Consider the following 51,834-nt stretch of genomic DNA (forward strand, 5'->3'; position numbering starts at 1 on the left):
CGCTGGGATGGCGCTCGCGATTGCCGTCTGTGTGCAGGGTGTCAATGGGGTAGCTGCTGTGGTCAAACAGGATGCCGCTGTAGGAACCGTAGATGCCATCATCCAGGTAATACCAGGTTCTGTCATCACGCTCGGACTGGCCCATAACTGAGCTGACCGCGGTGCCGGCGGGCGCGACGATGAAGCGACCAGGTTCTGCAATCACCTTTACGGTGTCGGGCAGTTGTTTGAGCGCCTCGCGTATGGGTGCGCAGAACGGGTCTATGGGAAGCACGTTGTTGTGGTAGTCAAAGGGAAAGCCGCCGCCAATGTCCAGCGTGCTTAACGCGGGCAGGCCCAGCCCGGCGGCATCACTGATGAGTTGGGCGCAACTCTCTATGGCGTTTACAAACTTGGCCGGGCTGGTGGTTTGCGAACCGACGTGGAACGACAGGCCCTTGATGTGAATGCCCAGGTGTTTCGCGTGCTGCATGATCGCGATGGCTTGCTGACGGCTGCAACCAAACTTCTTTGACAGGTCGGCGTAGGCATCGGCGTTGCGGAAACCCAGGCGGATCAGGATCTCGGCCTGGTTGTTGTAGGGGATGAATTTTTCCAGTTCATTCAGGTTGTCCACGACAAACACCTTGCAACCGTACTCCAGCGCGTATCGGATATCGCTGTCCCGTTTAATGGGGTGGGTGTGTATGGTCGATGCCGCGGGCACGCCAACCCTGGCCGCCAGGTCGATCTCGCCGTTGGAGGCCAGGTCAAAGCTGGCGCCTTCCTGCAGCAGGGTATTGACCACGGCGGGATGGGGCAGCGGCTTGAGCGCAAAGTGCAGGGTGACACCGGGCAGGGCATTGTTCAGGGCGCGGTACTGCTGGCGCACGATGTCGCAGTCCAGGATCATCAGTGGTGAGCCGTGTATGGCCACCAGGGATTGTATGCGTTCGATCTCGGGTAAGGCGCCGCCGGTGGCGGGCGATTGTTCGGCCGGCTTGGTGGAATCAATAGACGGATCGATATAAGTGACAGTCATGCATGCCCTCTCGGTAAATCGTTAACTAAACAGTCGGACCGCGTTGAGCATGGGCGCGTAGCGGCCAGTTTGCTCTTGGATAGTTAATCGATTGCCTTGGCGCCGAGGGGGCGATGTACTTGGAGTGGCTATCAACAAGAAGTGCCAAATATGATAGATCAAAACTGAAATTTTCAAAACAGGATTTATTTCAAAGCGTTCAAAACAAATGTGGCAGGTGAGTAACAATAACCGCGACCTGCCTGAGGTAGTTTTCAGCCAGGTTTGAAGTCACGGATAAACGGGATCTGGCGAAGCTCGCGAAGCACATATATTAAAGCCTCGTCCAAACTTCGACCTGTCCGCTACAATTGCTTGAGGTGGTTCAGCTGGTACGAGGCTCACGCGTTAACGTATCCCTCCGGTTGCTGCCTGTCAAACCCGGCCATACAAAGTGTTGGAAAAACCGAGGCAGACACCGTTATTCCCGTCAGGTTGGCGCGCTCGATCGGGGCGGATAGAGGACACAGAAGGCGCAAAAGGGGTCAGCACCCTTTAGATTGTCAGTCAGCTATCCCTCGTCCCCGCCCAGAGAGAAACCATGTATTATCCCCTCTGATTCGTCCAAACGGCACCCATCCCGTGCCCTGAATGATTGACTGGAGTAGCTATGTTAGTCAGCGAAGCATTACAAAAGCGCAAATCCGTGCGGGCGTTTTTGCCCAAGCCGGTGGAAAAGCACACCATTGAACGCATCCTGCAGGCAGCCGGTCACGCACCTTCGGGTGTGAACAGCCAGCCGTGGCAGGTGGCCGTGGTCACCGGTGAGACCAGGCAAAAGTTGCAGGAAAAGACCGAGGCGGCGTTTCGCAGCGGCGCCGACAAATCGATGGGCTATCACTACTACCCGTTGACCTGGATCGAGCCATACAAGGGTCGACGAAAGGCCACCGGCCTGCAGATGTATTCCACCCTCGGCATAGGCCGCGAAGACAAGCAGCGGCAGATCGACCAGTGGGCGGCCAATTACCGGGCCTTTGATGCGCCGGTGATGCTGCTGTTCTTCCTCGACCCGGTGATGGAGAAGGGCTCCTTTATTGATTACGGCATCTTTTTGCAGTCCATCATGCTTGCTGCCGTGGAAGAAGGGCTGGCCACCTGTCCGCAGGCCGCGCTCGGCGAGTTTCCGGAGATCGTCTTGCAAACCCTGGGCTACCCGGAAGATTGGCTGGTGATCGGCGGCATGGCGCTGGGTTATGAGGATACCGACGCCCTGGTGAATTCCTATCGCACTCCGCGAGAGGAGATTGCTTCATTTACGCGGTTTTTTGAATGACGGGATTGGAATGGTCGGCGGCAACGTTGGTTAAACACGTATCTCTGCAATCCGGCTGCCTTGTTTCTGGTTGTCGCACGCCAGTTTATTGGGCTGGCGCACGCCAGTCTCCGGCTCAGTTTCCTGACCAACTCCTTGCCACGATCGAGCAAAAGCACCATAATCGATAAATCCGGGCAAACGCACATTTGTAAATCTTGCCCGATAAGGAGGCCAGATTGGCACAGGTGCTGCAAAACGAGGGTATTGATGATGCCGAGTTGCTGGCCCATGCGGTATTTGAGGCCGGGGCGGCGCTGGGGCTGGGCAAACAGCAGGTGGGCGAGATTATCGGCAAGGACCGCAGCAGCATCAGCCGCAACGGTATCAGCCCCGATTCCAAGCCGGGCGAGCTGGCACTAATCCTGGTGCGTATTTACCGCAGCCTGTACAGCCTGCTGGGTGGTGACAGTGGCCACATGCAGCAATGGATGCGCTCGCGCAACAAGGGAACCGGCGGTGTGCCCGGTGATCAAATCAGGGACGTGACCGGGCTGGTGCGAGTGCTGCAATACACCGACGCCATGCGCGGCAAGATTTAATGGCAGTTGCCACCGCGCTCGACAAGATCACGTTCAATCCGGAGCCCATCCAGGGGAGCGGTTGGCGCATGGTGGAAAGCCAGCACGATAACGCCACCCTGGCCATTACCCGCAGCCTCACCGAGCAAAGTCGACTGGAAGAATTGCTGGAGCAAAGCAAGCCGGCCTACCCGGCAGATGTGGGTGATACATCAAGCGCCAGGTTGCACTATTTATTAAGGACACCGTTTCGATACCCGCCACTGGCCTATGGCTCGCGCTTTGGCGATCGTTTCTCGCCATCCTTGTTTTATGCCTCGTTAACGGTTGATGGCATGTTGGCCGAGTCAGCCTATTACCGCGCCGTGTTTTGGGATGACTACGAGGATAAAGCCGAAGGCGATATCATCACCGGCCACACTGCATTCAGCTTTCGATATAAAACTACTTTGGGCTTGCGCTTGCATGAGGGTAGTTTCAAACGACACCAGGCCGTGTTAACACATCCCGCCAACTATGGCCCGACCCAGGCATTAGGTGCACGCATGCGTGAAGCCGGTATTATCGCTTTTGAATACATCTCTGCCCGTAGTCAAATCCCGGCCATAAACCTCGCCTTGTTTACACATAAAGCATTCACTGTGCGCAAGCCTGTAGAGACCGGCGAATGGTCGTGCAGACTGGGTGGTGAACTCATCGAGTTTCGGGAGCATCACAGTGGCCGCGTCGAGTCATATCGCCATGATGTATTTTATGTTGACGGGGTGTTGCCGAGGCCGGCAGGGTAGTTGTCAGCATTGACAGGAGCCCAAGGCGAGCTCCGGAAGCATCAGGTTTGATTGAAAACCATTTATGCTGAGGTCGTCCCCGGGTTTTCTGGTTTCAGGCCGTAGGCGTTCACAAAGTAAAGTGCAAATGTGCGGGTGATACGCTTGCGCCATCCAGGATAAAAGTTTAGAGTAAAAATCTAATTATAAAAAAGGTATAGTCCAGAATGATACGAGGACTATAGCGGTGTGTCTATGTCGTTAAGAATATTGTGTGCTACCGTCTTTTCAGCTGGCGTACTCGTCGGCTGCTCCCATACACCCCAGTCACATTATTATTATCCGAAATTGTTAAGTTATGAGTCACCCGAACTTCTACCCGGGTATTCCGTAGACATGGGATTGTTGAGTTATGACTATTCAGAGCAACATAAATCGATAGATGTATCGGAAGACTCTATCGGGAACTTTTCCGCGCAAAATGTTGATGACGACGACAATACAGGCAGGAGCTATACGTTAAATCATATTCAGTTTTCCGTAACTTCAGATATGGATTTTGCTTATCTTTGGGGTGGCGGTATGCGAGCAAGGTATGGAATTTTGAATCAAGGCGGGGTTGGTGAACCAGGGTGGAAGGCAAGCGCTGGTTTCTCTTATTATCCCCGTGACTCTTATTCACGCAAGTATACTGCTGAAGGCGGCCAGGCGATTTATGAAAGGTATAGGTCGTACGGGCATAAAGCCAGTGTGAATATTGGTACTCGTTTGACCAAATCATTTATTGTCTATATGAACAGCTTCTATAGCTACTTTGAGGATACTGCCATGATGCAAATTGATGCATCACCGATCGTGCTGGCAGAAGTCAACAACAGGAATTATGGCAGCTTGTTTGGAGCGCGTTGGGATTTTGTTGGTAGTTCCAAGCAATACCTGGGATTTTATCTTTCGGTTGAAACGGGGGTGGTTAGACTGCGTTATGATACAGGGTATGATGAGATCACACACCCTGTTGGCTTGAATATCGGTGGCTATATTAGATAAGAGAACAGATTTAATCCTTCATCCTCCTTTTTTCTGGCCAAACCAGGACCAAAACCTCGGCGAGAGCGGGAGAAATAGTTTTTTCTCTTACCCTGGATGTCCCTGAATGGTTCTGCGGAAGAAGCGGCAATCACCAAGCAGTTTATATGGCACGATGTAAAACTGTATTCCGTCACCAGTTGTAGATTGTGGGTTATACTCCGATAAAAGGGTCAGTACCCTTTTATTCTCAGCCTTCCTCCTTTAGGCTATTACTTCTGAATTCAACATAGCGAACAAGGATGTTCGTATGCCACGTAAACCTCGATTCTATTTGCCGGGTGTCCCGGCCCATGTCATACAGCGCGGTAACTGTCGCCAGGCCGTGTTCTTTGAAGATGATGATTACCATGCTTACCTTCATTGGTTGTCTGAGGCGATCCACAAGCATGACTGTGAAGTGCATGCCTATGTATTGATGACCAACCACGTACACCTGTTAATGACACCGGCGACTCCGGAGGCCATCAGTCTCGCCATTCAGTATGTGGGCCGCCACTACGTACCGTATATCAATTATAAATACGGCAAGAGCGGGACCCTGTGGGAAGGGCGACATAAAGGCTGCGTGATCGACAGTGACCCATACCTGTTGGCGTGTATGCGTTACATTGAACTTAACCCGGTGCGGGCGGGCATGGTGAATACACCGATTGCGTATCCCTGGTCCAGTTACGCGGCCAATGCCTCAGGAAAACAGCACAAGGTGGTGACCGCGCATAAGTTGTACAAGTCGCTAGGCGGGTCCGCAGCCAGGCGGCAACATGCTTACCGGGAGTTGTTTCGTCATGCGCTGGAACCTGAACAAGTGCATGACATTCGTACTACGGTGCAGACGGGCACGCCGTTAGGCAATGACCGGTTCCGTGAAAAGGTAGAGCAGACGCTGGGATGCAAGGTAGGGCAGCCGCGTCGGGGCCGGCCACCGGTTACCAGGGCTGTGCAGGTGGAAAAGGGTACTGACCCCTTTTAGACCTGGCGCCTTCTTTATCGTAGTCGGTTGTTGTTAGGCGCAGTCTACAGACAATATTGGGGAATTGAAATATATGTAGATGTTAATTAAAGTATTTACCATAAATACGTATAATAAATAATTATACAAACGTATAAATAGAAGTATTGATTGTTTTATAATGCGCATTATAATCTCGCCACGCAGTATGATAACCCGTCTGGAAGACCGAATACGTAAGTGATTTACAATATTATTACGTAACAGTGGTTAACCATAATGCCGGTAGAAGCCGGAAAGGCTAAAACAGAAATTAGTAATTGAAGCTACTGGAACTCAAAATACGGGATCTGTGGCATGGAGGGCGGCACCATATAGAAAAATTGTTTTTGTTCGAATAATGTCGCTATGTATTCAATAGTGAATTCGTAACTATGTGTTCTGGTTAAATATACCAATATTGCCAAGGATGGCATTTTGCAATGGATGGATATCATGGATGATTCTTATCGCCTTAGAATATTTTTGTTTGTCTCTGTTTCCAGAATTCTCCGGGTTCTTGTAACTATCAGGAAGACGCATTCCAGACCAAAAAAGCGACAAAAAATCTCGACAGTAATTGCTGATGTTTGGCAGCGTACAGGACGATTGTTTACGACTGTGATGTTGTGTGCCTGCTTGTTGGCAATTGCAATTCCAGCACACTCGGCAACGAGAACATATTATCGCGCTATACATGAATTCGGCTATTACCAGGGAATTGGTGACACGCCAGAGCTTGCTTGTATCGATATGTTAAATTCCAGAGAATTGGAATATGACTATGAATACTTTGGTGATTGGGCGTCGTACGATGGAATAATTGATGTACCGCCTGTTCCGTATGATCATTGCACCGGTGTGGTCTGGTTTTCGGGTATTGCCTGTCTATATTCCACAAAGCCGGTTAATGGTGAAAACGTAGGATGTTCCCATGTTGGCAAAATTCTTGAGGAGGAGGAGTCATGGTACTCCATCAGGATAGAGCCGGAATCAGGTATGCCGGAATCCCCGGAGATTCTGGTTTCAACCGAGCCCGGTCAGTCGTCGAATGGACTGGTAGTCAGAGTGTATGATGATGACGGAAGCCTGGTGCCGGATGTCGATATTCGTCTGGAAGTGAATGTTAAGGAAAACAGTGGCGGCCATCAGCACCACTCCGACGATCGTCCCAGGGGAAACGTAGGCGGATTCAATCCGACGCCCTATATCATCACAAATAACACCGGCACAGATGGTTATAAATTCCGGTTTCGCGCACCGGTAATAGCCGGCGACCATAAAATATCAGCTACCTGTGTTTCAACCGCCTGTGTCCAGGAAGGACCGGATGAAGTCTGGGTGGGAATAAAGAATTTGGTCGATATAGAGAACGGGCCTCATCATGTCCTGATCGGTACAACACTCTCTCACATTGATAATCACTATCTGACAAAAGAGGCAAAGGCAGTACTGCTGGAACTCGCCTATCGGTACAAAATGCTTTCGTTCCCATTTAATCCTGTATTGCATGTAAATGATGCAAGCCTCGAGAGAGGCGGCGTATTCGATTTGGATCAAAACTGGTTGTCTCCTCATCACGAGCATAGGCGCGGTACTGAAGTGGATATTCGGGCGAACCTTCAGGTCGGGGCAATTCCGGAATCTGATTTTGAAGAGTTTAAGGAGCTGGCAAAGGAGCTAAAAATCGACCCATTATTCGAAAGAAAATGGGACAAGTTAACCGGCGCAGAAATCACTGGACATCGTCACTTTCACCTTCGTCTAAAGAGGTAATGCTACATGAATGGCTATCTGATTATTCGCTTCGCAACTGTATCGTTTTTGGTCTTTGGGTTATTGCAATTGCCGGTGGCTGCCTATGGATCAAAATATATCCAGGATGGAGTCATACTTCCCTGGGGATCCGCCGAGGAGGGGCTGGAGTATGTGCCGGATACTGGAAACTATATTCTTACCTATAAAACCTATTACGCCGACGGCAGCGACATGTTGTACAGAATTGAATTCATTCCTGCCACAAAGATCAAGCCTGGGGTCAAATCCGTCTTCAAAATGAACAAAAACGGCGACATAAGGTATAGCTATAAAGTAAAAAACGGAAGTTCAGCAGAACAGAAAATATTTAGCGTCAGGATGTTCGCGAGTGAAGCAAACACTGAAACCATGAATGGTCCGGACGGGTGGCTCGCAGATATATACCGGGTACACAACAGCTACGGCTCCGACTTAAGCAAAAAAAGATATATTGGCTCAAATGTTTATTGGCTTGATTTGACGAAAGGGAGCGCCAGCATTTCTCCGGGCGGGAGTATTGCGGATTTTGCCTACACCAGCCATGACCTCCCGGGCGTGGGAAAAATCGACTTGACCGGGCGTGTTGGCAAAGTTATGGGGTTTGCCGGCGAAGGTCCACAGGGTGAAATTGGCAAAAAATTTAACGCGCTCTATACCAACGATTTTATCGTGTTGCCAACGGCGGTGGCATGGATTTCGGTGCCCACTCCTTTCAATGCTGCTGCCGTACTCGAAAAGGTTCAGCAACACATTAAGACAGAACTGGTCGACCTCGGACAAATCAATGCTGATTTTGTGCAGGAACTGGACCGTTTGATTACCGCTGCAGTGGCTGCAATCAATACCGGCAATCTTGAAGCCGCCAGGCATGACATCAAGGCGCTTAAACAACTCCTTCATCGAGAGCATAAGGATGCGGAAGAAGAACGTCATGAAAATGACGGGGACGACGAGATTGCGCTGGACAAGGGCAGGATATCGAAGCTCGCTTCACGGGTGTTGATTTTCGATCTGGAATACGTTGAAGCACGCCTTAAATAGAAATACGTTCATACAACCTGGAAAGGCGCATCTCTGTTATTGGGGTGCGCTAATTGAGGAATTGATGCCGTGCAAACAATGCAAAGTAGCGTCAAACGCGGCACAATGTATAGGGCCGCGTAAAAGCCCCGCATCGCTATCAAATCGTGTTTTCGGTACGGGTCTTTGTGGAGCGCTTAGCACCATCCCGCTGTACGGGTTCTATGTCGATGGAGTATTGCAAATACCGACGGTGTAGGCTTCAATCGAGCCTGTTCATTTGGTTCACCTCATTATTATTTATTCCGTGTAGTCGCCAGGCAGGTTATTGATGGAAATCTGGGAAATTGGTTTATTGATTGTCGTCGGTGCCTTTGCCGGTTGGCTCAACGTGATGGCCGGTGGCGGGTCTCTATTATCCGTGCCCGTCATGTTGTTTATGGATATCCCGGGTCCTGTTGCCAACGGCACGAATCGCATCGCCATACTCGCGCAGAACATTACTGCCGTATATACCTTCTTCCGCAAGGGCTACTCGGATTTCAGGCTGGGCTTAAGCCTGGCGTTTGCCGCTTCCATTGGTGCGGTGGGCGGCGCCTTGGTTGGCGTGAAGATAACCGGCGAATTGTTCGACTACCTGCTGGCTGCGGTGATGGTCGCAGTCATGATTATCATGTCGACCGAAAAGAAGTCCGGCAACAACGCTATCCCTGAAAGCGAAGTACCGAAGAACTTGGTCTGGGGTCACGTGTTAATGATTGGCGCCGGTTTCTGGGGCGGCATGATTCATATTGGGGTGGGGTTTATCCTGATGCCGATTTTGAGTCGTGTCATGGGCTTCAGCCTTGTGCGCGTTAACATGTATAAGGTCTTCATTGTGCTGGTTTACACCGTTATTGCGCTGGCAATTTTTGCTACACGATTGGAACTGGTATGGTGGGCCGGGCTCGGTCTTGCGATCGGCAATTCCATCGGCGGCTGGTATGGAGCACACACTACGGTGCATAAGGGTGAGACATGGATACGCTGGGTGATGAACATCACGCTGACAGCGTTTATCATTAAGCTGTTATTCTTCTAAACAGCGGCCCCGGCAAATTGTTCCTGGCCAGGCAGGCCATTACCGATATATCACCTTTTAGGTAAAGCCCATCTGGCCCGGCAGCCACAGTACAATTTGCGGCATACTGATTAACACGGCAATGGTGATGACGTCAGCAACAAAAAATGGCGTTGCGCCTTTGAATACATCCTGTACGGTACATTCCGGACGAACACCAGCCACGACGAAACAGTTCAAACCAATCGGTGGTGTTATCAAACACAGCTCGGCCATCTTGACAATAATGATACCGAACCAGATTGAGGCGCCGACACCGGAAACACCGAAGGCGGATTCTGCAGCGGTCACGCCCGGACCACCGTTAAGCGCCATCACCGCGGGATAAACTACCGGTAGGGTTAACAGCAGCATACCGATGGCATCCATGAACATGCCCAGCACGGCGTAAGCCAGCAGGATCATGATCAGGATCAGCATCGGGCTCATGTGCAGGCTGGTCAGCCAGTCTGAAAATGCGCTCGGCAGGTCGGCAAAACCCAGGAAGCGAACATAGAGCAATACACCCCAGATGATGGAGAAGATCATGACGGTGAGCTTTGCGGCTTCCATCAATGATCCGCGCAGTTCATTCCAGCGCATGCCTTTACGTATCGCCATAACCAGGATAATAAATGCGCCGAGGGAGCCTGCTTCTGTTGGCGTACCAACGCCGCCATAAATGCAGATAATAATAATCGCGATGACGGCGAACATGGGTAGTGTGCCGGGTAAGCTTTGGAAGCGTTGCTTCCAGGTATAGCCGGTCACGGGTGGGCCGAAGTCTTTGCGCAATTTCGCAAGAAAAATCACCAGGCCGGCGTAAATGACAGCGGAAACCAGGCCAGGCAGGAAACCGGCCATGAGTAATGCGCCGACATCCTGCTCGACGATGATGGCGTAAATAACCAGGATGGCAGACGGCGGAATCAGCGAGGCCAGCGTACCACCGGCGGCGACAACACCCGCGGCAAAGCGTTTGTCATAACCCAGCTTGAGCATTTCCGGAATGGCAATGCGGGCGAATACCGCGGAGGTTGCCACTGAAGCGCCGGACACTGCGGCAAAGCCGGCGGTTGAGAAAACCGTCGCCACGCCCATACCGCCGGGTAGCCAGCCCAGCCAGCGCTTGGCCGCTTCAAACAGCGCCTTGGTCAGCCCCGCATGATAGGCCAGGTAGCCGATCAGGATGAAAGTCGGGATCAGGGACAGGGCAAGGCTGGAGACCTTGGAATGGGGGATGGTACCCGCCATTTTGATGGTGACCAGCAGGCCTTTTTCAAAGCCGAGCTTGGCGGCGAATATCCAGAGTAAACCACAGAAGCCGGCGAGAGCAGCAGCAAACGCGACGCGTACGCCGATAACGACCAGCAGCAACATCAGCCCGGTAATCCACAGGCCAATGCCAATGGTATCGATGTTTGTCATGTACTCCGCCAGGTCCATTATCTTGTCTCCTCAGCTTTTGAGCTGGAGACAGATTCAGCTTCCTTGGCGGCAACGGTAGCAGCATCTTCAACGAGCGGAATGGCTACAGGTTGTTCACTGTTTTCTTTCAGGGCGCGCGCATATCCCCACACCTGTAACATCAGGCGAATGGACAACACGCTTAAGGCAACCGGTACAACCAGCTTCGCAGGCCAGGTTGGCAAATCAATATCAAGCGAGGAATCGCCCAGTTGATAGGCGCGAAGGAAGTGCAGGTATGAACCGTAGGTTAGTAACAGGGTAATGATCAGCATCAAGACCACGGATACAAGCTCGGTAAACCATAACCAGCGACCGCGCAAGTGCCCGACAAGAATATCCATCCGGATATGGCCGCCTTCTCGCTTGGTATAGGCAATACCAAGAAAAGCCATAAAGGCCATTGCCTGTTCAACCCAGTCGATGTAGCCATTAATGGGCAGGTCCAACAACCACCGACCCAGTACATTGGTTACAGCAAGAAAAACCAGCAAAAAGATTACGAAACCGCCAAGCAGGTTCATCGCGGATTCGAGTTTGAAGAACAGGCGATCAGCGCGACTGAGCCTGCTGTTATCTTCGAAGATGGTGGTCGAACTGGGCATGAAACGGCCTATTTGAAAATCTTTTGAATACAAAAAACGGCTGTATTAGAACAGCCGTTCGTAATTATAGCCACACTCAATCGTAAAAGTATGGCTCTGCTGCCGAATAATTACTTGTTAACCAGCTTCTGGGTATAGTCAAACAGTTCCTTGGCGTTAAATTCCGCGCTGTTTTCCTTCACCCAGTCTTCACGCACGGAAGCGGCCAGTTCATTCAGCTCTTTGGTCTGGGCTTTGGTGAAAGTGATCTTCTTCAGACCCGCTGCTTTCACCTCGGCTTCGTACTTGCTTACGGTATTGCTGTTATAGTTGCTTACGTAAAAATCGATAGCTTCTTTAACAGAACCCAACAGGGCTTTTTTATGCGCGGGTTTCAGTGAATCAAGTGCATTTGTGTTCACAACAACTGGACAATCTGCAGTACCCAGGTTCAGGTTGGTTGTGTACCATTTTCCAACTGCGTAGGTTTTGGTTGCCAGGTGCGCGTGGGGCGCGAAAGAAGCCGCATCGATTACACCCGAGTCCATGGACTGGCGTACTTCAGCGAACGGAACACCGGTTTTGACGGCGCCTTTCTTGCCCAGCACACCCATGATGCCGCCCGGCCCGCGAATACGCATGCCTTTGAAGCCATCCAGGTTTTGAAGAGGCTCAGTTTTGCTGATGATGTTGTACTGCGGCATCGGGCTGGGCATCAGCAGTGTGGCGTTCCAGCGCGCCAGGTCTTTTGCAACGATAGGATGTTTGTAGATCTCGGCCTGTATTGCGGCAATGCGAGCCAGTGATAATTCTTTTGAAAAAGGCAATTCAGATACGGTAATGGTCGGGTTCTTTTTGCTGTGATAGAACGAGCAGAATTGCGCCATCTCAAATGCGCCGATGGAAATGCCATCGAGGTTTTCTTTCGATTTGGAAAGGCCACCGTAAGAGATCTTCAGCTTGAAGTCGCCGTTGGTTTTTTTATCAACCAGTTCGGCCAGTTTCTCTACGTGCTCGGTGAAGGCGCGACGTTTTCCCCATAAAGAAACATTCCATTCGGTGGCCGCCATTACTTCAGCAGATGCGAATCCAGCCAGCACTGTTAATACTACCGCGGTTTTCTTGTTAAGCATGTTTCGGATTCCCCTTGCAGTGTCGAGTCGTGAGAATAAATAGTAGAAAATATCCCTGGAGTTTTCAATTTTATGGCAACTTGAAAAGACAAAATAAGGATGCCCTTATATTACCGGGTGATTGTTATCGATGGTTATACCTTAAAACGGCATCCAATACCTGAACTGCGATTTCATATCCTGTATGGAATGAGTGTTTTGAGCGCGACCACGCTGCCGTTTATTGAGGCAGAAGAGATACAACTAAAGCGATGGCTTGTTCGAAGCTCAAAATGCACGTGTCGGCGTCAATCGAGCCCCGGTTATGACTGCTGATTTTTCCTTGGCCCGTCCTAGTTGTAGCAGGCCGAATCAGGTCTGTACGCTGGATGCAATACCGTTGATGACCTGGTCGAGACTGGCATCGAACTGCCGGGTATCCGGGTTGCTGGTTTCGTCGCGCAGTTGTTTTTCCAGGGTAGTGGCGTTTTCAAACAGGTTGATGGCGCCGAGACTGCCGGCCACGCCCTTGATGGAATGCACCAGGCGGATAGCATCTTCCCGGCTGCCGTTTTCCAGTTGTTCCCGAAGTGCCTGACTGGCGCTGCTGTACTGGTCGAGAAACTTGATCAGTAATTTGTAAAGCAGGGCGCTGTTGCCACGTACTTGCGCCAGTGCGATCTTGAGATCGAAGCCCGGGATCGAATCCGGCAAGGGGTTGTCGCTCATTGTCTGGTTCTCTGTGGTTGATGCGTTGAGTCGTTTGCCCGGCGCAGTCCATTCAATCAGGGCCTGGTAAAGTTTGTTCGGTTCTATCGGTTTGGTCAGGTGCGCATTCATTCCGGCCGCCAGGCTTTTTTCACGATCTGATTCCATGGCGTGGGCAGTCATGGCGATGATTGGCAACTCGTTGTAACGCGGGTTATTGCGAATGTGGCGGGTGGCTTCAAGCCCGTCCATTTCCGGCATTTGAACATCCATTAACACCAGGTCGAATTGGTTGCTCTCAAGCCTGGCAAACGCTTCCTTGGCAGAATCGGCGGTTGTCACCCTGACGCCCTGGCTTTCCAGGAGATCTGCGGCAATCATCTGGTTGATTTCGTTGTCATCAACGAGCAAGACGTGCTTGTTGGCAATTTTCTCGATTCCGGGAATCGTGTCGGTCGAGTCGGCAGCTTCCTGTTTTCCCGGGTCCAGTTCAGCAACGCCAAGGCAGTTGCAGATGGCGTTCAGCAGTGTCGAATTGTTGAACGGCTTGCCGAGGTAGGCATCGGCCTTGTATGCGGAGTCCTGATCCGATACGGCATCAATGCCGAATGCCGTGCACAACACGATTTTTGGCTGAATCTTGATGGCCGGAGTCTCTTTTATTGCCGCCATTGTTTCCAATCCGTCGAGTCCCGGCATGCGCCAGTCGAGCAACACGACCTTGTAGGCGTTGTCCGCCGTTGCATTGGCTCTGGCGAGCATTTCCAGGGCCTGCTTGCCACCGCCGGCATCGTCAACCTGCATGCCGAGTGCGCGGATGGTATCAGTGGCTACCAGTCTTGCCGTCGGGTTGTCGTCCACTACCAGTACGCGAATACTCCCGAGGCTGGGCCGGGTATAGGCGTAGCCGGGATCTGGCACCGAATCATGCTTCAGGGGCACGGTGAAACTGAACGTGCTGCCTTTGCCTTCTTCGCTGGCCACGCTGATTTCGCCGTGCATGAGGCTGACCAGGTAACGGCTGATCACCAGGCCAAGTCCGGTTCCGCCATATTTCCGGCTGATGGAGCCATCAGCCTGTTTGAACGGCGTGAATAGATTTTCCTGTTGTTCCTTGCTCATGCCAATACCGGTATCAGCGATGGAAAAATTAATGTTGTACTCATCGTTTTTGCGCTCGGTGACTCGCACATCCATTACCACTTCGCCTTCCTGGGTAAACTTGATGGCATTGGCAAGCAGGTTGGTGAGAACCTGGCTCAGTCGTAACGAATCACCGATCATGTTTACCGGTACGGCCGGGTCGGTGCGGAACAGTACTTCAATATTATTTTCGAGGGCGCGATAACCGATAATGGTGGCAAGCTCATTCAATGTTTTATGCAGGTTGAACGGGATCGATTCCAGTTCCAGCTTTCCGGCCTCAATCTTGGAAAAGTCCAGGATATCATTGATGATGCCAAGCAGGTTCTTGGACGAGCTTTCGATTTTCTTGAGGTAGTCGCGTGTTTTGGGATCAAGGTTTCCTTTTAACGCGAGATAGGACAAGTTGATGACCGCGTTCATCGGCGTACGAATTTCGTGACTCATGTTTGCCAGAAAATCCGCCTTGGCCCGCGCCGAATCTTCGGCAAAATTTCGCGCCTCGATCAACGCGCGTTCGGCTGCCTTGCGCTCGGTAATATCGCGGACGATGCCCGAGAACAGGCGTTCGCCGTCAATTTCCATCTCGCTGACTGCCAGCTCAAGCGGAAACGTTGTGCCATTCTTGCGCAGACCTGCCACTTCACGGCCGAGACCGATAATGCGGGCCTTGCCCGTGGTCATGTAGTTGTGCAGGTAGCCATCATGCTCGGTGGCATAGGGGTCCGGCATCAGCCGGTTGATATTGCTGCCGATGACTTCTGCTGCGGTGTAGCCGAATATTTTTTCTGCGGCCCGGTTAAAGCTCTGTACGGTGCCTAGTGCGTCAATGGTGATAATGCCGTCAATAATGTGTTCCAGCACTGCCCGTTGACGGATCTCGGCGGCCTGTAACGCGCGTTCGGCTGCCTTGCGCTCGGTAATATCGCGGACGATGCCCGAGAACAGGCGTTCGCCGTCAATTTCCATCTCGCTGACTGCCAGCTCAAGCGGAAACGTTGTGCCATTCTTGCGCAGACCTGCCACTTCACGGCCGAGACCGATAATGCGGGCCTTGCCCGTGGTCATGTAGTTGTGCAGGTAGCCATCATGCTCGGTGGCATAGGGGTCCGGCATCAGCCGGTTGATATTGCTGCCGATGACTTCTGCTGCGGTGTAGCCGAATATTTTTTCTGCGGCCCGGTTAAAGCTCTGTACGGTGCCTAGTGCGTCAATGGTGATAATGCCGTCAATAATGTGTTCCAGCACTGCCCGTTGACGGATCTCGGCGGCCTGTAACGCGCGTTCAGTTTTGGTCTGGCTCAATATGCACCCCCTGTATTGCCTAAACAGCCATCCAGGCCATCGGAAAACGGGGTTGGCTCCAATGTCGGAATCCTGGCTGATCAATTCTTGACTGTTGATTTGCCCGTTTTCAGACTGATGGTAAAGGTGCTGCCTTTACCTTCGGTGCTTTCCACCAATAGGTCGCCGTTTAACCTTTGTGCCAGTTGCTTTGAGATCATTAGTCCAAGACCAATACCGTCGACCTGCGATTTGGATTTATCGTGCAGTCGTCCGAACCGGGAGAATACCTGGTTTAGTTTGTTTTCGGGAATGCCAATTCCGGTATCGGTTATAACAATGTCGAGCTTGCCTTCAACCGGCTCTTTACCCGGTTTGATGAATATATCAATACGACCCTTATTGGTAAACTTGGCGGCATTGCCCAGTACGTTGATTATGATCTGTCCGAGTCGCTTTTGATCGGTCATAACCGCATAGTCAGTGTCTATATTGAAGTGAAGCGTATTCTGATTCTTTTCTATTATCGGCTGAACCTCGGATGCACACTGACGCAGCAAGTCGTTAATAGTGACTGGCTCGCTGGCGATCTCGATATCGCCCGATTCGATCATGGCGATATCAAGCAGGTCATTGGTCAGTGACAGCAGCCTGTTACTTGCCGACTGAATGCGTTGCAATAACTCCACGTACCTGGAGTCGTTGTTTTTGACCATCTCGCTGTGCAGGTAGGTGCAATACCCGAGTATTGAAGTAAGTGGCGTCCGGAGTTCGTGATTTACCATTGACAGGTAATCGGTCTTGGCTTCGTTGGCAGCAATTGCTTCATCCCTGGCAACCTGCAGGGCTTGCTCGGCAAACTTCAGCAGCAGGTTGGATTCGATGCGTGCCTGCAGCACCTCGAAATCGTAGGGCTTGTGAATATAGTCGTTGGCACCGTGGCGGATTGCTTCTATTACCTTGGATGTTTCGTAAAAAGACGTGACAATAATGACCGGTAGTTCGATGGAGGTATAGTGCTTGCGAATATGTTTAAGGACCTCAATGCCTTCCATGTCGGGTAGCAGGTAGTCCAGCAACACGAGGTCCACGCTTTTCTCGTCGATAATCCTGATAGCTTCTTCGCCATTCGTCGCTTCGATGGTGTCATAGCCCATCTCTTCGACCGCATGGGTCAGCAGGTCCAGGTTGATAGGCGTATCGTCAACGACCAGAACATTAGCCATTCGGTCAGGTTCGAAATAAGTTCTCTTAATGTAGGGATTATTCATGGAGCCAGATTAAATGTTGAACGCCAAATATTGGTTATGACTTATGAATCTTGTTAACACATGGACGGGTGTTTAGCAACGCAAAACAAGCGATCAGTAAGTCTCCGCATCAATACGGCCAAGAGATACAGTTAGAAAACGGTATTCACGGCAACGCGAATTACTCAGACGATAATGTTTCAAACTATTTCCATTGTCAATGAGAGGTAAATGAATATTCGTCTTGAGATCGCCGCGTTTCGTCATCTCAGGCAAATACCCCTAAAAACACACAGGATAATCGCGCTGTCGACACCAGCAATCATTAGCGTAAATGCCCGACCTGGCGCGACAACATGTGTGTCGGCCAGGCGCAGGAGGCGATTCAAGCCGGGCGCGCATGCGGGGAGAGAAAGTTGACTGTCTTGCGTCACAGTTATCTGCCCCGGTTGCCGGCCGGCTCATGGATCCGTCGGCGGGTGTCGCGGTACCTGGCTCAATTACAATAGAAGTAATCATCCATTCGGGAACATAGTCATTTTAAGCTGGTTCCCGGATAGAAACAGGCCGCCGACGAGTATTAATGATCACGAGATGGATTTCCACGGTTTGTCGCTGGACTCGAATTGGTTACAAATTTCCGACCGACTGCTGCATTGGATATCGAGCCGGATTATCGACACGTAACCAGAAGTCGGGGGCGCAAGCAGTCTGCACTGGCCTTGCTGGCGATAATTTTGCGGTAAAGATCGGGCTGGCTGTTCTTGTGGTGTTGTTATCTGAATAAAGCGTGGTACCGAGGGTCGGACTCGAACCGACAAGGTGTTGCCACCGGGGGATTTTGAATCCCCTGCGTCTACCAATTTCGCCACCCCGGCAAGGGAGGCCAAGTATAACCATATCGCGAATGACTGCAATACGGATTGCGGTGCCGAAGCCGGTCACCCGGCCCGATGTGTTTGGCCGTGCTTGTGATACCCTTGCGCGCCATGCGCAAGTCTGATTTCTCCTATCATTTACCCGAAGAATTGATCGCCCAGCGGCCATTGGCGGACCGTAGCGGTAGCCGTTTGCTGGTGGTCGATGGCGAGTCGTTGCAGGATCGGCAGTTTGCCGATCTGCCGTCGTTGCTCCGGCCTGATGACCTGCTGGTGTTTAACAATACCCGGGTGATCCCGGCACGCCTTACCGGCCAGAAGGAAACCGGCGGCCAGGTGGAGGTGATGGTGGAGCGGGTACTGGATGATCACCGGGTACTGGCGCAGACGCGGGCCAGCAAGTCGCCGCGCGCCGGGGTGCGGCTGTGCCTGGAAGGCGAGGCCTGGGCGACGGTGCTGGGTCGGGACGGTGACATGTTCGAGATTCGTTTTGACTCGGATGAGCCGGCGCTGGACCTGCTTGAGCGCCTGGGCCACATGCCGCTGCCGCCCTACATCGCGCGCGGTGATGATGATGCCGACCGCGAACGCTACCAGACCGTGTTTGCCCGGGAGCGTGGCGCCGTCGCGGCACCAACGGCGGGGCTGCATTTTGACCAGGCCCTGCTCGATGCGGTTGCTGACATGGGTGTGCGGCGTACCGAGCTGACCTTGCACGTGGGCGCGGGTACGTTCCAGCCCATGCGGGCGGAGTCACTGGAAGATCACGTCATGCACAGCGAGATTATCGATGTCAGTGCCGAGGTGTGTGCGGCGGTGGCGGCAACGCGGCAGCGGGGCGGTCGGGTGATCGCCGTGGGCACGACCGTTGTTCGTGCCCTGGAGAGCGCCGCGGCTTCGGGAGCGCTGGCGCCGTATCGCGGTGAGACCCGTATCTTTATTTATCCCGGCTACCGGTTCCGCGTGGTCGACGCCATGATTACCAACTTCCATTTACCGGAATCCACCTTGTTGATGCTGGTCAGCGCCTTTGCCGGTTACGAACAGACGCTGGCGGCGTATCGCCACGCGGTGGATCAGCGTTACCGTTTTTTTAGCTATGGTGACGCCATGTTCATCAGCCGGCGCCTGGAAAAGCAGGGCTGATTCACTCAGCAAAAAAATGACCGGCCACTGGGCCGGTCATGGTGAGGTTGTCCCGGGTCGTTCAGCAAGAACCGGGTTGCCGATTTCTTATCAATCGACCTTGTAATAATCCGAGATCACACGAGTTTGTTTGTGGTACAGCAGCACCACGCGACCCAGGGTGCCGTAAGTGTATCCCGACGGCGGTGTTTTCAGGCGCGCATCCAGTGAAGAGCGCGTCTTCTTGATGGGAATGTTGTGCGGAATCGCCATGCCGCGCTGGATGCGGCCCTCGGTGCCTGGTGGCAGCGCTGACGGTGCGTACAGGTCCATGCGCCGACTGGTCTTGCGGTAGTACCGCTTGATATCACGTCGTTGCTCCGCCGAAAAGCTGTGCTTGGCGTATTGCTTGAGCGCTTTCCACGGGCTCGGTGGTGCTTTTGGAGCAGGCGCGGCCGGTGGCGGTGGCGGTGTCACTACCCGGCCACTGGTTGGGGGCCGTTCGTCCCGTTCCGGCTCCCGGTACCGGTCATCGCGATCAACGACGTCGGGTTGACGACCGCGGTCTTCAGCAAAATGCCGATGACCGTGTTCGCGGCTGTCGTGATCGACACCGTGCGGGTGGCTGTGGTTGTAGGTGTGCGTGTGTTCGTGGCGGTGCTTGTCGTGGTTGTTATCACCCCGATGACGGCCGTGATCATGGTCGTCATTATGGCGTCTATCGGCGTAGGCATTGAGCGACAGGGTGCAGCTCAGCCCGGTGATGATCGCGACGACCCAGAATGAATGTTTGAGAGGTAGCATAAACGGCTCCCGGTTCATGGTTATTATTTAAAAGGTTCATCAGCGCCCGGTCCGGGCTGTCGCCGCAGACGATCGTTCTGAACCGGGTGCATATCTGATACCATAGCACGCCTGAATCAACTTGTGATTTCATTTGAGCCACTCACCCGCCAGCGACATTCTATGCAGTTCAAACTTTTAGGTACCGATAATCGCGCGCGGCGCGGCCAGATGATTTTTGATCGCGGCGTGGTCGATACGCCAGCGTTCATGCCGGTCGGCACCTATGCCACGGTCAAGGCGATGACGCCCGACGAGGTGGCCGGTACCGGCGCCCAGATAGTCCTTGGCAATACCTTTCACCTGATGCTACGACCGGGGACGGAGATCATTAATCTTCATGGCGATTTGCATGATTTTATGGGCTGGCAGGGGCCGATCCTGACTGACTCCGGCGGGTTCCAGGTCTGGAGTCTTGGCAAGCTGCGCAAGATTACCGAGCAGGGTGTGGAGTTTCGTTCGCCCGTGGACGGCCAGCGCATTTTCCTGGGGCCGGAAGAATCCATGGCGGTCCAGGAAAAACTGGGCTCGGATATTGTCATGATTTTCGATGAATGTACGCCGTACCCGGCCACCGAGCCCGAGGCGCGCGTGTCCATGGAGCTGTCCTTGCGTTGGGCCGAGCGCAGCAAGATCGCCCATGGCAACAACAAGGGCGCGTTGTTTGGCATCGTCCAGGGCGGCATGTACGAGCATTTGCGCGATATTTCCCTGACTGGGCTGAAGCAGATCGGGTTTGACGGCTATGCCCTCGGCGGCCTGTCGGTGGGCGAGCCCAAGGAGGAAATGCTCAAGGTGCTCAACCACATGAGCCCGCAAATGCCGGCAGACAAGCCCCGGTACGTGATGGGCATTGGCACGCCCGAAGACCTGGTGGAAGCGGTGCGCCGGGGTATGGACATGTTTGACTGCGTCATGCCGACGCGCAATGCCCGCAACGGCTGGCTGTTCGTGCACGAGGGTGTGGTCAAGATTCGCAACGCCGAGTACGCCGCCGATACTGGCCCGCTGGATCCGCACTGTGATTGCTACACCTGCCGCAATTTCAGTCGTGCGTATTTGCGTCACCTGTTCCGGTCCAACGAAATTCTCGGCGCGCGCCTGAACACGCTGCACAACCTGCATTACTACCAGGTCTTGATGAAAGGCCTGCGTGACGCCATAGAAGCAAAAAAACTGGATGATTTTGTCGAGAAGTTTTATGGTATGCGCCGCGCCAGTCCGGAGCCGCTCGAGCGCAGCTGACCCGAAACCCGGGAACGGGCCGCAAGCGGAAAGGAATCCGGATAGTGGCGGCAGACGGCGCAGGGTAGCGCGAACAAAATATATAAAAGGAATGGTTCGCCCCGATGATGGTGTGAGCGTGCTGCCCCCGGACAATTGACCGCCGAACTTTGATACGAACTGTTTAATACAAGAGTAGAGTGACTGATATGAGCTTTTTGATTTCTGATGCGTTTGCAGAAGGTGCCGCAGGTGCGCCCCAGGGTGATCCCACCGGTTCGATGATCTTTTTCCTGGTGCTGTTCGCCGTGTTCTATTTCATCCTGATCCGGCCGCAGCAAAAACGTGCCAAGGAACACCGCGCCCTGGTTGAGTCCCTGGCCAAGGGTGACGAGGTCGTCACCAATGGCGGCATGCTCGGCAAGATCACCGGCCTGTCTGACAATTTTGTCAGTGTTGAAGTGGCCAATGGCGTCGAGATCAAGATTCAGCGTTCCGCGATTCACGCGGTATTGCCAAAGGGAACCATCAAGTCAGCCTGATTGCAGCCGACCATAAGGCTGATCAGAAAGAAAAATAAAACGGATTACATCAATGAATCGCTATCCGCTCTGGAAATACATTCTTATTGTCTTTGTCATTGTACTGGGCCTGCTATACGCGCTGCCCAATATTTTCGGCGAAGACCCTGCCATCCAGGTGTCCGGCTCACGTACCGGCAAGGTGACTGATGAAACGATAGATCGCATCAGGCAGTCACTGGAAAACGCCAAAATTGAATATGTCAGCGCCTATATCGAAGACAAGTCAGCCAAGGTTCGGCTGAAAAGTTCAGCTGATCAGCTGAAAGCTCAGGATGTTGTCAAAGGTGCGCTGGGTGACAATTACACGGTTGCACTGAACCTGTTGCCGGCAACACCGGCGTGGTTGCGCATGATTAACGCCAAGCCCATGTATCTCGGCCTTGATCTGCGTGGTGGCGTGCATTTCCTGATGCAGGTGGATATGGAGTCGGTTATTTCCAAGGCCGAAGAATCCTACGTGGACGACATGCGCTCAGCCATGCGCAAGGACAAGCTGCGTTACCTGGGTGTCAAGCGACTGAAAGATCATATCCAGGTCACGTTTCGTGATACCGAAACCCGGGACAAGGCAATCCGCCTGGTTCGTGACCAGATTGGCGATTTGCTGGTGGAAGAAGCTGATATTGATGGTTCAGCCGCGTTGACGGCCAGGATGCGTCCCGAAGCCAAGTCCGAGAAACGTCGTTTCGCCATCGAGCAGAACATGACTTCGCTGCGTAATCGCGTGAACGAACTGGGTGTGGCGGAACCTATTATTCAACAGCAGGGTGCGGAACGTATTGTTGTGCAGTTGCCTGGCGTGCAGGATACCGCCAAGGCCAAGGAAATCCTCGGCCGTACGGCAACTCTGGAATTCCGCATGGTTGACGAACAGCATGACCCGATGGCAGCCATGCGTGGCCAGGTGCCGGCCGGCTCCAAGCTGTACAAGTATCGCGATGGTGCGCCAATCCTGCTGCAGAAACGCATTATCTATTCCGGTGACAACATTGTTGATGCGGCGCCGGGATTTGACAGTCAGAACAACACGCCGATCGTAAGCATTACACTGGATTCGCGTGGTGCCGCCATCAACCAACGCATAACCGGCAAGAGTATCGGCAAGCGCATGGCCGTGGTGTATATCGAGCTCAAGTCGGAAGTGAAGCGGGATCTGCAGGGTAACCCGGTTCTCGATGAGAAGGGTCGCGAAATCAAGGTCAACCGGCACATCGAAGAAGTGATCACGGCTCCGGTGATTCGTTCACAGCTTGGCAAACGTTACCAGATTGAAGGTCTGGACAGCGTTGAAGAAGCCAATGACCTGTCATTGCTGCTGCGTGCCGGCGCCCTGGCTGCACCGGTTCAAATCATCGAAGAGCGCACCGTTGGTCCAAGCCTGGGTCAGGACAACATTGACCAGGGCATGCAATCCATTGCCATCGGCCTGGTGGCTATCATGATCTTTATGGTGGTCTATTACCGCTGGTTTGGCATGATTGCCAACGCCGCGCTTACTGCCAATATCGTGCTGATTATCGCCGTGCTGTCCGTATTCCAGGCGACACTGACCTTGCCGGGTATCGCCGGTATCCTGCTGACCGTAGGCATGGCGGTGGATGCCAACGTGCTGATCTTCGAGCGTATTCGTGAAGAGTTGAAAAATGGCAGTACACCGCAGGCGAGCATCCAGGCAGGGTATGCCAAGGCGCTGAGCACTATTGCTGACGCCAATATTACAACGCTGATTGCCGCCATTATGCTGTTTAACTTTGGTACCGGGCCGATCAAGGGCTTTGCCATTACGCTCAGTATCGGCATCCTGACTTCCATGTTTACGGCCATTGTCGGCGCGCGCGGTCTCACGAATCTTGCATTTGGCGGTCGTCGCGTTGAAAAACTTCCGGTGTAACGCGCAAGCGGCACCAGGGAAACATAGTTATGCAATTTTTTGACAAACGAACTGAAATTGATTTTGTCGGTATGCGCAAGTTGCCCATGCTGGTGTCGGCATTGCTGGTCATTGGAACCATGATTCTTCTGGCGACACGCGGACTGAACCTGGGACTTGATTTCACCGGTGGTACGCTGGTGGAGCTGAGCTACAAGGAAGCCGTCGAAGTATCGACCATTCGTGGCGAGCTTGAAAAGGGCGGGCACGGTGATGCCATTGTCCAGCACTTCGGCACCACCCGTGACATCCTGATCCGGCTACCGGTGAAGTCAGACAAGGATGCGGTGGAAACCAGTAATCAACTGGTTGCCCTGCTGCGTGAACAGCGTGGCGAAGCGGCTGCATCAACACGCGCAGACCAGCAGGATGGTGCGCAGATGTGCCGGAAGGGTGATGCGGTACAGGCTTGTGACATCCAGGTACGTCGGGTTGAATTTGTTGGCCCGCAAATTGGCGATGAGTTGACGGAAAAGGGCGGATTGGCCCTGATTTATACACTGATCGCTATCCTGATTTACGTGGCGTTCCGGTTTCAGTGGCGGTTTTCTCTGGGCGCGATCCTGGCCACGGCCCATGACGTATTGCTGACCTTTGGCTTTTTCTCGCTGACACAGATTGAATTTGACCTGACTGTGCTGGCGGCAATCCTGGCTGTACTGGGTTATTCGCTGAACGATACCATTGTTGTGTTTGATCGTATTCGTGAGAACTTTCACACGCTGCGCAAGAGCGACGTTGTATCAATCATGAATCGTTCAATTAACGATACACTGTCTCGCACCATTATCACTTCCGGTACTACTGTGTTGGCACTGACGGCGCTGTTCATCTTCGGCGGTGAAATCATTCATGCATTTTCCATCGCCTTGCTGGTCGGTATTGTTGTTGGTACCTATTCTTCCATTTTTGTCGCGACCCCGGCGGTCCTGGCGCTGGGGATCACTCGTGACGACCTGTTGCCGCCGAAAAAAGAAGGCGAAGCCGTCGACGACATGCCCTGATGACCTGGGCAGCCGGATTTTCGGGTCATTTGTTCCTGAACCGGCTGTCCTGTCAAACCCGACTTTCTGTCGGTGTCCCGGTTTCCCCGCTGGACAGCCTGTTCTATTGTCTATACTTATGACTTCTGCACTATATAACTAAAATCGATACGCCCCACGCCACGTGGGCGGAGGAAGACAATGAGTTCTAACTGGTGGATGATTGTACCCGGTAATGTGGCGCTTTCCGGCGTTCTGATGTTTCTGATTGCCATGCCGTTTTTGTACGCGGCGCGCACCCAGATGCATGGCATGATCAGGGCAGCGAGCCGGGCCATATCCAACCCCATGCGAATTGCTTCGCGCTTCCTCAATCGTACCGCCGACGAGATGCGGTCACGAAACCGTGCCGTTATGATGGCGCACGGCCGCAAGGAAATGGAAGATGCCATTTCCCATGAATTCGAACATATCGCGGTACTGGTCAAGCGGGACCTGCACGGGTACCCCGAGTTGCAGCGTCGCATGTCTGATTCTATTACCAAGATCGAGGAAGACTACAAGAAGTGCGGCGAAGTGCCGCCACCGCCACCGGAATGGGCCAAGGCCATTGAATCCATCTCGGACCTGCAGCGCAAGGGCAGTGATGGACTGGTTGAAAAACTGCTGGATGATATCAGCAAGTCCATGGGCAAGATTTATGACAAGGCGCTGAGTGAATACCGCAAGAGTTATGAGGGCCGGCACAAGATACTGAAATCATTCAGCCCGCATTGGCGTTCGCTGGACCAGAACATGACCCAGGCTGACAAGAAGATTGGTGGCCTGAGCAAACAGTCCGAGCAGATTGATCAGCACATGGAAAAGTACGAGCAGATCATCAAGAAATCCGACAAGGCTGAAGCCATGCTGGCGCAGTCAGCCTCCAAGCAGTTTATTATTGATACGGTCGTTATGGTCATCGCTGTTCTGGGCGCCTATATCAACTCGCGCCTGATTGAACTGCCGATGCGCGAAATGGTGGGTGCCGGTGATTACCTGGTAGGCAATATTACGGTATCAGACGTGGCTTCCATGGTGATTATTTTTGTTGAGGCAACCATGGGTATCTTCCTGATGGAAACCGCGGGCATCACCCACCTGTTTCCGAAAATGTCCAGCCTTAACCATACAATAAAGCGTCGCATATTCTGGATATCATTGACGATCCTGGTCATTCTCGCCGGTATCGAGGTGGCGCTGGCGGTGATGCGTGACTTTATTGCTGCCGACAACGCCGCCTTGAGGCAGCAACTCAGTGGTGACGCCGCTGCCGCTGCTGCCGCTGCCGCTGCAGCCAAATCTTCATCCATAGCCAGCCATATTCCGATGATTGGGCAAATGGTGTTGGGTGGCATCCTGCCGTTTGCACTGGCTTTTGTTGCCATTCCACTGGAGTCATTTATTACCTCGGCACGTACCGTGTTCGGTATGTTGATGGTCCTGGTGGTGAGATTGCTTGCGCTGGTCTTCAGGGTGGTTGGCAATATCTTCAGGCAGATCGGTGTATCACTGATCAATTTTTATGACGTCGTCGTCTTTATCCCGTTGGTGATCGAAGGCATCTTGCGCAGCAAGGGCGTGATCAGTGAAAAACGCAGTCACGACCGCGGTGGTGTGGCGTCGTTTGCCCATCACAAGAAAAGTCGTACCGCGACCGGGGAGTTGTAAGGATGAATTTGTCGGGAAAGCTGTTTGCAGTTGTGCTTATTATCCTGTTTGTATCAGCGTGTGAGAAAACTGATCATCGCAAATCGATTTACATGGTCATCGACACCTCCGGTACCTATGCCAGCGAGGTTGACAAGGCCGAGCGCGTGATCAGCTTTCTGCTCGGCAAGCTGAATCCCGGGGATTCTCTGGCTGTAGCGCAAGTCAAAAGCCGAAGTTTTAGCGAGAAGGATATTGTCGCCAAGGTTACCTTTGACAAGACGCCCTCCAAGGCAACAGCGCAGAAGCGTGCTTTTCGCGAAAAGATCAACATTTTTGCCAAAAAGGTGAAGTCCAGCCGTGGCAGTGCCTTTACTGATATCACTGGCGCCATGATCCAGGCTGCCGAGTTTCTCAATGAAACCGGCGCCGGTAACAAGATGATCCTGGTGTTTTCCGACATGCAGGAAGAGCTGGGTAAGGGTACGGTCCGTAATTTTCCGATCGATATGAGTGGTATTGAAGTGGTGGCGTTGAACGTAACCAAGCTTACTACTGATAATGTTGATCCCCGGCGCTACCTGGATCGACTGGATCGCTGGGAAAAACGTCTGCGCCAGGCCGGTGCCAAGGACTGGAAAAAGGTCAACGACCTGGAACACCTGGAGCGAATCTTCCGCTGAGCGCCGTAACATTCATTTTGCAGTCGGAAAAAAGCCCGGTATTCACCGGGCTTTTTGGTTCATGCAAATCAGGCCGGAATCCGTTATCCTTCCGATCCATCAGGCGCCATGACCGTGAGTCAGGCGGTTTTTCAGGCACACCACTACGGAGACAGGCAAGCAATGTTCAGCAAAGACATGACCATAGCCGGATATGATGATGAACTGTGGCAGGCGATCCAGCAGGAAGAGCAGCGCCAGGAAGAACATATAGAACTAATCGCCTCGGAAAACTATGCCAGTCCGCGGGTTATGCAAGCGCAAGGCACCATGCTTACCAACAAGTATGCCGAAGGCTATCCCGGTCGTCGTTATTACGGTGGTTGTGAGCATGTCGATGTTGCCGAACAACTGGCCATTGACCGCGTAAAAGAGCTATTCGGTGCCAACTATGCCAACGTTCAGCCGCATTCCGGTTCCCAGGCCAATGCCGCCGTGTACCTGGCCCTGTGTACGCCCGGTGACACGATTCTCGGCATGAGCCTGGCACACGGTGGTCATCTTACGCATGGCGCCAAGGTCAACTTCTCCGGCAAGCTGTTTAACTCCGTCCAGTACGGTCTGAACGATGAAACCGGTGAAGTGGATTACGCCCAGGTCGAAGCCCTGGCCAGGGAACACAGGCCCAAAATGATTGTTGCCGGGTTCAGCGCCTATTCGCGCATCATGGACTGGCAGAAGTTCCGTGACATCGCTGACAGCGTTGGCGCCTACCTGTTTGTCGATATGGCGCATATCGCGGGATTGGTGGCAGCCGGACTGTATCCCAGCCCGGTACCGATTGCTGACGTGGTGACCTCTACCACGCACAAGACCCTGCGTGGTCCGCGCGGTGGCATTATCCTGTCCAGGTCCGATGATGCTGACCTGCACAAGAAGCTGAACTCTATCGTTTTCCCGGGCACCCAGGGTGGTCCGTTGATGCACGTGATTGCCGCCAAGGCTGTCGCTTTCAAGGAAGCGCTGGATCCGGCGTTCAAGACCTATCAGAAACAGGTGCTGGTCAACGCCAGTGCCATGGCGGACACCATGACAGCCCGTGGCTACAAGATTGTTTCCGGTGGTACTGATGATCACCTGTTCCTGGTGGATCTTGTTGACAAGGGCATTACCGGCAAGGATGCGGAAGCAGCTTTGGGTGAAGCCAATATCACTGTCAACAAGAATGCTGTACCCAATGATCCACAGTCCCCGTTTGTTACCAGTGGCCTGCGTATCGGCTCACCAGCCATAACCACGCGCGGTTTCGGCGAGAAAGAAGCTGTCGACCTGGCCAACTGGATGTGTGACGTGCTGGATAACATGGCCGATGCCGGCGTGCGCGAGCAGGTAAAAGCCAAGGTGCTGGAGTTGTGCCAGCGATTCCCGGTCTACAAGTAACGGGTTATCAAAATTTGCGATAACGAAAAGCGGATGCGGGTCATCCGCTTTTTTGTTGCGGCGAATTCCAGTGCAGGCCGAGGGTGCGTCGATCGTCGCATTTCGCCGGCATCCGGTCTAGAATTCGGGCTATTCAATATCACGCGGGACCTGGCCTGAACAATGCGATGCCCCTTCTGTTTTGCGGAAGATACCAAGGTAGTTGATTCGCGCCTCGGCGAGGACGGTGATACCGTGCGTCGTCGTCGTGAGTGCTTGTCCTGTCATGAGCGCTTTACCACCTTTGAGCGCGCTGAACTGCGACTGCCGCAAGTTGTGAAATCCGATAACACCCGCGAGAGCTTTGACGAAGACAAGCTGCGCTCAGGCTTGCGCCGGGCATTGCAAAAGCGTCCGGTGGATGCCGAAACCGTAGAGCGTGCAGTGGGGCATATTCGTCACAAGTTGCTTGCCAGTGGCGACCGGGAAATCAAGTCCAGGGAAATCGGCGAGTGGGTGATGCAGGAGTTACGTGAAATAGACCAGGTGGCGTATGTCCGGTTTGCCTCGGTCTATCGCAGTTTCCAGGATGTGGAGGCCTTCAGCGAAGAAGTGCAGCGGCTGCAAAATGAGCCCACACCCGAGGCGCGCCGCAAACAACTAAAGCTGCTCCCGGACGAGGAAGATTAAGTCCTGATGTTTTCCGCCGAAGATGCCCGATACATGGCCCGCGCCCTTGAGTTGGCGCGTCGCGGCCTTTACACCACGGATCCCAACCCGCGAGTTGGATGTGTGCTTGTTGGTAACGGCAAGGTGCTGGGCGAAGGCTGGCATGAGCGTGCCGGCGGCCCGCATGCGGAGATTGTTGCGCTGAATCAATCCGGGCAACAGCATCTCTATGGTGCCACTGCTTATATCACTCTCGAGCCTTGCTGCCATACCGGGCGTACCGGTCCGTGTTCGCAGGCTTTGATTGATGCCGGGGTCGCGCGCGTGGTGGTAGCCATGCGCGATCCGAATCCTTGTGTCGATGGCGGTGGCATCAAGCAATTGCAGGACGCCGGTATTGAGGTCCACCATGGCTTGATGGAGGCCCAGGCAGAGACACTTAACCCCGGGTTTATCAGTCGTATGACACGACATCGGCCATGGCTACGCGTCAAGCTTGCGGCCAGCCTTGATGGCCGCACAGCACTCAAGAATGGTGAAAGCAAATGGATTACCGGTGAGGATGCTCGCGCCGACGTGCAAATGTTGCGTGCCCGTAGCTCGGCAATTTTAACCGGCGTCAGCACCGTGCTACATGACAATCCATCATTAAATGTTCGTGATTTGGATATTGGCCGCCAGCCCTTGAGGGTGGTCACCGATACCGGGCTGCGCATGCCCACGGACGCAGCCATGCTGAAATTACCCGGGCAGACGCTGATTGCGACCGCGGTGCGGAACCCGGAAAAGGAAGAAGTGCTTCGGGCTGCCGGCGCTGAAATCGTGCATATCGGCACCCAGGCTCACGCCATTGATCTGCCGGCCTTGATGACTCACTTGGCTGCTCGCGAGGTAAATGAGATGCATGTCGAAGCCGGTGCGACACTCTGTGGTGCCTTGCTGCAGGCGGGACTGGTGGACGAGCTTGTTTTGTATTTGGCGCCGCATATTCTTGGAAATCAGTCCCGGGGGTTGTTTAATTTGCCCGAGCTTGAGACTATGTCAGGCCGCATCGAATTGACGATCACGGATGTACGCGCAGTCGGACGTGACTGGCGCGTAACCGCCAGGGTCGGAAGCGGACCCCGGTAATCAAAGTAAAAAAATCACTGAAATGCAGTCATTACAAGTGAAAACAGGGTAGAGGAAGACGCGATGTTTACAGGAATTATCGAGGCTACCGGCCGCGTCGCGGCGTTGGCAGCCAAATCAGATGGTCTTCGACTTCATATCAATACCGGCAAACTACGCCTGGCTGATGTCAGGCTGGGAGACAGTATCGCCGTCAATGGCGTGTGCCTGACGGTTGTCGATCTGCCTGGAGACGGTTTCTGGGCTGATGTCTCCACCGAGACCTTGAAGCACACCAGCCTCGCCGGCTTGCGCATAAATTCGCCGGTAAATCTTGAGAAGGCTATGGCGGCGGGCGATCGTTTTGGCGGTCACATGGTCAGCGGGCACGTGGATGGCGTCGGGAAAATCGTTTCCCGTGAAGACGAGGGTCGTTTCGTACGCTTCAAGGTGCGCGCGCCGGAAGCGCTGTCACGCTACATTGCTACCAAGGGTTCTGTAACGGTTGATGGCACCAGCCTGACCGTGAACAGTATCGATGCCCATGACTTTGTGCTCACGATTGTCCCGCATACCATCCAGGAAACCATTATTGGCGATTATGCAGTTGGTACGCGTGTCAACCTGGAAGTGGACCTGGTGGCTCGTTACCTTGAGCGACTGTTACAGTGCGCCGGCGATGAGCAAGAAACCGGGGTCAGCATGGAAAAGCTGGTGCAGTACGGGTTTACCAAATAAATTCGACCTGAGCCAGGGTTTGCCTTGAGATCAAAAAAGCCGCGCAAAGCGGCTTTTTTATTGTTGCGGGCTAAAGAATGCTAAACCGGGTTTCAGCCTTGCCCAGCCGTATATCCTTGCCGGTCCGGGTATCCGACAGTATCAGGCTGGTCTGAATTTTGTATTGCCCGTTAGCGGCGTCACGCGGCACTGGCAGGGCATCGGTCGCAATATAGTGACCACTTTCTGCGAGCTGATCATCAATTATCTGGGTATAGCGGGTGATATGTTTGCCCTTGCCACTGTAGTAATCGTTGATTTCTTTCAACTGGTGCCAGGGTTGTCGCTGAATCGCCAGCTTTAGTTCTTTCTTGACCATGACCGCACTGCAGGCGTTAACGCTGGTGGTCATGGTGCTGAGATCATAGTGCGCGGCCTTCGCCGGTGCTTTGCCCTTTATGCTGGATTCGGATTGGGTCAGGTCGGCAATTTTCCTGTAACTGACGTTGTAGTGATTGGCCGTCAAGTCGTTCACAAGACAATCGAGTGTCGCCCGTTGCTGCTGGCATCCCGATACCAGTACTGCCGTGATCACGCAGATCCACGATGTTATTTGAATCATTGGCTTCACGGTTCGACTGGACCCCATGTGCGCCGCAATGCTTCGTATCGATCTGCTGCGCCGGCCTTTGATGATGAAACAGTGTGAAGGGTTTTGTTGGCTGGCAGCGAAATATTGTTCGGGCCGATACCCAGGATCGTGACCAGGATCATGATGATTCCCACCAACGATCCATCTACCAGCAGGTTGCGCCAGCGACTTCGAGGTATGTGGGTAACCAGCGGCTGATAGGGAGCGGGTTTGTTGGTCAGGGTGTCACCACGACGTCGACGATTCAGGCTGATGGCCAGCTCATGGGCAAATTCTGCGGCAGTCTGGAAACGTGCATCTGGCTCCTTGCGGATAGCTTTCATGATGACTTGTTCCAGGGGCTTGGGCATGCGTTGATGTCGACCGGGCGAACCCGGGTTCTCCTGGACATGGGCATGCAATAACGCATAACGGCGGCGGTGCTCAAACGGCAGGCGCCCGGTAATCATCTCGTACAACGTCACGCCGAGCGTGTAAATGTCCGAACGTTGATCGACCGCCTTGCCATTGACCTGCTCAGGCGGAATATAGAGCAGGGTGCCAATTAACGGGCGCTCACCAGGCAGTCGTTTCGGGGTATCGGCGCTGGCAATACCGAAGTCCATGATCTTTATCTGGCCTTGTTTGGTTATGAATATGTTGGATGGTTTCAGGTCCCGGTGCACCACGCCGGCGCGGTGCATTTCGGCAACCCCTGCCAGTAATTGCTGGAACAGGTCATGGGCTTCGTCAACGGTAAACCGACCCTTATCGGTGAGGACTGCGTCGAGTGTCCGTCCTTCCAGGAATTCCATGACCAGTGCCGGCCCGGCTTGCGTTTGCAATGTGCCATAGAGTGTCGTGACAAACGGGCTGTTTACCCGGGCCTGGGCCTGTACTTCGGCGAGGTAACGGGACAGGGTCTCCCGGTACGAAGTGCGATCGGCAATAACCTTGAGTGCAACGATGCGGTCGAGCTGGGTATCGAGCGCCTTGTAGGTGCTACCCATTCCACCGGTGCCCAGGTGTTGCAGGATTTCGAATTGATCCAGGTGTGTGCCTGGCTCCAGCTGATCGGCCTGTAGCGGCACATCGGTGCGTCGAAACCGGTCGGTCAGAATGACCGTATTTTCGGTGGCGGGCTTTTTGCCCGATATATTCCTGGATGCCACGGTCATGCTGTCACTCGAGTGGAATAGTTTGTCTTCGACCCATTATCTCAATAATTTAGTTCACAGCGGGCAAAATGACAGGCGATTGGCGCAGTACATCGGATTGGCGCCTGTTGTGCCCGGACCAGTGGTGCCTGGCAGGCGAAATCCAGCGCCAAGTGTGCGATTTTTCAACATGAGCATTTTGCCCGAAAATAGGTGATAATCCCGTCAGACAAGGCACATTCAGGGGTACGTATTCATGCCAATAAGTCCTGCAGCGGACATCATCGAAGAACTGAGGCAAGGCCGCATGGTCGTGCTGATGGATGACGAAGACCGGGAAAACGAGGGTGATCTGGTCATGGCCGCCGAGCATGTTCGCGCTGACGACATCAATTTTATGGCCAAGTATGGTCGTGGCCTTATTTGCCTGACTTTGACCCGTGAACGTTGCGAGCAGCTCAATCTTCCTCTCATGGTCAGTGATACGCTGACCAACCAGACGACAAATTTCACGGTCTCAATCGAAGCGGCCGAAGGTGTCACGACCGGTATTTCCGCTGCCGATCGCGCGCGTACGGTTCAGGCAGCAGTGAAAGCGGGTGCCAAGCCGTCTGATATCACCATGCCTGGCCATATTTTCCCGTTAATGGCCCAGCGTGGCGGGGTATTGGCGAGAGCCGGTCACACGGAAGCTGGCGTGGATTTGCCACGGCTTGCCGGCCTGGAACCGGCCAGTGTTATCTGCGAAATCATGAATGAAGACGGTACCATGGCGCGCTTGCCGGAACTGGTGCCATTTGCCGAGCAGCACGGCCTGAAAATAGGCACTATTGCGGACCTGATCCATTACCGCATGGAGCGCGAAGCCACGGTTCGACGCATTGGAGACTACCGGGTGCCAACAGATTTTGGCGAGTTCCAGGCAACCAGTTACCACGATGATATTAATGGCAACGTGCATCTCGCTTTGAGCAAGGGCATTATTGATCGCAACAAACCGACACTGGTGCGTGTTCATGTTCAGGAAACCATACTTGATGCATTCACCGACGCCCACCGGTCACGCAGCTGGACTCTCAACGAGGCTCTGCATCATGTAGCCGAGGAAGGCAGTGGTGTTGTTGTGATCCTCAACCAGACTGCATCGTCAGACGAACTGTTAAAGCGTCTTGATCGTTTTCGTAACGATGATCAATCGCAGGCACGTCCGGTGCACGTGCGTGATGAAATGCGCACCTATGGTCTTGGCAGCCAGATATTGACGGACCTGGGTGTTGGCAAAATGCGTGTTATGGGACATGCTATCAAGACGCCAGGTATGTCAGGGTTCGGACTCGAGCCGGTTGAATACCTGGAAACGAGTCATACCGATCAACAAGACAAAACCAAGAAGCAGGCAGGATGAGTATTAGAACAATTGAAGCAGATGTAGTTGGCCGCGATGCGCGTATTGGCATTGTTCTCGGTCGCTGGAATGATTTCATTGGTGAAGCATTGCTGAAGGGGGCCATCAGTGGCTTGCGTCGCCACGGCGTCGATGAATCCGCCATTACCGTGGTTCGTGTACCCGGAGCATTTGAAATCCCGCTTGCACTCAAGGCCCTGGCCGATAGCGGTGACTATGATGGTCTGGTCGCACTGGGTGCAGTGATTCGCGGGTCAACGCCGCACTTCGATTATGTTGCCGGCGAGTGCGTCAAGGGCATGGCCCAGGTGAATATGCAGTCAGGTATACCGGTTTCATTTGGTGTATTGACCGTCGATACCATCGAACAGGCTATAGAGCGTGCCGGTACCAAGGCAGGCAACAAGGGCGAAGAAGCCGCGTTGTCTGCACTGGAAATGGTTAATTTGATGAAGCAGCTCAAGGGCTAGTGATCCCGAAAGGGGGTTAACATGACTCAAGGCAGTCGGCATCTTGCGCGCCAGGCGGCCGTGCAGGCGCTTTATCAATGGCAGTTAACCGAGCAGGCCCCGGAAGACATTGAGGATCATTTCATTCTTGATCATGAGATGAGCCAGGTTGACATGGAGTATTTCGACTTGCTGGTACGCCAGGTACCACTCCATGTGCATGAACTGGATGATTACCTGATACCGTATCTTGATCGGGAGATTGATGAAGTTGACCCGGTTGAGCGTGCCATCCTGCGTATAGGCGTATATGAATTCGAGTTTCATCTTGAAGTGCCCTACAAGGTGATCATTAACGAGGCGGTGGAACTGGCCAAGACTTTTGGTGCAGAGCATGGCCACAAGTTTGTTAATGGTGTGCTCGACAAGGTGGCCGCACGCTTGCGTGCCGCTGAAATCAAGAGTGCGCCGTCAACCGCCTGAGCATTTCCTTGCCTGAATTCCAGCTGATTCAAACCTATTTTTCCCGTCAACCAGTGCACCGGGCTGATGTCGACATCGGTATCGGTGACGACGCTGCACTGGTGTCACCTGCTGAAGATATGCAATTGGCCGTTGCTGCTGATGTGCTGAACGAGGGCGTGCATTTTCCTGCCGGTACGGATGCCCGTGCAATTGGTCACAAGGCCCTTGCCGTGAATCTCAGCGATATGGCGGCCATGGGCGCCGAGCCTTCGTGGTTCACACTGACACTGAGCATGCCGGGCGAAGACAAGGACTGGCTTGAAGGTTTTTGCCAGGGCCTTTATGAGTTGGCGTCACGATACAATGTGCAATTGATTGGCGGGGACACGGTATCGGGACCATTGTCGATTGGCATACAGGTCTGCGGTTACGTGCCGCGAGGCACGGCATTGATGCGCAACGGCGCCCGGGTCGGTGATAATGTCTTTGTTACCGGAACGCTTGGCGATGCCGCAGCAGGCCTGGCCTTGCATGATCAGAAGTTGTGCATGGACGATTCTTCGGCATCCTTGTTGCTGAACCGGCTTGAGTTTCCTGAACCCAGGGTGGAAGCAGGCATGATATTGCGCGACTGCGCGACTGCGGCCATTGATATTTCAGATGGTCTGGTTGCTGATCTCGGGCATATCTGCGAAATGAGTGGATGCGGCGCGACGATAGATGCGGAAAGGGTTCCGGCTTCAGAGAGTTTCACGCGTTTTGTCGAAGCGGGCGGGGATCGTCGGCTGCAGTTGAGTTTTGGTGATGACTACGAATTGTGTTTCACCAGTGAACTCGATGAGGTGGAATTAAACCAGCGACTGGATGATGCCGGATGTACCGTTACCTGTATCGGTACGATAACCGGAAGCAGTGGCATAAGATTGACAGATCACAATGGCAAAGAAGTGGGTTTTGACGAAACCGGTTTTGAGCATTTTGGCAACAGGACGACCTGATGGGTAGCCGGGTTGCGATTCCGGCCAGGCTGTTGCGCGACCCCGGACATTTTCTGGCACTGGGTTTTGGCAGCGGCCTGGTACCATTTGCGCCGGGAACAGCAGGAACTGTTGCCGCCATTCCGGTGTTCCTGTTGCTGCAAAGCCTTGGCTGGACAGTCTACATGGCTGTCACCGTGGTGTTGTTTGTCCTTGGTATTTATCTTTGTGGCCGAACTGCCAAGACACTGGCTGTGCATGATCATCCAGGCATAGTCTGGGACGAGGTTGTGGGCTACCTGGTTACCATGGTTCTGGTTCCGGCTACACCGGTGTTGATTATCACCGGGTTCGTGTTCTTTCGCCTGTTTGATATCTGGAAACCGTGGCCGATTCGAAAGCTGGATGCAGGCGTGGGTGGCGGCCTGGGTATTATGCTCGATGATATACTGGCCGGCGTTTATGCAGCAGCATTTGTCCAGACAATCATGGCAGTACAAATACTACCTTCACAGTTTCTGCAATGAACCGGTCAGCATTATTCAGGCGAGCCGGTTGGCCGGCAACTCTCCGCGTTTTGTTGCTGGCTGCACTTGTACCAGGGCTGTTCCAACCCGCCTTTGCCGCACCGGTCGGCAAGGCACTTTCTGCGGCAGTTGATTACAGTACCCTGATTGCCCGTATGCGCGATGACATTCCGGCGCTGTTGCATCAGCACAAGACGCCCGGACTGGCTATTGCCCTGGTTGATGGAAACCGTGTCGTTTGGAAGCAGGGATTTGGAAAATCTGTTGATACCGGTGCCGAAGCAGTGTCTTCAGCTACGCGTTTTGGTCTCGGTTCGGCAAGCAGCCTGGTGATCGCGGATGCGGTGCTTCATCTGGCAGAGCAAAACCGTATTGATATCGACAAACCGGTCAGTTTTTATCTTCCGGGGACAGGGTTTCGTAACCGGTTTAACGACAAGATGCCAACCGTACGCGACCTGTTAAGTCACCATGGAGGGCTTCCTTCGGGCCAGATGAAAGGGCGCTGGATACGGGAAAATGAGCAGGTAACCGGTTTGCCCACCACGTTCGATCTTGTTGCGCCACCTCGCCATGTTTACGTCCAGTCGATGATCGGCTCGGAATTGTTGGCAAGACTTGTGTCAAAAGTGAGCGGTCAGGATTACGAAGAGTATGTTGCGGCGCACATATTCGGGCCATCGGGCATGAAGGACGCACTCTACGATGACAAGACTGCAGGCGGAGTTGCCGGTGGTCACCTGGACAGGAAACTTCAACCCCGAACCAGCGTGAGAGACCGGGCCGCGACCGGCCTGTTTGTCAGTATTGATGATATGTCGGCCTACCTTTCAAAGCTGATTGTACGGCCTAGTGCCATGCAGCGACTGGCGATCCAGAATGCGGATGTCCGGCTCGACCTGGGCAGTATGTTTGCCTATGGCTGGGCATTGAGTGCGTTCGATATAGTCAATGCCGGACCGGTGGCGCATTTCAGCGGTGAAGCATTGCACTACCAGTCACAGCTAGTGATGACTCCGTATCACAATCTTGCAGTGGCAGTACTTGCCAATGCAGCGGAGTCGCGAACCCTGGTGGATGAACTGGCACGACGAATCCTGGCCGGCGCACTGCAGCTGAAGGCAGGTATCGAACAGGGGGCGACGCCACGCAAGCTTGCCGGCAAGCCGATAGAGCCAGCAGGCGAGTATGCAACCTGGAAGGGTTACGCCAAGGTCTTCAGGAAAGGCAGGCATTGGCGGTTGCGTCTCAATGATACCAGCCTGTTTTTGATTGAAGATGGCGAGTTTTACCGTATGCAATACCGCCTGCTGGGAATTATGCCCATCAAGGTGCCAGAACTGGAGCATGTTCGACTCGCATTCCGCAAGCTGGATGGAAAATCCCGCATGGTGTCACGATTCAAGGGCTGGGATTTTCTTTTTGGCGAACAAGTGCAGCATCAGCCGCTACAGTCGTCGTGGCGTGAGCGCCCTGGACGCTACAGGGTTATAAACCCGGACAGTGTTGTCAGGCTGTCGGATATTGATCTGGATTACCGAAACGGGTTGCTGTTGCTGTCATACAATGCACCACCCTATATAAAGGACAAGGTTGTCTTTCCAATTGAGCCGATATCGGGTTCGGAGGCAGTCATATCGGGAATTGGCCGCGATCTCGGCCAGCTAGTGAGGTTTACGCGTGTTTCCGGACGAAATCGCATCGAGCTATCGGGTTATGTCGCCGAGCAGCAGTAACGGCTATTGATGACCGGTTTGTTCGACCCACGGCGTCTTGATCGTATCCCATGCTTTCAGTCGCTCGGAAAGCAGCAGCGCCGCATGACGACTCTGCAACCTGTCGACGCTTAGTCGATACCATGTTTTTTCGCCGCTGCTTATTTTGCGAAGGTCGACCGGGTAACCGTAGCGTCGCAATAACCGGGCTATGTCCCTGGCCGGATTAATACCCGGGAGTGAAACAAGATGTGCCGACCATGCCCCCTCGGGTGTGACGGCAATACTGTCTGCATCAATATCCGTTTGCCTGACCCGGTCCGGGAAGCCAGCGGTTGCGTCACGTGTTGCTACGGGCAGCGTATCAAGGTTTGGCAAGCGCGTTACGGATAACGGCTGGGAAAGGGAGACGATCCTGGATGAGCTTCCCGATGAAATTGTAACTTCACCCTCAATCATGGCGACGACTGTTTCATTGGTCGCGCTGGTGGCAAACAGGTCGCCGCTGTGAACATGGATGGTTCCATGACTGGTAATGATATTAAGCTGCTGTTGGTTTGACGAAAAACCCATTTCATCTGTAATGCGAAGCGTGCCAAATGCCAGGCGAATCGCCGTCGCGCCGTAGTTCGAATGATTGATAATTCCGGCCCTGGATGACGAACCAATTCTTGCCAGCAGGCCGTTAGCCAATGCCAGGTGTATGCGACCTTGCCGGTCTGTCAGCAAGTAATCATCTTTGATGATTTTCACGCCTGGCGCCGCCGGGTATCGCTTGTTGTCGCGGAATATCCAAGCTGGTGGTTGTACCGAATGAATCGTTGCAGCAACAGCGGAAGGCACCGGCTGTGTTGCCAGTGCGGTTGTACCGGTAAACGCGACCGACAGGAAATATGCCATTTGTATAAACGCGCGATTCATTGATGTACCCGGTAACCCGTTACAGAATGAAATCCAGAGTATCGGCGCAACTCGTCCGCGGGCAAGAAAACTTTAGTCAACAGTGGTAAAAATTTGTAACGTGTTTGATGGAGTTGACGAGATGGTCCGGCCGGCGTGCATTTTTCGGCACACGGATCCGGGCCAGAACCGGCGATTGGCTATTTCCGGGAGCAGAAGGTGATCGATATGCCGGATAATGCAAATTAATCTGCTATCGGGTCGCCGTTCTGGTCGACGCGAAGCTTGACGTACCCCAGTGCCTGGAGTGCATAGATCGCATTCTGGAAACCCTGCGTGGCTGAAAGTTTCCACCATTTGACTGCTTCCGAGAGACTTTTGTGCACGCCTTCACCGTTAGCGTGCATGACGCCGAGATTGAACTGGGCAGCAGGATCGCCCTGTTCAGCAGCCATGCGCCACCAGTTTGCCGCGGTGCCGGCATTTGCATCAACACCTTTTCCGCGAGAATAGATCAGGCCAAGATTGTATTGCGCGTCAACATTCCCGCCGAGCGCAGCCCGTTCCCACCAGCTGACCGCGGTTTCCATGTCTTCCGTAAAGGTTATTCCCTTGGCGTAGGCCACGCCGATGTTGTATTGCGCACGGGCATGACCGTTGTTGGCAGCAATTTGATAGTGATACATCGCCCTGGGCAGGCTTGACTCGTCCACCAGGTTATTGAAATGCAGATTGCCCAGGTGGTAGTGGGCATCCGTATGGCCTTGGCGCGCGGCAATGGAAAACAGGAAGTAAGCCTGTGCCATGTCATTATCGCCGAAAGCTTCCAGTCCCTCGAAATAGTATTGATGAGATGAAGACCAGGGCTGCAGGTTGAAATCATCGTTCTTGGTTGTGTAGCGTGCACTGGCATGAGCCGGAACCATGAATGCGAGGAACGACAACAGGCAAACCGTGAAAACTGCTCGCGCCAAGGCTGTTTTTCCATAATTGATGTATCCATTCCCTGAATCATGCATTGTAGATATCCCCGAAAATCCAGACTGCCTTGAATTCGACAAGCAACAGCTGTGCCAGACAGTAAATGTCAGGGTGGTTAAATAATGTTTATTTATTAAAACAGCTACTTATAGCAGCCGTGTCGCGGATGACAGACTTTCGACAGGCACCAAGAGTGCCGGACTGGTGACGCAGACTGGCCATGATTGACGGCCAGTTCGGGTTGGGCAACCCGGATACATGTCAAATTACAGGCGCCATACATTGATGTTCATGGTGCGAAGCGAGTCGGCATCAAAGCGTGATTTAACATCAATGAATGGCGATCCAGGTTGCAGCTTGTCGACAATCTGTGACGTCGGCATGGACAGGAATTCACGGTGACCTACCGCGGCTACCATGGCGTTGGCGCGAGGCAGGTCATTCCAGTTTTTGAGGTGGATGCCATATTCATGCTTCGCTTCATGGGCAGCCGGAACCGGGTCATGTACATGTACATTGATACCGTAGTCCTGCAGCTCCCGGATGACATCGATGACTCTCGAGTTGCGCAGGTCCGGGCAGTCTTCCTTGAAGGTAAGTCCCAGCACAATGACATGAGCATCCCGGATCGGGCTGCCGGCTGCAATCATCTGCTTGACTGTCTGTTCGGCAATGTACTTGCCCATGCCGTCATTAATATGACGGCCGGCGAGAATGACTTCTGGATGCAGGCCCAGTTTCTCAGCCTTGTGTGTCAGGTAATAGGGGTCCACACCAATACAATGACCTCCTACCAGGCCGGGACGGAAAGGCAGGAAGTTCCACTTGGTGCCGGCGGCTTCCAGGACTTCCATGGTATCAATACCCAGCCGGTTGAAGATGATGGCCAGCTCATTCATGAACGCGATGTTCAGATCACGCTGGGTATTTTCGATTACCTTGGCGGCCTCGGCCACCTTGATGCTGGAAGCGCGGTGCACACCGGCACTGATGATGCTTTCATAGAGTGCCGCAACCTTATCCAGCGTCGCATCAGTGTCGCCCGATACCACCTTGACGATGCGGGTGAGCGTGTGTTCGCGATCACCCGGGTTGATGCGTTCCGGCGAATAGCCAACGTTGAAATCAACGCGCCATTTCATGGCTGATTCCTGCTCAAGAATGGGTACGCAAACTTCCTCGGTAGCGCCCGGGTAAACGGTGGATTCGTAAATCACGATGGCGCCACGCTTCATGTGTCGGCCGGCGGTGTGACTGGCGCCAATCAAGGGTCGAAAATCCGGTTGCCGAGCTTCATCGATAGGTGTGGGTACGGCAATAACAATGTAATCCGCGGCAGCGATGGCGGATGGATCCGTGGTCACCTGGAGCTGCGTGGCCAGCGCCAGTTCGCCGTCCGATACTTCGCCAGTGGGGTCTGTGCCGTTCTGGTAATGCGACACCTTGGTCGCATCGAGATCAAAACCGATGGTGGTCATGTGCTTGCCGAATTCCACGGCCAGCGGCAAACCGACATATCCCAAACCGATGACTGCGACTGTTGCCAAGGCGCTACTCCAGAAAAATTGGACCAATTAATGTGCGCCGAAGTATACCGAAGCCGGTGATCGCATCCTATAGCCGCCACCGCCTTTGTTGTCATGTCGCGGCTTAGCTCCTACACTTCGTGGCAGGTCAATCCACCTCGTCTGTCAGGTATTGCGTCGATCCGGTCCGGCGTGGGGGTGGTTATGTATTTTCAGGCCGGTGAACGGCTCATTACGGGAAGGGAAAATGCTCAAGCGGTTCGGAAATTCCAGGAATATCTTGTTTTCAGGTTTTGTGTTGGCGCTGGCCGCTTGCGCGACCCAGGCCCCGGTCAAACCGGATCATCTTGGTCGTGGGGATTACAGCTACGCCATTGATTATATCCGCTGGTATGTGCCGCAACTTCTGGATGAGCATGATACCCCGGGCGTGAGTCTGGCGCTGGTGGATGGCCAGAAACTGGTCTGGGCCCAGGGCTTTGGCATGGCGGATGTGGAGAACAAGGTGCCGGCTGCTGCTGATACGGTTTATCGTATTGCATCCATTTCCAAGACCTTCACGGCTACCGCAGCGATGCAGTTGCAGGATCGCGGCAGGATGCGAGCCGATAATCCGCTCAAGCAGTACCTGCCGGAGTTTTCCATCCGTTCCAGGTATCAGAACACGCCGCCGATTACACCGCGCATGATCATGACTCATCATTCCGGGTTGCCGGCTGATATCATGAAAGGCATGTGGAATAGCGATGGTGAAGCGCGTTTCACCGACGTCGTGACCCAATTCCGTGATCAGTACGCGGCCTATCCGCCTGATTATATCTACTCCTATTCCAATGCCGCGGTGTCGCTGCTCGGCCACGCAGTACAAAAGGTGAGTGGTCAGCCGTTCTATGAATATGTCGAGCAGAACATTTCACAACCGCTGGGCATGATGCACACGTCTCATGAGCTGCATCCGCATATGAAAGCGCGCCTGGCCGGAAGCTATTCCGATGGTGATTATATTGATGCCGGCCAGTTGCGCGACACACCGGCGGGCGGCATGTACAGCTCGGTCAATGACCTCAGCCATTTTATGCGCATGATACTTGCCGGTGGTGAGTATAACGGGAAGCGCATTCTCAAACCCGAAACCATTCGCGAGATGATGCGACCGCAAAATGCCAACGTACCGCTGGATTTCGGCTTGCACCTGGGTATGGGCTGGTTCCTGGTAGATCACGGTATCAAGGGCGTGAAAACTGTTGCTTCTCATGGCGGCGGTGCGCCGTGTTATTTCAGCCAGATGATCGTATTGCCGGAACAGCAACTCGGCGTTGTTGCGCTGGCCAACAGCTGTACCAGCGGTCCCGTGGTTGCCGAGTCTGCGACCCGGCTGCTGAAGCTGGCGCTCGAAGCCAAGACCGGCATTCGCCAGCAACTTGAAGAAAAAGTCGAAAAGGCGGCGTTGGCCGAGAATCCGTCTGAGCAGTTGCTCGACAGCTTTGTCGGCAAGTTCGCCACATGGCTGGGATTGATTGACGTGAAGCGCAATGGCAAACAATTGCAGGCCAGCCTGTCCGGCTGGAAGTTTGATTTGTTGCCTCACACCGATGGCAAGTTCAGTATCCGGTTCAAACTGTTCGGATTGATATCCATACGACACCTGTACGGCATCGACCTGGACAACGTGTTGCTGGCGCCGGCCAGGGTGGATGACAAAACCGCCGTCGTCATGACCTTCAAGGGTCGTGAACAGTTGCTCGGTGCGCTGGTGAAACCACAACCTATTCCCGAAGCCTGGTTGGCGCGCCTGGGTGAAATGGAGATTACCAACCAGGATGCCTACATGCAGTTCCGCGGCAATCGCCTCGAGGTCAAGGACGGCATCCTGGTCATGAGTTACAAGCTGAAGATGACCGTGTTGCCGGAACAAAGTGCCATGGTGCCGATCATGCCCATATCCGATGATGAGGCGGTGGTCATGGGTCTTGGCCGGAATATGAATGAGACCATACGCATTGTTCGACAGGGCAAACGTGAGGTTATGCATTATTCGGGATATTTGTCCCGCTGGCTGAGTTACGATAACGGCCATGGCCCATTCGCGCCGACGCGTCTTGCTACCGAGGCGTCGGCAATAAACTAGGACAGCGCAATGCCCCAGCATGAGCACAGCCTGGTCGCCGAACTTGCAAAAGCGTTGCAAGAGCGTGGCGTCATGCTGGCGACGGCCGAATCCTGTACCGGTGGCGGCGTAGCATACGCCATCACCGCCATACCGGGCAGTTCGCACTGGTTTGATCGGGGTTTCGTGGTCTATACCAACGCAGCCAAGTCAGAAATGCTCGGCGTGGATGCGTCGATTATTGATGCTCATGGAGCGGTGAGCGAGCAGGTAGCCCGCGCGCTGGCAGAAGGCGTGTTGACTCATAGTCACGCTGATTTTTCGTTAGCCATCACTGGTGTTGCCGGGCCGGGAGGCGGTTCGCCGGAAAAGCCCGTGGGCACGGTCTGGTTTGCCTGGGCGGGAACCGGGTCACCGGTTTTGGCAGAGCGACGACGTTTTTCCGGTAATCGCGATGAAGTCAGGCAGCAGTCTGTAGAGGCAGCGCTGCAAGGCATGCTGGACTACATACAAAAATCCGTCGTGCCAGCTTGAGACTTCGGGCGGGCGACACGATCATCAGCTTAGCGCCCACGCCGCGAATTGCTCGATCTCATCGCGATTGAGCAGAACCAGTTGGTGTTTCCTCGGGTTCAGTGACTGATCCGGTGTTGTATCCACATCCAGCCGTTGTAACAGGTAACCTACCAGCGCCCGACGTACCGGGATTTCAATAACGCCGTCTACGGCATGGTAATCAATATTGATGCCCAGGCGCTGCTTGTCGTTCAGGCCGGGGTGGGGCGCCAAATGCACCACTACCGCTTCGGACCAATCATCATCGTAATCCGCGCTGGACTCGGCGTCTTCGTCCAGCAATCGTGCGTCCTCGAATCGGGACAAGACGAAATCCCGGAAATCGTAGGTGGCCAGGTTGTAGCCGCGGACATGCCAACGTATTCCGGTGCTGACCAGGGCGTGGGGCTCGATGATGCGGTGTTCCTCCCCGTCGCGCGTACTCAGGGATCGATATGTCACCTGGACCCGTTTTCGGGATTTGATCCCGCGGATGATCTGGGCGAGCACGTGCCTGTCCGGGTAGCGACCGGGCAGGGGCAGGAATTCCGCTGCCACTCCATAGACCAGGTCATCGCCGTATGGGCCGCCTGCAACGGCCAGGTTGGCGGCAACCAGGGGTAAAACGCTGGCAGGCTCAAGATCGGCAAACATGGCTACAAAGCCGGCAGAGGGCGTAAAACCATATACAGAATGGCGATATACCAGGTTGTCCGGAGCCAGGTCCGTATACAGTTTCAAATCCTTGGTGGCTGCCGCGTCCGACAAGCCGAAGGCTTTGGCTACATCGGAGCGAGTAACCACGCCGCTGTAAAAAGCCATGATTTCGATGTAGCGAAGACGTTGGAGGGTTGCCCACTTAATGTCTGCCAACAGTTTTTCCTTGGAACTCATAGCGTTTGCGGCCTCGTAATTCGCTAAAACACAGTTTATTTGCCCTTATACGCGAAAAACACGCTTTAATTAAATTTTACGATAACATAAAAAATAGCAAGGGCGTAAAAAATATTGACATCTAGAAAAGTATCGCTCAGAATGCGATCCAGGTTGAGGGGTTTCCCCTCGAAACAGCAGAAATCACATAAACAGTCGTTTCGACTTTTCGCACTGGAGAACAGCAATGGCGGATGATCAGAGGAAAAAGGCCTTGGCGGCAGCCATGAGCCAGATAGAGAAGCAGTTCGGCAAGGGTTCGGTAATGCGCCTGGGTGACCACGGTGCACAAAATATAGAAGCCATTCCAACAGGCTCCCTGAGCCTGGATATTGCCCTGGGTATTGGTGGATTGCCCAAGGGTCGGGTGGTTGAGATTTACGGGCCGGAGTCTTCAGGCAAGACCACGCTGACACTGCAGGCCATTGCCGAGTGCCAGAAGCTCGGCGGTACCGCCGCGTTTGTTGATGCGGAGCATGCGCTGGACCCGGATTATGCGCACAAGCTCGGCGTCAATACGGATGATCTGTTGGTATCCCAGCCGGACACGGGTGAGCAAGCGCTGGAAATCGTCGACATGCTGGTGCGCTCAGGTGCTGTTGACCTGGTGGTTGTGGACTCGGTTGCTGCCTTGACGCCAAAGGCCGAAATCGAGGGCGAGATGGGTGATTCCCACATGGGTCTCCAGGCTCGCCTGATGTCACAGGCGCTGCGCAAGCTGACCGGTAATATCAAGCGTGCCAACACCATGGTGATTTTCATTAACCAGATTCGCATGAAGATTGGCGTGATGTTTGGTAATCCCGAAACCACCACTGGCGGCAACGCGCTGAAGTTTTATGCGTCGGTTCGCCTGGACATTCGTCGCATAGGTGCGATCAAGAAAGGTGACGAAGTGGTGGGCAACCAGACACGCGTAAAAGTGGTCAAGAACAAGGTTGCGCCGCCGTTCAAGCAATGCGAGTTCGATATTCTCTATGGCGAAGGTATTTCGAAGGAAGGCGAACTCATTGATATGGGTGTTGATCAGGAAATTGTCCAGAAATCCGGTGCCTGGTACAGCTACGGCGGTGATCGAATTGGCCAGGGCAAGGACAACGTGCGTAACTTCCTGAAAGAAAATCCCGCTATCGCTGCCGATATCGAGTCGCAGATTCGCGCCAAGCTGGCACTGAACCCGACAGCCATGAGCAGCAAGGCGAGCGATGATGCCGAGATTGAAGATGACGCCGATGAACTCATGGAGACTGAAGCTTGAGTTTGCCTGATTCGCTGAGGGATGACCCGTTCAGTCCTCAGCGGATGCGGGCCAAGGCCATGGACTACCTGGCTCGGCGGGAGCACGGCGCTGCCGAGTTGGTAGCCAAGCTCATAGCCAAGGACTGCCCGGCCCCGGTTGCCGAATCGGTGGTATCAAGACTGGTGGAAGAGAACCTGGTTTCAGATGAGCGCTACGTGGAAGCGCTGGTTAATTCCCGGCGTAATCGTGGTCAGGGTCCCCGGCGAATTCAGCAGGAGCTCAGGGACAAAGGCATTACCGACGAGTTGATCGGCGCGTATCTCGATCATCGCGATCCGGTCTGGCTGGATAGTCTCAGGCAGGTACGAATAAAAAAATTTGGCTCCAAACCGGCTATTGGGTATAAAGAGCGCGCGAAACAAGCGCGTTTTTTGCAGTACCGGGGGTTCAGCCCGGACCAGATTTTTCAGGTCCTGGGTGGTGACGAAGACTGATAGAGACTGGGTCAATATGAAAAGTGCTGAAATAAGACAGCGGTTCCTGGATTACTTCAATCGAAACGGACACGAAGTGGTGGCATCCGCGCCGCTGATTCCGGGCAATGATCCAACGCTTTTGTTTACCAATGCCGGCATGAACCAGTTCAAGGATGTGTTTCTTGGCCAGGATACCCGTAGTTACGTGCGCGCAGCCAGCAGCCAGCGATGCCTGCGTGCCGGTGGCAAGCATAATGACCTCGAAAACGTCGGTTACACGGCACGCCATCACACATTTTTTGAAATGCTTGGCAACTTCAGTTTTGGTGATTATTTCAAAAAAGAGGCAATCGAGTTTGCCTGGGAGTTTCTGACCAGGGAGATGAAGTTGCCCGAGGAAAGACTCTGGGTAACAGTTTACAAGGACGACCAGGAGGCCGAAGACCTGTGGCTCAAGCACATGGGCGTGAATCCCGATCGTTTTTCACGCCTGGGTGAAAAGGATAATTTCTGGTCCATGGGAGATACCGGCCCGTGCGGTCCTTGTTCCGAGATTTTTTATGACCACGGGGCCGATGTGGCTGGTGGCCCTCCGGGAACTCCGGATGAAGATGGCGACCGCTACGTGGAAATCTGGAACCTGGTATTTATGCAATTTAACCGGGCTGCTGACGGCGCCATGACGCCTTTACCCAAGCCATCGGTTGATACCGGTATGGGGCTTGAGCGTATCTCGGCAGTAATGCAGGGCGTGCACAGCAACTACGAGATTGACCTGTTCCAGGGCTTGATTGGCGCTATTGCGGATTTGCTCAAGGTTAAAGACAGGCAAAGCAAGTCACTTAACGTTATCGCTGATCATATTCGCGCCTGCGCGTTCCTGGTGCTGGACGGTATTTTCCCTTCCAATGAAGGGCGGGGTTATGTGTTGCGTCGCATCATGCGGCGCGCCATTCGTCATGGCCATCATCTTGGCGCAACAGAACCGTTCTTCTACAAGCTGGTTCGACCCCTGATTGACCAGATGGGTGGCGCTTACCCGGAACTGGCGCGCACGCGCGAACAGATCGAGAAAGTTTTGCGCCAGGAGGAAGAGCGTTTTGCCGAAACCCTGGATCACGGCATGCGCGTACTGGAAGATGCGATTGCATCATTGAAGGCCGATACCATCCCGGGAGACGTTGTATTCCAATTATACGATACGTACGGATTCCCTGTTGACCTGACTGCCGATATTGCGCGTGAGCGTGAGCTCAAAGTGGACATGGCAGGGTTCAACCAGGCTATGGATGCACAGCGTGAACGTGCGCGTTCCGCATCCAGCTTCAAGACCGCGCAACTTGAAACCATTTCTGCACCGGAAATTGATGCTGAATTTACCGGTTATGCCGCACTGCATGGCCAGGCAAAGATCCAGCTGCTGCACGCCGCGGCCGGCGAGGGTGCTGTACTGAATGAAGGCGAGGAGGGCGTAATCTTCCTGGATCGGACACCGTTTTATGCCGAGTCAGGTGGCCAAGTGGGAGATCGCGGGCGCCTGGTTGCCAATGGCGCGGTATTTGAAGTGCTGGATACGCAAAAAGGTCACGCGCATATTGGCAAGGTAATCCAGGGCAAGTTTGAGCTTAATGCTGCAGTTGAATGTGAGGTTGATAGCGCGAGACGCGAGGCAACTGCATTTAATCATTCCGCCACGCATTTGATGCACGCCGCGTTGAGGAAAGTGCTTGGTGAGCATGTGCAACAAAAAGGTTCGCTAGTAGATCCACAGCGCCTGCGTTTTGATTTTTCACATTTCGAAGCGGTTACATCAGAACAGCTTCGCGAAATTGAATCCCTGGTTAATGCCGAGATCCGCCAAAATAATGAAGTCGATACCCGGGAAATGTCTGTTGATGCTGCAATGCAAGCCGGTGCCATGGCGTTATTTGGCGAAAAATATGGCGACCTGGTCCGGGTCGTCGGTATGGGCGGGTTTTCGAAGGAGTTGTGTGGTGGCACACACGTAAAACGTACCGGAGACATTGGTCTTTTCCGGATAACGTCGGAAAGTGGCGTCGCGGCCGGTGTACGACGCATTGAGGCAGTGACCGGTGCCGTGGCGCTTGAATATGTCAGATCAAAAGAAGATCAGCTGGATCGTGTGGCCGGTTTGCTCAAGGCAAAGGGTGACGATGTGGAAGCCAAGGTCAGTCAGCTCAATGACCGGCTAAAACACCTGGAAAAGGAACTGACCCGGGCCAGGGAGCAACTGGCAGCAGGTTCCGGAGACGCCTTGCTTGACCAGGTTGTCGAGATTAACGGTATCAAGGTGCTTGCAGCCAACCTTGACGGTGCTGACAGTAAAACGCTGCGCGACACAATGGACCGACTCAAGGACAAGCTCCAGGAGGCAGTCATAGTTCTTGCTGCCGTGGATGGCGACAAGGTGTCTTTGGTTGCGGGCGTGACAAAAGCGCTCACCGGCCAATTTAAGGCCGGAGACCTGATTCGAGATGTTGCTGCTATGGTTGGCGGAAAGGGTGGCGGCCGACCTGATATGGCGCAGGCTGGCGGAAATCATCCTGAAAAGCTGCCTGAAGCTCTGGCACTGGTGTCAGACTGGGTTCGCTCAAAAATCTCCTGATGCCCGGTGAGCCGGGTTTGTGCCGGCTGCCTGGAATGGTTCTTTTCTTTATCCTTTTCGGATATTTACTCCAGCGTGTAAAGTGGGTTTAATCGGCGCCTCCTTAACGTCTTTCAGATTTCATTATGGCACTAATCGTTCAAAAATATGGTGGCACCTCAGTCGGTAATCCGGAGCGTATAACCAATGTCGCCAACAAGGTTGCTCGCATGCATGCAGAGGGTAACCAGGTTGTAGTCGTGGTTTCAGCCATGAGCGGCGAGACCAATCGTTTGATTGACTTGGCGAATCAGGTATCTGATGACCCATCACCGCGGGAGCTGGATGTGCTGGTTTCAACCGGGGAACAAGTCACCATTGCATTGCTGGCGATGGCGTTACATAAAAAAGGCGTTGAGGCTGTCTCCTATACCGGTTACCAGGTTCATATTCGTACCGATAACGTTCACGGCAAGGCGCGCATTCAGGATATCGATGGTCAGCGGGTCAAGACCGACCTGGATGCCGGACGAGTGGTGGTGGTCGCAGGGTTTCAGGGGGTTGACGAGAGCAACAATATCACGACCCTGGGGCGTGGCGGTTCTGACACTACCGCGGTTGCTATGGCAGCGGCACTCAAGGCAGACGAGTGCCAGATTTATACTGACGTCGATGGCGTGTACACCACGGATCCACGAATTGTTGCCGAAGCGCGACGCCTTGATCGCATTACGGTTGAGGAAATGCTGGAAATGGCGAGCCTGGGAGCCAAGGTGCTCCAGATTCGCTCGGTTGAATTTGCCGGAAAATACCGGGTACCGCTGCGAGTTTTGTCCTCGTTTGAGGATGGTCCAGGTACCCTGATTACCTATGATGAGGACGAAGACATGGAACAAGCGCGGATTTCGGGTATTGCATTTAACCGGGATGAAGCTAAGCTGACTCTTATGGGGGTGCCTGACAAGCCTGGCATCGCCTCACGGATTCTGGGCGCGGTAGCCGGCGCCAACATCAACGTGGACATGATCATCCAGAATACGGGTGAAGATGGCACCACAGATTTCAGCTTTACAGTCCACAGAAATGACTATACTAAAGGAAAGGGTATTCTTGCGACGGTAGGCAAGGACTTGGGCGCCACAGAAGTTTCCGGTGATGACAAAATCGTCAAAATTTCGGTGGTTGGCGTCGGAATGCGTTCACACGCAGGTATCGCCAGCACCATGTTCGCCGCGCTCGCGGACGAGGGAATAAATATTCAGATGATTTCCACGTCAGAGATTAAGATTTCTGTGATCGTGGACGAAAAGTATCTTGAGCTGGGCGTACGGGCGTTGCACTCCGCGTTTGGCCTTGAACAAGGTACTACTGACTAAGTGGTCCTTACCCGCAGCGGTTTGGCGGGAATAATATAAATGCATCGTAAAGTGACTTCAGGGAAGTAGTGCAGGGGTGGTCCGGTAGATTGCCGGACTTCAATCGGGTGTGATCATGGCTGGATATAGATGGATTTATGGTCTATATCAATGAGCGCAGACGTGCCCAAGGGTGCTTCCGGTCCGACGTTTTTTATTCGAATGATCGGGGTTGTCTGAACAGGAGTTCAGCTTCAAGGAGTGGAACGAATGAAAAAATATGTATGCAGTAGCAGGAGTGCAGCACGATGCTGATTTTGACGAGACGAGTGGGTGAGACGCTGAACATCGGGGACGAAATTCGCGTTACGGTTTTGGGTATCAAAGGTAACCAGGTTCGGATTGGAGTTACCGCACCGAAAGATGTTCCCGTGCATCGTGAAGAGATTTACGAGCGCATTCAAAAAGAAAAAGATGGCGATGCGAATGGTAACGCTATTGACAAGGAGGCGGGCGTCGGCTGATTCCCGCTATCGCTTCTTTACGTTGGCGGGCTGTGCAGGTATCCTTGCGGCCCGCGCAACAGCGTGAAGGAGAGATGGCCGAGAGGCTGAAGGCGCTCCCCTGCTAAGGGAGTATGGGGTTAAAAGCTCCATCGAGGGTTCGAATCCCTCTCTCTCCGCCAGACCAAATAAAAAAGACCCCCTTGCGGGGTCTTTTTTATTTGATTGGTGATGTGTGCAGGTATTCGAACCCTCGATGAAAGCTATAGGCCGGTTCGACGACCGCATGG

At 53.7% G+C, this 51,834-nt stretch carries 45 protein-coding genes and 2 tRNA genes; 33 read left to right on the top strand and 14 right to left on the bottom strand.

The window, feature by feature from the left end:
- Positions 1–1,021 (bottom strand): type III PLP-dependent enzyme (locus OEZ10_14120; protein MDH5634105.1); only part of this gene is annotated, 1,021 nt, incomplete at its 3' end.
- 649 nt (positions 1,022–1,670) lie between these two features.
- On the opposite strand from OEZ10_14120, the gene OEZ10_14125 reads away from it, so the two are divergent.
- The 8 genes from OEZ10_14125 to OEZ10_14160 all read left to right on the top strand — a co-directional run bounded on the left by OEZ10_14125 (position 1,671) and on the right by OEZ10_14160 (position 9,638).
- Entirely contained in the window at positions 1,671–2,336 is a 666-nt protein-coding gene (locus OEZ10_14125; GenBank protein MDH5634106.1) for a nitroreductase, read from the top strand.
- Between the two features lie 227 nt (positions 2,337–2,563).
- Positions 2,564–2,917, top strand: coding sequence for an MbcA/ParS/Xre antitoxin family protein (locus tag OEZ10_14130; protein MDH5634107.1), 354 nt, complete (start codon positions 2,564–2,566; stop codon positions 2,915–2,917).
- On the top strand, positions 2,917–3,684 hold the full coding sequence (locus OEZ10_14135; GenBank protein MDH5634108.1) for an RES family NAD+ phosphorylase: 768 nt from the start codon (positions 2,917–2,919) through the stop codon (positions 3,682–3,684). Before OEZ10_14130 ends, OEZ10_14135 begins: the two co-directional genes overlap by 1 nt.
- A 375-nt stretch (positions 3,685–4,059) precedes the next feature.
- Positions 4,060–4,710 carry a hypothetical protein gene (locus OEZ10_14140; protein ID MDH5634109.1) on the top strand — a complete coding sequence of 217 codons (651 nt, stop codon included), beginning with the start codon at positions 4,060–4,062 and terminating at the stop codon, positions 4,708–4,710.
- 289 nt (positions 4,711–4,999) lie between these two features.
- Positions 5,000–5,722, top strand: a complete 723-nt coding sequence (locus OEZ10_14145) for a transposase (GenBank protein MDH5634110.1) — start codon at positions 5,000–5,002, stop codon at positions 5,720–5,722.
- A gap of 474 nt (positions 5,723–6,196) precedes the next feature.
- Positions 6,197–7,516: a hypothetical protein gene (locus OEZ10_14150; protein ID MDH5634111.1), complete on the top strand. Its 1,320-nt coding sequence runs from the start codon at positions 6,197–6,199 to the stop codon at positions 7,514–7,516.
- A gap of 6 nt (positions 7,517–7,522) precedes the next feature.
- A complete protein-coding gene (locus OEZ10_14155; GenBank protein MDH5634112.1) occupies positions 7,523–8,578 on the top strand; it encodes a hypothetical protein in 1,056 nt (351 codons plus the stop codon).
- Between the two features lie 310 nt (positions 8,579–8,888).
- Positions 8,889–9,638, top strand: a complete 750-nt coding sequence (locus OEZ10_14160; protein ID MDH5634113.1) for a sulfite exporter TauE/SafE family protein — start codon at positions 8,889–8,891, stop codon at positions 9,636–9,638.
- A 57-nt stretch (positions 9,639–9,695) separates the two neighbouring features.
- Here the strand turns inward: OEZ10_14160 and OEZ10_14165 are convergent, their stop codons facing one another.
- From OEZ10_14165 to OEZ10_14190, 6 genes are all read right to left on the bottom strand, one after another.
- Entirely contained in the window at positions 9,696–11,075 is a 1,380-nt protein-coding gene (locus tag OEZ10_14165; protein ID MDH5634114.1) for a TRAP transporter large permease, read from the bottom strand.
- A 26-nt stretch (positions 11,076–11,101) separates the two neighbouring features.
- Positions 11,102–11,728, bottom strand: coding sequence for a TRAP transporter small permease (locus OEZ10_14170; GenBank protein ID MDH5634115.1), 627 nt, complete (start codon positions 11,726–11,728; stop codon positions 11,102–11,104).
- Between the two features lie 110 nt (positions 11,729–11,838).
- On the bottom strand, positions 11,839–12,840 hold the full coding sequence (gene dctP, locus OEZ10_14175; protein MDH5634116.1) for a TRAP transporter substrate-binding protein DctP: 1,002 nt from the start codon (positions 12,838–12,840) through the stop codon (positions 11,839–11,841).
- Between the two features lie 351 nt (positions 12,841–13,191).
- On the bottom strand, positions 13,192–15,975 hold the full coding sequence (locus OEZ10_14180) for a PAS domain S-box protein (GenBank protein ID MDH5634117.1): 2,784 nt from the start codon (positions 15,973–15,975) through the stop codon (positions 13,192–13,194).
- A gap of 80 nt (positions 15,976–16,055) precedes the next feature.
- On the bottom strand, positions 16,056–17,180 hold the full coding sequence (locus OEZ10_14185) for a response regulator (protein ID MDH5634118.1): 1,125 nt from the start codon (positions 17,178–17,180) through the stop codon (positions 16,056–16,058).
- Positions 17,181–17,995: 815 nt separating this feature from the next.
- Positions 17,996–18,082: transfer RNA gene (locus OEZ10_14190), tRNA-Leu, on the bottom strand.
- A gap of 111 nt (positions 18,083–18,193) precedes the next feature.
- Here OEZ10_14190 and queA point away from each other — a divergent pair.
- Positions 18,194–19,228 (top strand): tRNA preQ1(34) S-adenosylmethionine ribosyltransferase-isomerase QueA, encoded by a 1,035-nt coding sequence (gene queA, locus OEZ10_14195; protein ID MDH5634119.1) that lies wholly within the window; start codon positions 18,194–18,196, stop codon positions 19,226–19,228.
- A 90-nt stretch (positions 19,229–19,318) separates the two neighbouring features.
- On the opposite strand, the gene OEZ10_14200 is transcribed toward queA, so the two are convergent.
- Positions 19,319–20,011, bottom strand: coding sequence for a hypothetical protein (locus OEZ10_14200; protein MDH5634120.1), 693 nt, complete (start codon positions 20,009–20,011; stop codon positions 19,319–19,321).
- 162 nt (positions 20,012–20,173) lie between these two features.
- Between OEZ10_14200 and tgt the strand changes: the two genes are divergently transcribed.
- The 10 genes from tgt to OEZ10_14250 all read left to right on the top strand — a co-directional run bounded on the left by tgt (position 20,174) and on the right by OEZ10_14250 (position 31,058).
- Positions 20,174–21,295 carry a tRNA guanosine(34) transglycosylase Tgt gene (tgt, locus tag OEZ10_14205; protein MDH5634121.1) on the top strand — a complete coding sequence of 374 codons (1,122 nt, stop codon included), beginning with the start codon at positions 20,174–20,176 and terminating at the stop codon, positions 21,293–21,295.
- A 188-nt stretch (positions 21,296–21,483) separates the two neighbouring features.
- Positions 21,484–21,816 carry a preprotein translocase subunit YajC gene (gene yajC / locus OEZ10_14210; GenBank protein ID MDH5634122.1) on the top strand — a complete coding sequence of 111 codons (333 nt, stop codon included), beginning with the start codon at positions 21,484–21,486 and terminating at the stop codon, positions 21,814–21,816.
- A gap of 52 nt (positions 21,817–21,868) precedes the next feature.
- Positions 21,869–23,749, top strand: coding sequence for a protein translocase subunit SecD (secD, locus tag OEZ10_14215; protein ID MDH5634123.1), 1,881 nt, complete (start codon positions 21,869–21,871; stop codon positions 23,747–23,749).
- A 29-nt stretch (positions 23,750–23,778) separates the two neighbouring features.
- Positions 23,779–24,792 (top strand): protein translocase subunit SecF, encoded by a 1,014-nt coding sequence (secF, locus tag OEZ10_14220; GenBank protein ID MDH5634124.1) that lies wholly within the window; start codon positions 23,779–23,781, stop codon positions 24,790–24,792.
- 180 nt (positions 24,793–24,972) lie between these two features.
- A complete protein-coding gene (locus tag OEZ10_14225; GenBank protein ID MDH5634125.1) occupies positions 24,973–26,481 on the top strand; it encodes a hypothetical protein in 1,509 nt (502 codons plus the stop codon).
- Positions 26,482–26,483: 2 nt separating this feature from the next.
- A complete protein-coding gene (locus OEZ10_14230) occupies positions 26,484–27,143 on the top strand; it encodes a VWA domain-containing protein (protein MDH5634126.1) in 660 nt (219 codons plus the stop codon).
- A 162-nt stretch (positions 27,144–27,305) separates the two neighbouring features.
- Positions 27,306–28,562: a serine hydroxymethyltransferase gene (locus OEZ10_14235; protein ID MDH5634127.1), complete on the top strand. Its 1,257-nt coding sequence runs from the start codon at positions 27,306–27,308 to the stop codon at positions 28,560–28,562.
- Positions 28,563–28,724: 162 nt separating this feature from the next.
- A complete protein-coding gene (nrdR, locus tag OEZ10_14240; protein MDH5634128.1) occupies positions 28,725–29,231 on the top strand; it encodes a transcriptional regulator NrdR in 507 nt (168 codons plus the stop codon).
- Positions 29,232–29,237: 6 nt separating this feature from the next.
- Entirely contained in the window at positions 29,238–30,341 is a 1,104-nt protein-coding gene (gene ribD, locus OEZ10_14245; protein ID MDH5634129.1) for a bifunctional diaminohydroxyphosphoribosylaminopyrimidine deaminase/5-amino-6-(5-phosphoribosylamino)uracil reductase RibD, read from the top strand.
- A 63-nt stretch (positions 30,342–30,404) separates the two neighbouring features.
- Positions 30,405–31,058, top strand: a complete 654-nt coding sequence (locus OEZ10_14250) for a riboflavin synthase (GenBank protein MDH5634130.1) — start codon at positions 30,405–30,407, stop codon at positions 31,056–31,058.
- A gap of 70 nt (positions 31,059–31,128) precedes the next feature.
- Here OEZ10_14250 and OEZ10_14255 read toward each other — a convergent pair whose 3' ends face one another.
- Complete coding sequence (locus tag OEZ10_14255; GenBank protein MDH5634131.1) at positions 31,129–31,659, bottom strand: hypothetical protein; 531 nt, start codon at positions 31,657–31,659, stop codon at positions 31,129–31,131.
- Between the two features lie 5 nt (positions 31,660–31,664).
- A complete protein-coding gene (locus tag OEZ10_14260; GenBank protein ID MDH5634132.1) occupies positions 31,665–32,846 on the bottom strand; it encodes a serine/threonine protein kinase in 1,182 nt (393 codons plus the stop codon).
- A gap of 235 nt (positions 32,847–33,081) precedes the next feature.
- On the opposite strand from OEZ10_14260, the gene ribBA reads away from it, so the two are divergent.
- Genes ribBA through OEZ10_14290 form a run of 6 tightly spaced genes read left to right on the top strand, consistent with a single transcriptional unit; the run spans position 33,082 to position 38,384 of the window.
- Positions 33,082–34,230, top strand: a complete 1,149-nt coding sequence (gene ribBA, locus OEZ10_14265; GenBank protein MDH5634133.1) for a bifunctional 3,4-dihydroxy-2-butanone-4-phosphate synthase/GTP cyclohydrolase II — start codon at positions 33,082–33,084, stop codon at positions 34,228–34,230.
- Complete coding sequence (ribE, locus tag OEZ10_14270; protein ID MDH5634134.1) at positions 34,227–34,700, top strand: 6,7-dimethyl-8-ribityllumazine synthase; 474 nt, start codon at positions 34,227–34,229, stop codon at positions 34,698–34,700. Before ribBA ends, ribE begins: the two co-directional genes overlap by 4 nt.
- Positions 34,701–34,721: 21 nt before the next feature.
- Positions 34,722–35,162 carry a transcription antitermination factor NusB gene (gene nusB / locus OEZ10_14275; GenBank protein ID MDH5634135.1) on the top strand — a complete coding sequence of 147 codons (441 nt, stop codon included), beginning with the start codon at positions 34,722–34,724 and terminating at the stop codon, positions 35,160–35,162.
- A gap of 8 nt (positions 35,163–35,170) precedes the next feature.
- Positions 35,171–36,142 carry a thiamine-phosphate kinase gene (gene thiL, locus OEZ10_14280; protein MDH5634136.1) on the top strand — a complete coding sequence of 324 codons (972 nt, stop codon included), beginning with the start codon at positions 35,171–35,173 and terminating at the stop codon, positions 36,140–36,142.
- Positions 36,142–36,648: a phosphatidylglycerophosphatase A gene (locus OEZ10_14285; protein ID MDH5634137.1), complete on the top strand. Its 507-nt coding sequence runs from the start codon at positions 36,142–36,144 to the stop codon at positions 36,646–36,648. The genes thiL and OEZ10_14285 overlap by 1 nt, the downstream gene beginning before the upstream one ends.
- A complete protein-coding gene (locus tag OEZ10_14290; GenBank protein ID MDH5634138.1) occupies positions 36,645–38,384 on the top strand; it encodes a beta-lactamase family protein in 1,740 nt (579 codons plus the stop codon). The genes OEZ10_14285 and OEZ10_14290 overlap by 4 nt, the downstream gene beginning before the upstream one ends.
- Positions 38,385–38,387: 3 nt before the next feature.
- Here the strand turns inward: OEZ10_14290 and OEZ10_14295 are convergent, their stop codons facing one another.
- The 3 genes from OEZ10_14295 to OEZ10_14305 all read right to left on the bottom strand — a co-directional run bounded on the left by OEZ10_14295 (position 38,388) and on the right by OEZ10_14305 (position 41,791).
- The gene (locus OEZ10_14295; protein MDH5634139.1) at positions 38,388–39,284 is read right to left on the bottom strand and encodes a FecR domain-containing protein; all 897 of its coding nucleotides are present in this window, start codon (positions 39,282–39,284) and stop codon (positions 38,388–38,390) included.
- Between the two features lie 224 nt (positions 39,285–39,508).
- Positions 39,509–40,282: a sel1 repeat family protein gene (locus OEZ10_14300; GenBank protein MDH5634140.1), complete on the bottom strand. Its 774-nt coding sequence runs from the start codon at positions 40,280–40,282 to the stop codon at positions 39,509–39,511.
- Positions 40,283–40,510: 228 nt separating this feature from the next.
- Positions 40,511–41,791: a nucleotide sugar dehydrogenase gene (locus OEZ10_14305; GenBank protein MDH5634141.1), complete on the bottom strand. Its 1,281-nt coding sequence runs from the start codon at positions 41,789–41,791 to the stop codon at positions 40,511–40,513.
- A gap of 226 nt (positions 41,792–42,017) precedes the next feature.
- Between OEZ10_14305 and OEZ10_14310 the strand changes: the two genes are divergently transcribed.
- On the top strand, positions 42,018–43,898 hold the full coding sequence (locus OEZ10_14310) for a beta-lactamase family protein (protein MDH5634142.1): 1,881 nt from the start codon (positions 42,018–42,020) through the stop codon (positions 43,896–43,898).
- 9 nt (positions 43,899–43,907) lie between these two features.
- A complete protein-coding gene (locus OEZ10_14315; protein MDH5634143.1) occupies positions 43,908–44,411 on the top strand; it encodes a CinA family protein in 504 nt (167 codons plus the stop codon).
- A 24-nt stretch (positions 44,412–44,435) separates the two neighbouring features.
- On the opposite strand, the gene OEZ10_14320 is transcribed toward OEZ10_14315, so the two are convergent.
- Positions 44,436–45,305 carry a WYL domain-containing protein gene (locus OEZ10_14320; GenBank protein MDH5634144.1) on the bottom strand — a complete coding sequence of 290 codons (870 nt, stop codon included), beginning with the start codon at positions 45,303–45,305 and terminating at the stop codon, positions 44,436–44,438.
- A gap of 247 nt (positions 45,306–45,552) precedes the next feature.
- On the opposite strand from OEZ10_14320, the gene recA reads away from it, so the two are divergent.
- The 6 genes from recA (at position 45,553) to OEZ10_14350 (ending at position 51,726) form a co-directional block, all read left to right on the top strand.
- On the top strand, positions 45,553–46,623 hold the full coding sequence (recA, locus tag OEZ10_14325; protein MDH5634145.1) for a recombinase RecA: 1,071 nt from the start codon (positions 45,553–45,555) through the stop codon (positions 46,621–46,623).
- Positions 46,620–47,099, top strand: a complete 480-nt coding sequence (locus OEZ10_14330) for a recombination regulator RecX (GenBank protein ID MDH5634146.1) — start codon at positions 46,620–46,622, stop codon at positions 47,097–47,099. The genes recA and OEZ10_14330 overlap by 4 nt, the downstream gene beginning before the upstream one ends.
- Before the next feature lie 16 nt (positions 47,100–47,115).
- Positions 47,116–49,707: an alanine--tRNA ligase gene (gene alaS / locus OEZ10_14335; protein ID MDH5634147.1), complete on the top strand. Its 2,592-nt coding sequence runs from the start codon at positions 47,116–47,118 to the stop codon at positions 49,705–49,707.
- A gap of 125 nt (positions 49,708–49,832) precedes the next feature.
- A complete protein-coding gene (locus OEZ10_14340) occupies positions 49,833–51,062 on the top strand; it encodes an aspartate kinase (protein MDH5634148.1) in 1,230 nt (409 codons plus the stop codon).
- A gap of 287 nt (positions 51,063–51,349) precedes the next feature.
- Complete coding sequence (csrA, locus tag OEZ10_14345; GenBank protein ID MDH5634149.1) at positions 51,350–51,565, top strand: carbon storage regulator CsrA; 216 nt, start codon at positions 51,350–51,352, stop codon at positions 51,563–51,565.
- Between the two features lie 68 nt (positions 51,566–51,633).
- Positions 51,634–51,726: transfer RNA gene (locus OEZ10_14350), tRNA-Ser, on the top strand.
- Positions 51,727–51,834 lie beyond the last annotated feature (108 nt).

The sequence above is a fragment of the Gammaproteobacteria bacterium genome, assembly GCA_029880545.1.
Lineage (GTDB): Bacteria > Pseudomonadota > Gammaproteobacteria > Acidiferrobacterales > SZUA-150 > JAOUOD01.

Bases quoted from the DNA above. Each gene is read 5' to 3' on its own strand.
- OEZ10_14125 (MDH5634106.1), top strand. From the start codon at position 1,671: ATGTTAGTCAGCGAAGCATTACAAAAGCGCAAATCCGTGCGGGCGTTT.
- OEZ10_14135 (MDH5634108.1), top strand. From the start codon at position 2,917: ATGGCAGTTGCCACCGCGCTCGACAAGATCACGTTCAATCCGGAGCCC.
- OEZ10_14140 (MDH5634109.1), top strand. From the start codon at position 4,060: ATGGGATTGTTGAGTTATGACTATTCAGAGCAACATAAATCGATAGAT.
- OEZ10_14145 (MDH5634110.1), top strand. From the start codon at position 5,000: ATGCCACGTAAACCTCGATTCTATTTGCCGGGTGTCCCGGCCCATGTC.
- OEZ10_14150 (MDH5634111.1), top strand. From the start codon at position 6,197: ATGGATGATTCTTATCGCCTTAGAATATTTTTGTTTGTCTCTGTTTCC.
- OEZ10_14155 (MDH5634112.1), top strand. From the start codon at position 7,523: ATGAATGGCTATCTGATTATTCGCTTCGCAACTGTATCGTTTTTGGTC.
- OEZ10_14160 (MDH5634113.1), top strand. From the start codon at position 8,889: ATGGAAATCTGGGAAATTGGTTTATTGATTGTCGTCGGTGCCTTTGCC.
- OEZ10_14170 (MDH5634115.1), bottom strand. From the start codon at position 11,728: ATGCCCAGTTCGACCACCATCTTCGAAGATAACAGCAGGCTCAGTCGC.
- dctP (MDH5634116.1), bottom strand. From the start codon at position 12,840: ATGCTTAACAAGAAAACCGCGGTAGTATTAACAGTGCTGGCTGGATTC.
- OEZ10_14185 (MDH5634118.1), bottom strand. From the start codon at position 17,180: ATGGCTAATGTTCTGGTCGTTGACGATACGCCTATCAACCTGGACCTG.
- queA (MDH5634119.1), top strand. From the start codon at position 18,194: ATGCGCAAGTCTGATTTCTCCTATCATTTACCCGAAGAATTGATCGCC.
- OEZ10_14200 (MDH5634120.1), bottom strand. From the start codon at position 20,011: ATGCTACCTCTCAAACATTCATTCTGGGTCGTCGCGATCATCACCGGG.
- tgt (MDH5634121.1), top strand. From the start codon at position 20,174: ATGCAGTTCAAACTTTTAGGTACCGATAATCGCGCGCGGCGCGGCCAG.
- yajC (MDH5634122.1), top strand. From the start codon at position 21,484: ATGAGCTTTTTGATTTCTGATGCGTTTGCAGAAGGTGCCGCAGGTGCG.
- secD (MDH5634123.1), top strand. From the start codon at position 21,869: ATGAATCGCTATCCGCTCTGGAAATACATTCTTATTGTCTTTGTCATT.
- secF (MDH5634124.1), top strand. From the start codon at position 23,779: ATGCAATTTTTTGACAAACGAACTGAAATTGATTTTGTCGGTATGCGC.
- OEZ10_14225 (MDH5634125.1), top strand. From the start codon at position 24,973: ATGAGTTCTAACTGGTGGATGATTGTACCCGGTAATGTGGCGCTTTCC.
- OEZ10_14230 (MDH5634126.1), top strand. From the start codon at position 26,484: ATGAATTTGTCGGGAAAGCTGTTTGCAGTTGTGCTTATTATCCTGTTT.
- OEZ10_14235 (MDH5634127.1), top strand. From the start codon at position 27,306: ATGTTCAGCAAAGACATGACCATAGCCGGATATGATGATGAACTGTGG.
- nrdR (MDH5634128.1), top strand. From the start codon at position 28,725: ATGCGATGCCCCTTCTGTTTTGCGGAAGATACCAAGGTAGTTGATTCG.
- ribD (MDH5634129.1), top strand. From the start codon at position 29,238: ATGTTTTCCGCCGAAGATGCCCGATACATGGCCCGCGCCCTTGAGTTG.
- OEZ10_14250 (MDH5634130.1), top strand. From the start codon at position 30,405: ATGTTTACAGGAATTATCGAGGCTACCGGCCGCGTCGCGGCGTTGGCA.
- OEZ10_14255 (MDH5634131.1), bottom strand. From the start codon at position 31,659: ATGATTCAAATAACATCGTGGATCTGCGTGATCACGGCAGTACTGGTA.
- OEZ10_14260 (MDH5634132.1), bottom strand. From the start codon at position 32,846: ATGACCGTGGCATCCAGGAATATATCGGGCAAAAAGCCCGCCACCGAA.
- ribBA (MDH5634133.1), top strand. From the start codon at position 33,082: ATGCCAATAAGTCCTGCAGCGGACATCATCGAAGAACTGAGGCAAGGC.
- ribE (MDH5634134.1), top strand. From the start codon at position 34,227: ATGAGTATTAGAACAATTGAAGCAGATGTAGTTGGCCGCGATGCGCGT.
- nusB (MDH5634135.1), top strand. From the start codon at position 34,722: ATGACTCAAGGCAGTCGGCATCTTGCGCGCCAGGCGGCCGTGCAGGCG.
- OEZ10_14285 (MDH5634137.1), top strand. From the start codon at position 36,142: ATGGGTAGCCGGGTTGCGATTCCGGCCAGGCTGTTGCGCGACCCCGGA.
- OEZ10_14290 (MDH5634138.1), top strand. From the start codon at position 36,645: ATGAACCGGTCAGCATTATTCAGGCGAGCCGGTTGGCCGGCAACTCTC.
- OEZ10_14295 (MDH5634139.1), bottom strand. From the start codon at position 39,284: ATGAATCGCGCGTTTATACAAATGGCATATTTCCTGTCGGTCGCGTTT.
- OEZ10_14300 (MDH5634140.1), bottom strand. From the start codon at position 40,282: ATGCATGATTCAGGGAATGGATACATCAATTATGGAAAAACAGCCTTG.
- OEZ10_14310 (MDH5634142.1), top strand. From the start codon at position 42,018: ATGCTCAAGCGGTTCGGAAATTCCAGGAATATCTTGTTTTCAGGTTTT.
- OEZ10_14315 (MDH5634143.1), top strand. From the start codon at position 43,908: ATGCCCCAGCATGAGCACAGCCTGGTCGCCGAACTTGCAAAAGCGTTG.
- recA (MDH5634145.1), top strand. From the start codon at position 45,553: ATGGCGGATGATCAGAGGAAAAAGGCCTTGGCGGCAGCCATGAGCCAG.
- alaS (MDH5634147.1), top strand. From the start codon at position 47,116: ATGAAAAGTGCTGAAATAAGACAGCGGTTCCTGGATTACTTCAATCGA.
- OEZ10_14340 (MDH5634148.1), top strand. From the start codon at position 49,833: ATGGCACTAATCGTTCAAAAATATGGTGGCACCTCAGTCGGTAATCCG.
- csrA (MDH5634149.1), top strand. From the start codon at position 51,350: ATGCTGATTTTGACGAGACGAGTGGGTGAGACGCTGAACATCGGGGAC.